Origin of the sequence: Streptomyces sp. NPDC127119, from assembly GCF_042677425.1 — a bacterium.
Classification (GTDB): Bacteria; Actinomycetota; Actinomycetes; order Streptomycetales; family Streptomycetaceae; genus Streptomyces.
Genome location: NZ_JBHXTO010000021.1, coordinates 1 through 56,902, shown reverse-complemented (window position 1 = coordinate 56,902; position 56,902 = coordinate 1). Strand labels below are relative to the sequence as shown.

48 protein-coding genes and 2 tRNA genes (1 of these 50 cut by a window edge) are annotated in these 56,902 nt (G+C 71.1%); 33 read left to right on the top strand and 17 right to left on the bottom strand.

What is annotated here, in order from left to right:
- Both speB and ACFVH5_RS12835 read right to left on the bottom strand, forming a co-directional pair.
- Positions 1–634 carry the 5' portion of an agmatinase gene (gene speB / locus ACFVH5_RS12840; protein ID WP_385833572.1) on the bottom strand. It extends 335 nt beyond the left edge of the window, so only the first 634 of its 969 coding nucleotides appear in the window; the start codon lies at positions 632–634; its stop codon lies beyond the left edge, outside the window.
- Entirely contained in the window at positions 631–2,106 is a 1,476-nt protein-coding gene (locus ACFVH5_RS12835; RefSeq protein WP_385833571.1) for a sodium:solute symporter, read from the bottom strand. The genes speB and ACFVH5_RS12835 overlap by 4 nt, the downstream gene beginning before the upstream one ends.
- 157 nt (positions 2,107–2,263) lie before the next feature.
- Between ACFVH5_RS12835 and ACFVH5_RS12830 the strand changes: the two genes are divergently transcribed.
- Both ACFVH5_RS12830 and ACFVH5_RS12825 read left to right on the top strand, forming a co-directional pair.
- Positions 2,264–3,778 carry a PucR family transcriptional regulator ligand-binding domain-containing protein gene (locus tag ACFVH5_RS12830; protein ID WP_385833570.1) on the top strand — a complete coding sequence of 505 codons (1,515 nt, stop codon included), beginning with the start codon at positions 2,264–2,266 and terminating at the stop codon, positions 3,776–3,778.
- 447 nt (positions 3,779–4,225) lie between these two features.
- The gene (locus ACFVH5_RS12825; protein ID WP_384807930.1) at positions 4,226–5,023 is read left to right on the top strand and encodes a phosphatase; all 798 of its coding nucleotides are present in this window, start codon (positions 4,226–4,228) and stop codon (positions 5,021–5,023) included.
- On the opposite strand, the gene ACFVH5_RS12820 is transcribed toward ACFVH5_RS12825, so the two are convergent.
- From ACFVH5_RS12820 to ACFVH5_RS12810, 3 genes are all read right to left on the bottom strand, one after another.
- The gene (locus ACFVH5_RS12820; protein ID WP_385833569.1) at positions 5,020–5,913 is read right to left on the bottom strand and encodes an acyl-CoA thioesterase; all 894 of its coding nucleotides are present in this window, start codon (positions 5,911–5,913) and stop codon (positions 5,020–5,022) included. The genes ACFVH5_RS12825 and ACFVH5_RS12820 overlap by 4 nt on opposite strands.
- Positions 5,914–5,959: 46 nt before the next feature.
- Positions 5,960–7,117 (bottom strand): acyl-CoA dehydrogenase family protein, encoded by a 1,158-nt coding sequence (locus tag ACFVH5_RS12815; RefSeq protein ID WP_384808009.1) that lies wholly within the window; start codon positions 7,115–7,117, stop codon positions 5,960–5,962.
- A gap of 142 nt (positions 7,118–7,259) precedes the next feature.
- Positions 7,260–7,871, bottom strand: coding sequence for a TetR/AcrR family transcriptional regulator (locus tag ACFVH5_RS12810; protein WP_384807926.1), 612 nt, complete (start codon positions 7,869–7,871; stop codon positions 7,260–7,262).
- Between the two features lie 90 nt (positions 7,872–7,961).
- Between ACFVH5_RS12810 and ACFVH5_RS12805 the strand changes: the two genes are divergently transcribed.
- From ACFVH5_RS12805 to ACFVH5_RS12790, 4 genes are read left to right on the top strand one after another with little or no spacing between them, the layout of a single operon-like run.
- A complete protein-coding gene (locus ACFVH5_RS12805; protein WP_385833567.1) occupies positions 7,962–9,578 on the top strand; it encodes a carboxyl transferase domain-containing protein in 1,617 nt (538 codons plus the stop codon).
- 14 nt (positions 9,579–9,592) lie between these two features.
- Positions 9,593–11,929 (top strand): acetyl/propionyl/methylcrotonyl-CoA carboxylase subunit alpha, encoded by a 2,337-nt coding sequence (locus tag ACFVH5_RS12800; protein ID WP_385833566.1) that lies wholly within the window; start codon positions 9,593–9,595, stop codon positions 11,927–11,929.
- A complete protein-coding gene (locus ACFVH5_RS12795; RefSeq protein ID WP_385833564.1) occupies positions 11,926–12,888 on the top strand; it encodes a hydroxymethylglutaryl-CoA lyase in 963 nt (320 codons plus the stop codon). Before ACFVH5_RS12800 ends, ACFVH5_RS12795 begins: the two co-directional genes overlap by 4 nt.
- A gap of 11 nt (positions 12,889–12,899) precedes the next feature.
- The gene (locus tag ACFVH5_RS12790; protein WP_385833608.1) at positions 12,900–14,060 is read left to right on the top strand and encodes an acyl-CoA dehydrogenase family protein; all 1,161 of its coding nucleotides are present in this window, start codon (positions 12,900–12,902) and stop codon (positions 14,058–14,060) included.
- A gap of 54 nt (positions 14,061–14,114) precedes the next feature.
- Here ACFVH5_RS12790 and ACFVH5_RS12785 read toward each other — a convergent pair whose 3' ends face one another.
- Together ACFVH5_RS12785 and ACFVH5_RS12780 are read right to left on the bottom strand one after the other, a co-directional pair.
- Complete coding sequence (locus tag ACFVH5_RS12785) at positions 14,115–14,732, bottom strand: Uma2 family endonuclease (RefSeq protein ID WP_385833563.1); 618 nt, start codon at positions 14,730–14,732, stop codon at positions 14,115–14,117.
- A gap of 116 nt (positions 14,733–14,848) precedes the next feature.
- Positions 14,849–15,352: an ATP-binding protein gene (locus ACFVH5_RS12780; RefSeq protein WP_385833561.1), complete on the bottom strand. Its 504-nt coding sequence runs from the start codon at positions 15,350–15,352 to the stop codon at positions 14,849–14,851.
- Between the two features lie 230 nt (positions 15,353–15,582).
- Here ACFVH5_RS12780 and ACFVH5_RS12775 point away from each other — a divergent pair, with 230 nt between their 5' ends.
- The 7 genes from ACFVH5_RS12775 (at position 15,583) to ACFVH5_RS12745 (ending at position 23,522) form a co-directional block, all read left to right on the top strand.
- Positions 15,583–16,434, top strand: a complete 852-nt coding sequence (locus tag ACFVH5_RS12775; protein WP_385833559.1) for a helix-turn-helix transcriptional regulator — start codon at positions 15,583–15,585, stop codon at positions 16,432–16,434.
- Between the two features lie 11 nt (positions 16,435–16,445).
- A complete protein-coding gene (locus tag ACFVH5_RS12770) occupies positions 16,446–16,634 on the top strand; it encodes a DUF397 domain-containing protein (RefSeq protein ID WP_385833558.1) in 189 nt (62 codons plus the stop codon).
- A 553-nt stretch (positions 16,635–17,187) separates the two neighbouring features.
- Positions 17,188–18,234: an ABC transporter substrate-binding protein gene (locus ACFVH5_RS12765; RefSeq protein ID WP_385833557.1), complete on the top strand. Its 1,047-nt coding sequence runs from the start codon at positions 17,188–17,190 to the stop codon at positions 18,232–18,234.
- Positions 18,235–18,453: 219 nt separating this feature from the next.
- A complete protein-coding gene (gene desA, locus ACFVH5_RS12760; RefSeq protein WP_385833556.1) occupies positions 18,454–19,896 on the top strand; it encodes a lysine decarboxylase DesA in 1,443 nt (480 codons plus the stop codon).
- A complete protein-coding gene (locus tag ACFVH5_RS12755; RefSeq protein ID WP_385833555.1) occupies positions 19,880–21,163 on the top strand; it encodes a lysine N(6)-hydroxylase/L-ornithine N(5)-oxygenase family protein in 1,284 nt (427 codons plus the stop codon). Before desA ends, ACFVH5_RS12755 begins: the two co-directional genes overlap by 17 nt.
- Positions 21,160–21,735: a GNAT family N-acetyltransferase gene (locus ACFVH5_RS12750; RefSeq protein ID WP_385833554.1), complete on the top strand. Its 576-nt coding sequence runs from the start codon at positions 21,160–21,162 to the stop codon at positions 21,733–21,735. Before ACFVH5_RS12755 ends, ACFVH5_RS12750 begins: the two co-directional genes overlap by 4 nt.
- Positions 21,732–23,522, top strand: coding sequence for an IucA/IucC family protein (locus ACFVH5_RS12745; RefSeq protein ID WP_385833553.1), 1,791 nt, complete (start codon positions 21,732–21,734; stop codon positions 23,520–23,522). The genes ACFVH5_RS12750 and ACFVH5_RS12745 overlap by 4 nt, the downstream gene beginning before the upstream one ends.
- Positions 23,523–23,609: 87 nt before the next feature.
- Here the strand turns inward: ACFVH5_RS12745 and ACFVH5_RS12740 are convergent, their stop codons facing one another.
- Complete coding sequence (locus ACFVH5_RS12740) at positions 23,610–25,223, bottom strand: beta-N-acetylhexosaminidase (protein ID WP_385833552.1); 1,614 nt, start codon at positions 25,221–25,223, stop codon at positions 23,610–23,612.
- Between the two features lie 62 nt (positions 25,224–25,285).
- Between ACFVH5_RS12740 and ACFVH5_RS12735 the strand changes: the two genes are divergently transcribed.
- On the top strand, positions 25,286–26,143 hold the full coding sequence (locus ACFVH5_RS12735; RefSeq protein WP_385833551.1) for a DUF4429 domain-containing protein: 858 nt from the start codon (positions 25,286–25,288) through the stop codon (positions 26,141–26,143).
- A gap of 274 nt (positions 26,144–26,417) precedes the next feature.
- On the opposite strand, the gene ACFVH5_RS12730 is transcribed toward ACFVH5_RS12735, so the two are convergent.
- Positions 26,418–28,004, bottom strand: coding sequence for a purple acid phosphatase family protein (locus ACFVH5_RS12730; protein ID WP_385833607.1), 1,587 nt, complete (start codon positions 28,002–28,004; stop codon positions 26,418–26,420).
- Between the two features lie 163 nt (positions 28,005–28,167).
- Between ACFVH5_RS12730 and ACFVH5_RS12725 the strand changes: the two genes are divergently transcribed.
- Both ACFVH5_RS12725 and glmS read left to right on the top strand, forming a co-directional pair.
- On the top strand, positions 28,168–28,425 hold the full coding sequence (locus tag ACFVH5_RS12725) for a hypothetical protein (RefSeq protein ID WP_107016078.1): 258 nt from the start codon (positions 28,168–28,170) through the stop codon (positions 28,423–28,425).
- Between the two features lie 12 nt (positions 28,426–28,437).
- The gene (gene glmS / locus ACFVH5_RS12720; protein ID WP_385833550.1) at positions 28,438–30,255 is read left to right on the top strand and encodes a glutamine--fructose-6-phosphate transaminase (isomerizing); all 1,818 of its coding nucleotides are present in this window, start codon (positions 28,438–28,440) and stop codon (positions 30,253–30,255) included.
- Positions 30,256–30,677: 422 nt separating this feature from the next.
- On the opposite strand, the gene ACFVH5_RS12715 is transcribed toward glmS, so the two are convergent.
- Positions 30,678–31,202 carry a universal stress protein gene (locus ACFVH5_RS12715; protein ID WP_107016076.1) on the bottom strand — a complete coding sequence of 175 codons (525 nt, stop codon included), beginning with the start codon at positions 31,200–31,202 and terminating at the stop codon, positions 30,678–30,680.
- 475 nt (positions 31,203–31,677) lie between these two features.
- Between ACFVH5_RS12715 and ACFVH5_RS12710 the strand changes: the two genes are divergently transcribed.
- The 4 genes from ACFVH5_RS12710 (at position 31,678) to ACFVH5_RS12695 (ending at position 34,650) form a co-directional block, all read left to right on the top strand.
- Positions 31,678–32,100, top strand: coding sequence for a hypothetical protein (locus tag ACFVH5_RS12710; RefSeq protein ID WP_385833549.1), 423 nt, complete (start codon positions 31,678–31,680; stop codon positions 32,098–32,100).
- 377 nt (positions 32,101–32,477) lie between these two features.
- Positions 32,478–33,710 (top strand): helix-turn-helix domain-containing protein, encoded by a 1,233-nt coding sequence (locus tag ACFVH5_RS12705; RefSeq protein WP_384807898.1) that lies wholly within the window; start codon positions 32,478–32,480, stop codon positions 33,708–33,710.
- Between the two features lie 157 nt (positions 33,711–33,867).
- Positions 33,868–34,470: an oligoribonuclease gene (gene orn / locus ACFVH5_RS12700; protein ID WP_189775799.1), complete on the top strand. Its 603-nt coding sequence runs from the start codon at positions 33,868–33,870 to the stop codon at positions 34,468–34,470.
- Between the two features lie 107 nt (positions 34,471–34,577).
- A tRNA-His gene (locus tag ACFVH5_RS12695) sits at positions 34,578–34,650 on the top strand.
- Between the two features lie 87 nt (positions 34,651–34,737).
- Here ACFVH5_RS12695 and ACFVH5_RS12690 read toward each other — a convergent pair.
- The gene (locus tag ACFVH5_RS12690; RefSeq protein ID WP_384807896.1) at positions 34,738–35,793 is read right to left on the bottom strand and encodes a LacI family DNA-binding transcriptional regulator; all 1,056 of its coding nucleotides are present in this window, start codon (positions 35,791–35,793) and stop codon (positions 34,738–34,740) included.
- 424 nt (positions 35,794–36,217) lie between these two features.
- Between ACFVH5_RS12690 and ACFVH5_RS12685 the strand changes: the two genes are divergently transcribed.
- From ACFVH5_RS12685 to ACFVH5_RS12670, 4 genes are all read left to right on the top strand, one after another.
- Positions 36,218–37,540: an ABC transporter substrate-binding protein gene (locus tag ACFVH5_RS12685; RefSeq protein ID WP_384807894.1), complete on the top strand. Its 1,323-nt coding sequence runs from the start codon at positions 36,218–36,220 to the stop codon at positions 37,538–37,540.
- A gap of 115 nt (positions 37,541–37,655) precedes the next feature.
- A complete protein-coding gene (locus ACFVH5_RS12680) occupies positions 37,656–38,534 on the top strand; it encodes a carbohydrate ABC transporter permease (RefSeq protein WP_385833548.1) in 879 nt (292 codons plus the stop codon).
- Positions 38,531–39,448, top strand: a complete 918-nt coding sequence (locus ACFVH5_RS12675) for a carbohydrate ABC transporter permease (protein WP_385833547.1) — start codon at positions 38,531–38,533, stop codon at positions 39,446–39,448. Before ACFVH5_RS12680 ends, ACFVH5_RS12675 begins: the two co-directional genes overlap by 4 nt.
- A gap of 104 nt (positions 39,449–39,552) precedes the next feature.
- Positions 39,553–40,983, top strand: coding sequence for a GH1 family beta-glucosidase (locus ACFVH5_RS12670; protein ID WP_384807888.1), 1,431 nt, complete (start codon positions 39,553–39,555; stop codon positions 40,981–40,983).
- 199 nt (positions 40,984–41,182) lie between these two features.
- Here ACFVH5_RS12670 and ACFVH5_RS12665 read toward each other — a convergent pair whose 3' ends face one another.
- The 3 genes from ACFVH5_RS12665 to ACFVH5_RS12655 all read right to left on the bottom strand — a co-directional run bounded on the left by ACFVH5_RS12665 (position 41,183) and on the right by ACFVH5_RS12655 (position 45,013).
- Positions 41,183–42,670: a cellulose binding domain-containing protein gene (locus ACFVH5_RS12665; RefSeq protein WP_385833545.1), complete on the bottom strand. Its 1,488-nt coding sequence runs from the start codon at positions 42,668–42,670 to the stop codon at positions 41,183–41,185.
- Positions 42,671–42,806: 136 nt separating this feature from the next.
- Positions 42,807–44,285, bottom strand: a complete 1,479-nt coding sequence (locus ACFVH5_RS12660; protein ID WP_385833543.1) for a sensor histidine kinase — start codon at positions 44,283–44,285, stop codon at positions 42,807–42,809.
- The gene (locus tag ACFVH5_RS12655; protein ID WP_385833541.1) at positions 44,282–45,013 is read right to left on the bottom strand and encodes a response regulator transcription factor; all 732 of its coding nucleotides are present in this window, start codon (positions 45,011–45,013) and stop codon (positions 44,282–44,284) included. Before ACFVH5_RS12655 ends, ACFVH5_RS12660 begins: the two co-directional genes overlap by 4 nt.
- A 121-nt stretch (positions 45,014–45,134) precedes the next feature.
- Between ACFVH5_RS12655 and ACFVH5_RS12650 the strand changes: the two genes are divergently transcribed.
- Positions 45,135–45,698: a hypothetical protein gene (locus tag ACFVH5_RS12650; RefSeq protein WP_385833540.1), complete on the top strand. Its 564-nt coding sequence runs from the start codon at positions 45,135–45,137 to the stop codon at positions 45,696–45,698.
- A gap of 85 nt (positions 45,699–45,783) precedes the next feature.
- On the opposite strand, the gene ACFVH5_RS12645 is transcribed toward ACFVH5_RS12650, so the two are convergent.
- Positions 45,784–46,644 carry a spermidine synthase gene (locus tag ACFVH5_RS12645; protein ID WP_385833538.1) on the bottom strand — a complete coding sequence of 287 codons (861 nt, stop codon included), beginning with the start codon at positions 46,642–46,644 and terminating at the stop codon, positions 45,784–45,786.
- A 306-nt stretch (positions 46,645–46,950) separates the two neighbouring features.
- Entirely contained in the window at positions 46,951–47,331 is a 381-nt protein-coding gene (locus ACFVH5_RS12640) for a hypothetical protein (RefSeq protein ID WP_199854708.1), read from the bottom strand.
- A gap of 276 nt (positions 47,332–47,607) precedes the next feature.
- Here ACFVH5_RS12640 and ACFVH5_RS12635 point away from each other — a divergent pair, with 276 nt between their 5' ends.
- On the top strand, positions 47,608–49,119 hold the full coding sequence (locus tag ACFVH5_RS12635) for a hypothetical protein (RefSeq protein ID WP_385833537.1): 1,512 nt from the start codon (positions 47,608–47,610) through the stop codon (positions 49,117–49,119).
- A gap of 63 nt (positions 49,120–49,182) precedes the next feature.
- Here ACFVH5_RS12635 and ACFVH5_RS12630 read toward each other — a convergent pair whose 3' ends face one another.
- A complete protein-coding gene (locus tag ACFVH5_RS12630; RefSeq protein ID WP_385833536.1) occupies positions 49,183–49,779 on the bottom strand; it encodes a histidine phosphatase family protein in 597 nt (198 codons plus the stop codon).
- A gap of 207 nt (positions 49,780–49,986) precedes the next feature.
- Here ACFVH5_RS12630 and ACFVH5_RS12625 point away from each other — a divergent pair, with 207 nt between their 5' ends.
- From ACFVH5_RS12625 to ACFVH5_RS12595, 7 genes are all read left to right on the top strand, one after another.
- Positions 49,987–50,982 carry a phosphatase PAP2 family protein gene (locus tag ACFVH5_RS12625; protein WP_385833535.1) on the top strand — a complete coding sequence of 332 codons (996 nt, stop codon included), beginning with the start codon at positions 49,987–49,989 and terminating at the stop codon, positions 50,980–50,982.
- Entirely contained in the window at positions 50,906–52,231 is a 1,326-nt protein-coding gene (locus ACFVH5_RS12620) for a hypothetical protein (protein ID WP_385833606.1), read from the top strand. Before ACFVH5_RS12625 ends, ACFVH5_RS12620 begins: the two co-directional genes overlap by 77 nt.
- A complete protein-coding gene (locus ACFVH5_RS12615; protein ID WP_385833534.1) occupies positions 52,228–53,877 on the top strand; it encodes a hypothetical protein in 1,650 nt (549 codons plus the stop codon). The genes ACFVH5_RS12620 and ACFVH5_RS12615 overlap by 4 nt, the downstream gene beginning before the upstream one ends.
- A complete protein-coding gene (locus tag ACFVH5_RS12610; protein ID WP_385833533.1) occupies positions 53,874–55,208 on the top strand; it encodes an AAA family ATPase in 1,335 nt (444 codons plus the stop codon). Before ACFVH5_RS12615 ends, ACFVH5_RS12610 begins: the two co-directional genes overlap by 4 nt.
- Positions 55,209–55,334: 126 nt before the next feature.
- Positions 55,335–55,700, top strand: coding sequence for a hypothetical protein (locus tag ACFVH5_RS12605; protein WP_107016056.1), 366 nt, complete (start codon positions 55,335–55,337; stop codon positions 55,698–55,700).
- 301 nt (positions 55,701–56,001) lie between these two features.
- Positions 56,002–56,652, top strand: a complete 651-nt coding sequence (locus ACFVH5_RS12600; RefSeq protein WP_385833532.1) for a bifunctional DNA primase/polymerase — start codon at positions 56,002–56,004, stop codon at positions 56,650–56,652.
- Positions 56,643–56,716 (top strand) — tRNA-Lys (locus ACFVH5_RS12595). The genes ACFVH5_RS12600 and ACFVH5_RS12595 overlap by 10 nt, the downstream gene beginning before the upstream one ends.
- Positions 56,717–56,902 lie beyond the last annotated feature (186 nt).

Genomic DNA, 56,902 nt, shown 5'->3' with positions numbered 1-56,902 from the left:
TGACGATGCCAAAGCCCATCTTCTCGTCGTCGGTGAGGTCCTGCCGGCCGTACAGGGGCCCGCGGGTACCGACGTGGGAGAGCGCCTCGGTGTCGAGGATGCCCTCCTCGACGGCCCGCCGGAACGGGGTGCCGTGCGTGTACTCGGCGCCGAAGTAGGTGTCCCAGGTGTCGAGGTGCGCGTCGAAGTGCAGCAGCGCGACCGGGCCGTGCCTGCGGGCGACCGCGCGCAGCAGCGGCAGCGCGATGGTGTGGTCGCCGCCGAGGGTCATCAGCCGGGCGCCGGTGCCGAGGAGTTCGTCGGCGGCACCTTCGATGGTCTCCACGGCCTCGTTGATGTCGAAGGGGTTCGCGGCGATGTCACCGGCGTCCGCGACCTGCGCGAGGGCGAACGGCGAGGCGTCCTGCGCCGGGTTGTACGGCCGCAGCAGTCGGCTCGCCTCACGGATCGCGTTCCCGCCGAAGCGGGCGCCCGGCCGGTAGGAGACGCCCGCGTCGAACGGCACGCCGACCACGGCGACGTCGGTGGTGCCGACCTCGTCGAGGCGGGGCAGCCGGGCGAAGGTCGCCGGTCCCGCGTAGCGCGGTACGCGGGAGGAGTCGACGGGCCCGCGGGGCGTCTCGTTGGTGTTCATCGGGTGACACTCTCTTCCTTGAGTTCGGCGGCGGGCTCGGAGCCACGGCCCGCGAGGCGTTCGCGCCAGGCGGCGAGCACCGCCGCGTCGGTGGCGGGCGTGGCGAGGGAGACGATCACGTACACGGCGAGGGAGGCGAGGAGGCCGTAGTAGACGGGCTCGTTCGCGAGGATGCCGTAGGTGGCCATCAGGCCGACGACCGCGACACCGCCGACCGCGACGGCGGCGAGGGCGCCCTGGGCGGTGCCGCGCTTCCAGAGCAGCCCGCCGAGGATGGGCACGAGGAGGCCGCCGACGAGGAGGTTGTAGGCGACGGTCAGGGCCTCGACGACGTTGTTGAGCGCGATGGCCGTACAGACGACGGCGATGCCCATGACGAGGATGAAGATGCGGTTGCCCTTGACCTCGTCGTGTTCCTCGCCCCCGTCACCCCCCGGCCGGACGGCTCCGCGCAGCCGCGACCAGATGTCGTTGTTGGCGACGGTCGCGCAGGCGATGAGGGCTCCGGAGGACGTGGACATCACGGCCGCGAGGGCGGCGGCGAGCACGAGTCCCCGTACCCCGACGGGCAGTTCGTCCTTGACGATGGTGGCGAAGGCGTCGTCCGGGCTGGCCAGCTTCGGGTACAGCACCTTGGCGGCCGTGCCGATGACGGCGCCGGCGAGCGCGTACACCAGGCAGTAGGTGCCCGCGACGGTGCCGCCCCACTTGGCGGTCCTGTCGCTGCCCGCGGTGAAGACGCGCTGCCAGATGTCCTGCCCGATCAGCATGCCGAACGTGTAGATGAGCACGTAGGTGAAGATCGTCTCGCCGCCGATGCCCAGCGGGTCGAAGTAGCCGGTGGGCAGCTGCGCCTTCATCTCGCTGAACCCGCCGGCCTTGACGACGGCGATGGGCAGCAGCAGAAGCAGCACACCGATCGTCTTCACGACGAACTGCACCATGTCGGTGAGGGTGATCGACCACATGCCGCCGAGCGTCGAGTACGCGACGACGATCGAGCCGCCGAGGATGATCGCGACCGTCCGGTTCATGTCGAAGAGGACGTCGAAGATGGTGGCGTACGCGATGGTCGACGTCACCGCGAGCATGAGGGTGTACGCCCACATGACCAGGCCCGAGATCACCCCGGCCCGGCCGCCGTAGCGCAGGTCGAGCATCTCGGAGACCGTGTAGACCTTCAGCCGGGCGATGCGCGCCGAGAAGAAGAGGGACAGGGCGAGGAGCCCGAGGCCGATGGTGAAGACCATCCAGGCGCCGGAGAGCCCGTACTGGTAGCCGAGGCCGACGCCGCCGATGGTGGACGCGCCGCCGAGGACGATCGCGGCCATCGTGCCCGAGTACATCGTCGGGCCGAGCCGGCGTCCGGCGACCAGGAAGTCGCTCTTGGACTTGGCGCGGCGCATGCCCCACCAGCCCATGGCCAGCATCCCGGCGAGATAGACGACGATCACGGTGTAGTCGACGGCCATGGGGCCCTCCTGGCTGGCTGGATCGCTCGTGTGCACCGGGGTGGGCGGCTGCCCTTACCCGCGGTCTCCGGTCGCCACGACATTAGGTGGCCGGAAAGCAACGCTGAAGTGTACGTTTCATCCACTGTCACCGGATCAGATGGAGGAAACGTCCACCATGCCGGACGCCGCCGTTCCCGCAGTCCCGCCCACCCCGCCGGTCGCGCTCGCCGCCCTGCTGGCCCGCGACGATCTCGGACTGCGGCAGATCGCGGGCCCGGGCGATCCGGCCACGGTGATCCACTGGGCGCACACCTCGGAGATGGCGGACCCGTACCCGTACCTGCTCGGCGGCGAGCTGCTGCTGACGGCGGGCGTGCACATTCCGGAGGCGGCGGGATCGGGCACCTACTTCGACGCGTACGTGTCCCGGATCGTCGCGGCGGGCGGCGCCGCCCTCGGCTTCGGGGTGGCGCCGGTGCACGACACGGTGCCGCGGGCCCTGGTGGAGGCCTGCGACCAGTACGGGCTGCCGCTCGTGGAGGTGCCGCCCCGGACGACCTTCTCCGGCGTGGCGCGGGCGGTCTGGCAGCTCATGGCCCAGGCCCGGCACACCGAACTGCGCCGCGTCACGGAGGCCCAGCAGAGCCTGGCCGCCGCCGCTGCCCGCCCGGACCCGGTCCCGTCGGTGCTCCGGCAGCTCGCCCAGCGGACCGGGGGCCGCGCCGCGCTGTACGCCCCGGACGGCGGGGAGGTGGCCTCTGCGGGGCGGCTGCCGGGGCCCGGAACGGGGGCGGAGGTGGGTGCGGCGCTGGCGGGGCTGGCGGCGGTGGTACGGCCCGGCGGCGACGGCGGTCCGGGCCTCGGCAGCGGTCCGACGCCGTCCTCCGCGAGCGACACCGTGGCCGGGGTCCATCTCGCCGCGTACGCCCTCGGCACCGGCCAGGGATTCGTCCTCGGGGTGGCCGCCGCCCGCCGCGATCCGGGCGACCACACGATCGCCTCCGTCGGCGCGGTGCTCCTCTCCCTCCTCACCGGGGAGCACCAGAGCAGTACGGGCGCGGCCCGCTCCTCGGCGCTCGTCCGCATGCTGCTGGGCGCCGCGCCGCAGGAGGTCGCTCCGCTGCTGGACCCCGGCGAGCTGTGGGTCGTCGTGCACGCGCGCCCCGACGGCCCCCCGCCGGACGCCGTGGCCGCGTCGGCGCTCGGGGCGGCGCTGGGGTCTCCGCTGGTCGACCTGGCCGGTGACGTCGTACGGGTCCTCGTCCCCGCGGGTCACCGCGAACCCGTCGCCCAGTCCGGCTGGACGTGCGGGGTGAGCGCGGCCGTCGCCCCGGGCGAGTGGGGGGTCGCCGACACGCAGGCCGCTCGTGCGCTGTCGCGGGCGCGGGCCGTGCGGGAGCCGGTGGTCCGGCACGGGGATCAGCCGGGGCTGGCCGGGCTGGTCCCGCCCGACGAGGCCGCCGCGTACGCCCGTGCGGTGCTCGCCCCCGTCGCGGCGAACCCCGCCCTCACGGAGACGCTCCGCACCTGGCTGTCCCTGCACGGCAGCTGGGACCGTACGGCGGTGGCGCTCTCGGTCCACCGCAACACGGTCCGCCAACGCGTCGCCCGCGCGGCGGCCCTCCTGAACACGGACCTGGACGACCCGGACGTCCGCATGGAACTGTGGTTCGCCCTACGCGCCACCTGACCACTTCCCTCGCCCCCGCCGCCCCTACCCGCCCCGTCACGAACTCAGGGGCTCCGCCCCCGAACCCCCGGTCCTCAAACGCCGGACGGGCTGAAAGACACCGGACGGGCTGGAAGTAGGGGCGCAGCCCCACTTCCAGGGGCGCGGGGAACTGCGCGACCGGCCACACTCGACCCGCACCCGAAGACAAAAGCCGGGGCGCAGCCCCGCTTTTCAGGGGCGCGGGGAACTGCGCGACCAGCCCCCACCGGCCCGCAGCCGACGACAGCCCAAACCCGGGGCCCGGGGCGGAGCCCCGCCCTTCAGGGGCGCGGGGGAACTGCGCGGCCGACCCCCACCGGCCCGCACCCGACAAACAGATCAACCCTCCCCAAACCCCCGAGTGACTCAAATCCCACGGTTCGATACCCGGCACCACCCAGCGGAGCGCACCGGCAGAATGGGGGTATGCCGATACCCGTGACCCCCAGCCGCGCCGACCTCCTCGACCACCTCGTCCAGACGCGTATCGCGGGCAACGTGGCCACCCCCCGCGAGAACAACCTGTCCCACTACCGCAAGCTGGCCAATGGCGACCGCAACTACTGGCTCGGCCTGGAGCTCGGGGACCGCTGGACCGACGAGCAGGACGTCCTCGCGGTGATGGCGGAGCGGTGCGGCGTGAACGACGACCCGGAGTACCGGTACGGCCAGGACACCATCGACCCGGAGCTGACCGTGGACGCGCTGGAGCGCATGGCGGGCCGTCTGCGCAAGGCCGCAGCCGGCAGACAGCGCGTGCTGTTCGCGACGGGCCACCCGGGCGGCCTGCTGGACGTGCACCGCGCGACCGCCGCCGCCCTGCGCGCGGCCGGCTGCGAGATCGTCGTCATCCCGGACGGCCTGACGACGGACGAGGGTTACGTCTTCCAGTTCGCCGACGTCGCCGTCCTGGAGCACGGCGCGACCCTGTGGCACACCCACTCGGGCGAGCCGATGCGGGCGATCCTGAAGGGCCTGGAGGGCGAGGGCAGCCCCCTGCCCGACCTGGTCGTCGCCGACCACGGGTGGGCGGGCTGCGCGGGCCAGCTGGGCGTGGACTCCGTGGGCTACGCGGACTGCAACGACCCGGCCCTGTTCCTCGCGGAGGCGGAGGGCACGGTCCAGGTGACCGTCCCCATGGACGACCACGTCACGAGCCCCCGCCACTACGACCCGATGACGGCTTACCTGCTGGACGCGGCAGGACTGACCGCAGGCGACTAGTCCGACTGGTCCCGCGGGATACGGACCACGCCTTCCTGGATCACCGTGATCGCCAGTTGCCCGTCCCGCGTGTAGATGCGGGCCTGCCCGAGCCCCCGCCCCCCGGACGCGGACGGCGACTCCTGGTCGTACAGGAGCCATTCGTCGGCACGGAACGGGCGGTGGAACCACATCGCGTGGTCCAGGGAGGCCCCGACGACGTCCCCGGTGACCCAGCCGCCGCGCCCGTGGGCGAGCAGCACGGAGTCGAGGAGCGTCATGTCGGAGACGTACGTGGCGAGGCAGACGTGCAGCAGCGGCTCGTCGATCGCGCCGTCGAGTTTGCCGTTGGTGCGGAACCAGACCTGCGAGCGCGGTTCGCGCGGCTTGCCGACGCTCGCGAACGGCGGCGCGTCGACGTAGCGCAGGTCGACTGCGGCCCGCGCCTCCAGCATCCGCTGGGCGACACCCTGGTCCCCGTACGCCTCCAGGTACCGCGGCAGCATCTCGTCCGTGGTCTCCAGCGTCTCCGGGTCGGGCGCGGGCGGCATGGCGGTCTGGTGGTCCATGCCCTCCTCGTACGTCTGGAACGACGCGGAGAGATGGAAGATCGGCTGTCCGTGCTGGACGGCGACCACCCGGCGGGTGGTGAAGGACCGGCCGTCGCGGATGCGGTCGACGGTGTAGACGATGGGCGCGCCCGCGTCCCCGGCGCGCAGGAAGTAGGCGTGCAGGGAGTGGGCGTGCCGGTCCGCGGGGACCGTACGGCCCGCGGCGACCAGGGCCTGCGCCGCGACCTGTCCGCCGAAGACGCGCGGGACGACGGCGAAGCGTGACTGACCGCGGAAGATGTCCTGCTCGATCCGCTCGAGGTCGAGCAGATCGAGCAGGCCCTCAAGTGCCTGACTCATGCGTCAGTTGTACCGTGCAGTCGTTTCCCGGATGGTTTCGCGGGCCTTACAGGCCCATGTTCTTCGCGATGATCGACTTCATGATCTCGCTGGTGCCGCCGTAGATGCGGTTGACGCGGTTGTCCGCGTACAGGCGGGCGATCGGGTACTCGTTCATGAAGCCGTAGCCGCCGTGCAGCTGGAGGCAGCGGTCGATGACGCGGTGCGCGACCTCGGTGCAGAACAGCTTCGCGGACGCGGCCTCGGCGGCCGACAGCTCGCCCTGGTCGAGGGCTTCCAGGGCGCGGTCGGCGACCGCCTGGGCGGCGTCGACCTCGGCCTGGCAGGCGGCCAGCTCGAACTTGGTGTTCTGGAAGTGCGAGACGGGCTTGCCGAAGACCGTGCGCTCGAGCACGTACTCCTTGGCGAAGCGGACGGCCGCCGCGGCCTGCGCGTACGCGCCGAAGGCGATGCCCCAGCGCTCGGAGGGCAGGTTGCCGCCGAGGTAGGAGAAGCCCTTGTTCTCCTCGCCGAGGAGGTCCTCGACGGGCACCTTGACGTCGACGAACGCCAGCTCGGCGGTGTCGGAGGTCTTCAGGCCGAGCTTGTCGAGCTTACGGCCCACCGAGTAGCCCTCGGCCTTGGTGTCGACGGCGAACAGGGAGATGCCGAAGCGGCGGTCCTCGGCCGTGGACGGGGAGGTGCGGGCGCAGACGATCACGCGGTCGGCGTGCACGCCACCGGTGATGAACGTCTTGGCGCCGTTGAGGACGTAGTGCGTGCCGTCCTCGCTCAGCTTGGCGGTGGTCTTCATGCCCGCGAGGTCGGAGCCGGTGCCCGGCTCGGTCATCGCGAGGGCCCACATCTCCTCACCGGAGACGAACTTCGGCAGGAAGCGCTTCTTCTGCTCGTCGGTGGCGAGCGCCTTGATGTAGGGCAGGCCCAGCAGCACGTGCACGCCGGAGCCGCCGAAGGAGACACCCGCGCGGGCGGTCTCCTCGTACATCACGGCCTCGAACTTGTACGAGTCGATGCCGGCGCCGCCGAACTCCTCGTCCACCCGGATGCCGAAGACGCCCAGCTCGGCGAGCTTGTAGTAGAAGTCGCGGGGCGCCTGGCCCGCCGCGAACCACTCGTCGTAGACGGGGACGACCTCGGCCTCGATGAAGGCGCGCAGGGTCTCCCGGAACGCCTCGTGATCTTCGCTGAACACCGTACGGCGCACCGCCGCCACCTCCGCCTGGCTCAAGTTTCCATGTCCGAGCGCATACCTAAGCGCTTGCTCAGGCCTACGTTACCGGCCGGTCACGACCATCGTCCAGACCGGACCCCGCAGGCATCCAGAGACGCTCGTCACGCCCGGCCACTCAGGGCACCTCCGGCGCCCCGGGCTCCCCGGCCGCCGCGAACGCGCCCCTCGCCATACGGTGCAACAGTTCCGCCGTGCCCGCCCGTCCGGGCAGTGACCCGGGGCGCCCCAGATGCGGTGTGGAGTTGAGCAGCCCGAAGACCGAGTGCACGGCCGAACGGGCGCTCGGCTCGGCCAGCGCGGGGTGGATCTCGCGCACGACCGTCACCCACAGCTCGACGTACTGCCGCTGCAGCTGCCGTACGAGCTTGCGGTCGCTGTCGCGCAGGCGGTCCAGCTCGCGGTCGTGCAGGGTGATCAGCGGGCGGTCGTCGAGCGCGAAGTCGATGTGCCCCTCGATGAGCGAGTCGAGGAGCGCCTCCGGACTCCCGCCTGCCTCCGCCACCCGGAGCCTGCCGCCGGTCAGCAGCTGCTCACTGATCCCCACCAGCAGCTCGGCGAGCATCGCGTCCTTGCCGGCGAAGTGGCGGTACAGGCCGGGCCCGCTGATGCCGACCGCAGCGCCTATCTCGTCGACGCCGACCCCGTGGAAGCCGCGTTCGGCGAAGAGCCGGGCGGCTTCCTTGAGGATCTGCTCGCGGCGGGTGGGGGCGTCCGTTCTGGTGGCCATGGAAGCAATTCTAGACAGGATGGTTAGCGCTCGTTAACCTGAAGGAAACGCGTTAACGCTCATTAACTTGTTGCGTGAGGGGACCGCAGGATGCACGAGGCACCGGAGCTCCACAGCGCGGCCGATCCCGCGTCGGAGGCCTGGCGGAACAACGAGGCGGCACACCACGCCCTCGTCGACGAACTGCGGCGCAAACTCGCCGCGGCCCGCCTCGGCGGCGGCGAGCGGGCCCGCGCCCGGCACACCGCCCGCGGCAAGCTGCTGCCGCGCGACCGCGTGGACACGCTGCTCGACCCCGGCTCACCGTTCCTGGAGCTGGCCCCGCTGGCGGCGGACGGGCTGTACGAGGGCCAGGCCCCGGCGGCGGGCGTCATCGCCGGCATCGGCCGGGTCGCGGGCCGCGAGTGCGTGGTGGTCGCCAACGACGCCACGGTCAAGGGCGGCACGTACTACCCCATGACGGTGAAGAAGCACCTGCGCGCCCAGGAGGTGGCACTGGAGAACCGCCTGCCCTGCGTCTACCTGGTGGACTCGGGCGGCGCCTTCCTCCCCATGCAGGACGAGGTCTTCCCCGACCGCGACCACTTCGGCCGGATCTTCTACAACCAGGCCCGGATGTCCGGGGCGGGAATCCCGCAGATCGCGGCGGTCCTCGGCTCGTGCACGGCCGGCGGGGCGTACGTCCCGGCGATGAGTGACGAGGCCGTCATCGTGCGCGGCCAGGGCACGATCTTCCTCGGCGGCCCGCCCCTGGTGAAGGCTGCCACCGGCGAGGTCGTCACCGCGGAGGAGCTGGGCGGCGGCGAGGTCCACTCCCGGGTCTCCGGCGTCACCGACCACCTCGCGGAGGACGACGCGCACGCCCTGCGGATCGTCCGCACGATCGTCTCGACGCTCCCCGACCGCGCACCCCTGCCCTGGTCGGTCACGCAGGGCACGGAACCGAAGGTGGACCCCGCCGGGCTGTACGGCGCGGTCCCGGTCGACTCCCGCACCCCCTACGACGTACGCGAGGTCATCGCGCGCGTGGTGGACGGCTCACGCTTCGCGGAGTTCAAGTCGGAGTTCGGCCAGACGCTCGTCACCGGCTTCGCGCACATCCACGGCCACCCGGTCGGGATCGTCGCCAACAACGGCATCCTGTTCTCCGAGTCCGCCCAGAAGGGCGCCCACTTCATCGAACTGTGCGACCAGCGCGGCATCCCGCTGGTCTTCCTGCAGAACATCTCGGGCTTCATGGTGGGCCGCCAGTACGAGGCCGGGGGCATCGCCAAGCACGGCGCCAAGATGGTGACCGCGGTGGCCTGCACGCGCGTACCGAAGCTGACGGTGGTGGTCGGCGGCTCGTACGGGGCGGGCAACTACTCGATGTGCGGCCGGGCGTACTCCCCGCGCTTCCTGTGGATGTGGCCCAACGCCAAGATCTCCGTGATGGGCGGCGAGCAGGCCGCCTCCGTCCTCGCGACCGTCAAGCGCGACCAGCTGGAGGGCCGGGGCGAGTCCTGGCCGACGGACGAGGAAGAGGCCTTCAAGGCCCCGATCCGCGCCCAGTACGAGACCCAGGGCAGCGCCTACTACGCCACGGCCCGGCTCTGGGACGACGGCGTGATCGACCCGATGGAGACCCGGCAGGTCCTGGGTCTGGCCCTGACCGCCTGTGCGAACGCGCCACTGGGCGACCCCCAGTTCGGCGTCTTCCGGATGTAAGGGAACCCACAACGATGTTCGACACGGTATTGGTGGCCAACCGGGGCGAGATCGCCGTCCGGGTCATCCGGACACTGCGGTCGCTGGGCGTGCGCTCGGTGGCCGTGTACTCCGACGCGGACGCCGACGCCCGGCACGTGCGCGAGGCGGACACGGCGGTACGCATCGGTCCGGCCCCGGCCGCCGAGAGCTACCTCTCGGCGGACCGCCTGCTGGAGGCGGCGGCGCGGACGGGGGCGCAGGCCGTGCACCCGGGCTACGGCTTCCTCGCGGAGAACGCGGACTTCGCGCGGGCGTGCACGGAAGCGGGCCTGGTCTTCATCGGCCCGTCGTCGGACGCCATCTCCCTGATGGGCGACAAGATCCGCGCCAAGGAGACGGTGCAGGCGGCCGGGGTCCCGGTGGTACCGGGCTCGTCGGGCAGCGGCCTGACGGACGCGCAACTCGCCGCCTCGGCACGGGAGATCGGCACACCGGTCCTCCTGAAGCCCTCGGCGGGCGGCGGCGGCAAGGGCATGCGCCTGGTACGGGACGCGGCGCTGCTGACGGACGAGATCGCCGCCGCACGCCGTGAGGCCCGCTCCTCCTTCGGCGACGACACGCTCCTCGTGGAGCGGTGGGTCGACCGCCCCCGGCACATCGAGATCCAGATCCTGGCGGACGGCCACGGGAACGTGGTGCACCTCGGCGAGCGCGAATGCTCCCTCCAGCGCCGGCACCAGAAGATCATCGAAGAGGCGCCGAGCGTGTTCCTCGACGAGAAGACGCGGGCCGCGATGGGCGAGGCGGCGGTCCAGGCGGCCCGCTCCTGCGGCTATTCGGGCGCGGGCACGGTCGAGTTCATCGTCCCCGGCGACGACCCGGCCTCCTACTACTTCATGGAGATGAACACCCGCCTCCAGGTGGAACACCCGGTGACCGAGCTGATCACGGGCCTGGACCTGGTGGAGTGGCAGCTGCGGGTGGCATCGGGCGAACGCCTGGACTTCGTCCAGTCCGACGTGACCCTCACCGGTCACGCGGTCGAAGCCCGCATCTGCGCGGAGGACCCCGCGCGGGGCTTCCTGCCGTCCGGCGGCACGGTCCTGCGCCTGCACGAACCGCAGGGCGACGGCGTACGCACCGACTCCGGCCTCACCGAGGGCACGGAGGTCGGCTCGCTGTACGACCCGATGCTGTCGAAGGTGATCGCGTACGGCCCCGACCGCCCGACGGCCCTGCGCCGCCTGCGCGCGGCCCTGGCCCGGACGGTGACGCTGGGCGTGCAGACGAACGCGGGCTTCCTCCGGAACCTGCTCGCACATCCGGCGGTGGTGGCGGGGGAACTGGACACCGGGCTGGTGGAACGGGAGGTGGAGGGGCTGGTTACGGCGGAGGTTCCGCCGGAGGTGTACGTGGCGGCGGGCGTCCTGCGCCAGGCGGCCCTCTCCCCCTGGGGGCTCCGCCCCCGGACCCCCGATCGGCCTGAACGGCCTCGTCCTCAAACGCCGGACGGGCTGGGTGGGTGGACCGATCCGTTCTCCGTGCCGAGCGGCTGGCGCCTGGGCGGCGAGGCGGCTTGGACGGTGCACCACGTACGGGTCCCGGGCCACGACGCCGTGACCGTCCGGGTGCGGGGCACGGCGGAGGGGACGGAGGTCAGGCTGGGGGGCGTCGACGGCGCGGCGGAGGGGGCGAGCGGGGCTGCAGCCGCAGGCGGCGCGGCCACGGGCCCCGGGGTGCCTGACGGCACGGTTCCCGTCCCGGTTCACCGCGAGCCGGGCGGCGCAGCCGATACGCAGCGGGTGCCGGGCGGCGCAGCCAGAGCCCTCGACGGGGCCGGCGGCGCAGCCCCAGTTCCTCCCGGGACTCTCGGTGCAACCGGCAGCCACTGGGTGTCGGGCGGCGCAGCCGAAGCTCTTCGGGGGTCCGGGGGCCTGCCCCCGGTTTCGGGAAGGGGCGGGGCTGGGGAAGAAGACGCCTCCACCCTCACCCTCCACCTGGACGGCCAGTCCCACACCTTCCACCACTCCGGCACCTGGCTGGGCCGCGACGGCGACGCGTGGAACGTCATGGACCACGACCCCGTCACCGCCTCCCTCACCGGCACCGCGCACGCCGGCGCGGACTCCCTCACCGCCCCCATGCCCGGCACGGTCACCGTCGTGAAGGTCGCCCTCGGGGACGAAGTGAGCGCCGGTCAGAGCCTGCTGGTCGTGGAGGCGATGAAGATGGAGCACGTCATCTCCGCCCCGCACGCCGGCACCGTCACCGAGCTGGACGTCACCCCGGGCACGACGGTCGCCATGGACCAGGTCCTGGCCGTGATCGCGCCGCAGGAACCGACGGCATCGCAGGAGGAGCAGGCATGACGACCCCCGAACTCGGCCTGCCCATGGCCGTACCGGCCGCCGAGGGCCTCCCCACCAGGGTGCGTATCCACGAGGTCGGCGCCCGCGACGGCCTGCAGAACGAGAAGGCGACCGTCCCGACGGAGACGAAGGCGGAGTTCATCCACCGCCTCGCCGCCGCGGGCCTCACCACCGTCGAGGCGACGAGCTTCGTCCACCCCAAGTGGGTCCCTCAGCTGGCGGACGCGGAGCAGCTGTTCCCGCTCGTGAGGGAACTGGGCGCCCCCGACGGCACAGTGGCCCTCCCCGTCCTCGTACCGAACGAACGCGGTCTGGACCGCGCCCTGAACCTCGGCGCGACCCGGATCGCCGTGTTCGCCAGCGCCACGGAGTCCTTCGCCAAGGCCAACCTCAACCGGACCGTCGACGAGGCCCTGGCGATGTTCGAGCCGGTGGTCGCACGGGCCAGGGCGCAGAACGCCCACGTACGCGGCTACCTCTCCATGTGCTTCGGCGACCCGTGGGAGGGGCCGGTCCCGCTCCCCCAGGTCGTACGCGTCTGCCGGGCGCTGCTCGACATGGGCTGCGACGAGTTGAGCCTGGGCGACACGATCGGCGTGGCGACGCCGGGACACGTACGGGCTCTCCTCACCGCGCTCAACGCCGAGGGGGTCCCCACTCCCTCCCTCGGCGTGCACTTCCACGACACGTACGGCCAGGCCCTCGCCAACACCCTGGCCGCGCTCCAGCACGGCGTGACGACCGTGGACGCGTCCGCGGGCGGCCTCGGCGGCTGCCCGTACGCGAAGAGCGCCACCGGCAACCTCGCCACCGAAGACCTCGTATGGATGCTGACGGGCCTCGGCATCGACACCGGGGTCGATCTGGGCCTCCTCACCGCCACCAGCGTGTGGATGGCCGAACAACTGGGCCGACCCAGCCCGTCCCGCACCGTCCGCGCCCTCTCCCACAAGGAGTGACCCCGATGTCCCTGGACCACCGCCTCTCCCCCGAACTCGACGAACTGCGCCGTACGGTCGCGGAGTTCGCCCGCGACGTCGTGGCGCCGAAGATCGGCGACTTCTACGAGCGGCACGAGTTCCCGTACGAGATCGTCCGTGAGATGGGCCGCATGGGCCTGTTCGGACTGCCGTTCCCGGAGGAGCACGGCGGCATGGGCGGCGACTACCTGGCCTTGGGCATCGTCCTCGAAGAACTCGCCCGCGTGGACTCCTCGGTGGCGATCACCCTGGAAGCGGGCGTCTCACTCGGCGCGATGCCGATCCACCTCTTCGGGACCCCGGAACAGAAGGCGGAGTGGCTGCCCCGTCTCTGCTCGGGCGAGCTGCTCGGCGCGTTCGGCCTGACCGAGCCGGACGGCGGCTCGGACGCGGGCGCGACGCGTACGACGGCGCGCCTGGACGAGGCGACGGACGAATGGGTGATCAACGGCTCCAAGTGCTTCATCACCAACTCGGGTACGGACATCACGGGCCTGGTGACGGTCACGGCGGTGACGGGCCGCAAGCCCGACGGGGGGCCGCTGATCTCCTCGATCATCGTCCCGTCCGGCACGCCCGGCTTCACGGTGGCGGCCCCCTACTCCAAGGTCGGCTGGAACGCCTCGGACACCCGCGAACTGTCCTTCGCGGACGTCCGCGTCCCGGCCGCGAACCTGCTGGGCGCCGAGGGCCGCGGTTACGCCCAGTTCCTCCGCATCCTGGACGAGGGCCGCATCGCGATCGCGGCCCTGGCGACGGGCCTGGCCCAGGGCTGCGTGGACGAGTCGGTGAAGTACGCCAAGGAACGGCACGCCTTCGGCCGCCCGATCGGCGCGAACCAGGCGATCCAGTTCAAGATCGCGGACATGGAGATGCGGGCCCACACGGCCCGCCTGGCCTGGCGCGACGCGGCCTCGCGCCTGGTGGCGGGCGAACCGTTCAAGAAGGAGGCGGCCCTGGCCAAACTCCACTCCTCCACGATCGCCGTGGACAACGCCCGCGACGCCACCCAGATCCACGGCGGCTACGGCTTCATGAACGAGTACCCGGTCGCCCGCATGTGGCGAGACTCCAAGATCCTTGAAATCGGCGAGGGCACGAGCGAGGTCCAACGCATGCTGATCGCAAGGGAGTTGGGTTTGACGGGCTGACCCGCCCCATCCGGGCCGCGTGAAACTCCCACGCGGCCCGCCGGCACCCGGTCTTCACGCGCCCCGCGCGCCCTCCGCGTTGCCGTCGGTCACGCGGACGGAGAACCCGGCCGTGTCCAGCTCGAAGTCGAACGGAGGCGGCACCTGCAGCGACTCCCCGAAGGGAACGGTGTGCCGGGACCGGTACCCCTTCGGCGACGGGTCCCAGAAGGCGGTGACCTCCTGTACCTGCATGTCGAGCACCAGGTACACGGGCACGACCCGACCGTACGTGTCCAGCTTGTCGAGCCAGTCGGCGTCCTTGGTGGAGTCGGAGGTCAGCTCCGCGGCGAGGGACAGAGCGGCACCGTCGGCATGACGACCGGCTTCGTCGAAGGCCGCCTCGTCGGCGACGTGCAGGTCGGGACCGAAGCCGCGCTCGGAGCCGGGGAAGGTGAAAAGGAACGGCGCCACGTCGACGTCGTGCCCCTCCGGCGCATGGGGCTGCAACTGCAGCCGCAGCGACTTCATCACCTTCTTGTAGCGCAGCTTCGACCACGGCGACACGATGATCTTCCCCCGGATGAGTTCGGCCTTGTAGCCGTCAGGCGTGTCCAGCTCCTCGACGATCCGGAGCATGTCCTCGAAGGCTCCAGTGGCAGAGGCATCTATACCGGTCGTGCGCTCGGTCATGGTGGTCACCACGGTCCTCCACTGATTACAGAGCGTGTCGCGCTTCCACGATAGCGTGGGGCCCTCCTGGCCGCCCATCGCTTGATCACCGGCCGTCCTCCGTCGCCAGGCAGCCTTCACGCGCCGCTGTCGGCACGGCCGGCCGCCGGCTCCCCCAGCTCGCACCACAGCAGCTTCCCGCTCGCCCCGAAGAGATCGTCCCCGAGCCGGTAGCCACCCCACGCGTCCGCGTAATGGCATACAAGGAACAGCCCGCGCCCGCCCTCGGCCTCCACCGGCGCGGATACGGGGCTCAGAGGCCCCGAACGCCTGTCGAACGGAGGCGGGATATGCGGGTCGGCGTCCCAGACGCCCACCCGCAGTCTGCCTCCGGCCAGCCCTCGCAGACGGAGAGCGGCGGGGCCGAAGGAGTGGCGGTACGCGTTGGTGACGAGCTCGGACGCCAACAGCTCGGCCGTCTCGGTGAGTTGAGCCAGCCCATGCCCGGCGAGCACGGCCCGGAGGGTGACACGGGCGACGCGGGCGGCACGGGGGTCGTGCGGCAACTGGAGGGCGTACGTCCATGTCGGCCCGGCTTCGCACTCCGGCGGGGACGACGGCGATGGGGATACGGTGACCATGAACGCCTCCTGCGGTGGGGGAACTTGGTTCGCTGCCCCGACCGGGCGGTGGCGGTGACGCGTACAGCTGCGTACGCGGTGCACTTCCGGCTTACCGGCGGGGCGGTTGAGCGGTTCGGGTCTCACCGTAGGCTGCAGACCCTGAAGGTTTTGCTTACATGTGCAAAAGGTTCAGGTATTTGCCCTGTGTGGGTGACGCCCACGTCAGATGTGCGAAACGGAGCGAGGGCATGGCACCACGGAGCACCCCCACGGCCCGGCGCCTCCGTATCGGCACCGAGCTGCGCCGACTGCGTGAGCGGGCAGGCATGACCGCGGTGGTGGCCGCCCACTCACTGGGGACGACTCAGGCGCAGATCAGCAATATCGAGGCCAACCGCTTTGGAGTGAGCGGGGAGCGCGTGCGCACGCTGGCCCGCATCTACGGCTGCGGGGACGACCCGTTCATCGACGCCCTCGCGGACATGGCGGCCAACCGCACGCGCGGCTGGTGGGAGGAGTACCGGGACGTACTGCCGTCCCCTCTCCTGGACCTCGCCGAGATGGAACACCACGCCACCGCCCTGCGCGTGGCCCAAGTCATCAACATCCCGGGCCTGTTGCAGACACCCGATCACGCCCGCGCGCTCTTCCGTGAACTCATCCCGGCCCTGCGCCCGCCCGAGATCGAGCACTACGTCTCGTACCGCATCAAACGCCAGGCCGTCCTGTTCCGCGACAACCCGGTGCCGTACACCGCGATCATCCATGAAGCGGCCCTGCGCATGCAGTTCGGCGGCCGGGAGGTGGCCCGAGCCCAGCTCCGCAATCTCGTCGAGGCCGGCGGCCGACGGAACATCACCCTGCGCGTCATCCCCTTCGACGGTACGTCGTTCCCGACGGCCGGGCAGGGCCTCGACTACGCGAGCGGGCCGGTGACCGCCCTCGACACCGCCGCGCTGGACACCAGCCACGGCAACGAACTGATCGACGCGGTCGGAAAGTTGGAGACGTACCGGCTGATCCTGGACCGCATGGAGCGCACCGCCCTGCAACCCGACACCTCCCACGACCTCATCAACACCATCGCCAAGAGCATCTGACAAGGAGCACCGTGACCACCCCGCACTGGCAGAAGTCCACTTACAGCGAGTCGGGGTCCTCCTGCGTCTACGTCGCCACCCCCGCCGCCGGAACGATCCTCCTCCGGGAGAGCGACGACCCGGAAACCATCCTCACCACCGGCCCGCTCCAGCTCTCGCTACTGATATCCACCTTGCGCACGTCACACGGAATTCACTGAGATCGGTCTGGGGGACCCCCGGACGCGCGCACTCTGGAGGAACTTGATGGCCACGTACACCAGTCGCTTCCCCGGCAGCGGACCCTGATCGAAGCAAGCATCGACAAGGGCCTGGCCGAGGGCGAGTCGCGCGGCCGAACCAAGAGCCGGACCGAGGACATCCTCCGCCTCCTCACTCTCCGCGGCATCGACGTCCCCGAAGCCGCCCACGAGCGCATCACCGGCTGCATCGATCTGGGGACCCTGGGCGTCTGGTTCGACCGGGCGGTCACCGCCGTCGACGTGGAGGAACTGTTCGCGCCGTAGTGAGCCACCGGCACGGACCTGCGCACGGCCGCCCGCAGGGCGACGGCAGGTAGCAGCGAGGCGCGGAAACCCGGCTTTCTTCGCCTCGCGGGCGGGCAGTCGCACAGGCAGCCCACAGCGGCCCCGACCCGCCACCCCGGGCGTTTCGGCAGGTGGGAGGCTCCTCCTGGACACGAGCTGAGGTTAGGCTAACCTACCTTCGCATCTGTCCAGCGGGCCATCCGCCCTGTTCGAAAGCAGCCACGACATGTCCAACGCCCGTGCCACCCACCTCACCCGACGCGGCATCCTCGCCGCCGGCGGGGCCGTCGGCCTCGGTGCCGTTCTGGCCGCCTGCGGTGACGACGACCCGAAAAGCGGTGGCTCGGCGGACAAGTCGAAGGCCGCCGCGTCCGGCCCCTGGACGTTCAAGGACGACCGCGACGAGACCGTGAAGCTCGACAAGGTCCCGGCGAACATCGTCGCGTTCACCGGTGTCGCCGCCGCCCTCTTCGACTACGGCATCGAGGTCAAGGGCGTCTTCGGCCCGACCAAGACGAAGGACGGCAAGGCCGACGTCCAGGCAGGCGACATGGACGTCAGCAAGGTGACGGTCCTCGGCAACGCGTACGGCCAGTTCAACGTCGAGAAGTACGCCACGCTCGCCCCGGACGTGCTGATCTCCACGATGTTCGACGACGCCGGCACCCTCTGGTACGTCCCCGCGGAGTCCAAGGACAAAATCGCCAAGCTCGCCCCGAGCGTCGCCGTCTCCGTGTACGACCGCCAGCTTCCCGAGCCGCTGGAGCGCATGCTCGCGCTCGCCGAGTCGCTGGGCGCGGACGTGAAGGCCGCCAAGATCGTTGAGGCGAAGAAGAACTTCGAGACCGCGGCCGAGCGGCTGCGCGCCGCCGCCAAGGCCCGCCCGGAGATCAAGGTCCTCGCCGGTTCCGCCAGCCAGGACATCTTCTACGTGTCCGGCTCGAACCTCTCCATCGACCTGGAGTACTTCAAGGCCCTCGGTGTGAACCTCGTCGAGCCGCCGGCCAAGGTCCTGAAGGCCAGCGGTGGTTGGTTCGAGAACCTGAGCTGGGAGAACGTCGACAAGTACCCGGCCGACATCATCATCATGGACGACCGCACCGCGACCATCCAGCCCGCCGACATCACCGAGGCGACCTGGAAGAAGCTGCCCGCGGTCAAGGCCGGCCAGGTCATCGGCCGCACCCCCGAGCCGATCCTCTCCTACGCGAAGTGCACCCCCATGCTCAACAACCTCGCCGAGGCCATCGAAAAGGCCAAGAAGGTCGCCTGAGCCCGGATCAGGGGCGCAAGCCCCTGAAAGGGGTGCGGGGAACTGCGCGGCCCGCCCCCACCGGGCCCGCAGGCAAGCCAGTCGAGAGTCATGCGTCACAGGAATAGCGAGGCGCACCCTCAAGCACAGGAACTTAGGTTAGGCTAACCTAAGTTAAGCGCCGCCCCCCACGGCTCCTACATGCGCCCGTCCCTCTCCCGCCCCCCGGAGGACTCCCCCATGCGCTCGCACCTGCTCAATGACACGACCGCGGATCGGTACCGCCGTTCCGTGACCGAAGGAATAGAGCGGGTGGCGGCCAAACTCGCCACCACCGACCGTCCGTTCACGGGTGTCACGGTCGACACCCTCGCCCCCCGCATCGACCGGATCGACCTCGACAAGCCGCTGCACGACACCACCGCGGTGCTCGACGAGCTGGAGGACGTCTACCTCCGGGACGCGATCTACTTCCACCACCCCCGCTACCTCGCCCACCTCAACTGCCCGGTGGTCATCCCCGCGGTGGTGGGCGAAGCGGTCCTGTCCGCCGTCAACTCCTCCCTGGACACCTGGGACCAGTCGGCCGGCGGCACCCTCATCGAGCGCAGGCTCATCGACTGGACCAACGAGCGCATCGGGTTCGGCTGCTCCGCCGACGGCGTGTTCACCTCCGGCGGCTCGCAGTCCAACCTCCAGGCGCTGCTGCTCGCCCGCGAGGAGGCCAAGTCCGACTCGTACGCCAAACTGCGGATCTTCGCCTCCGAGGCGAGCCACTTCAGCGTCAAGAAGTCGGCGAAACTCCTCGGGCTCGGCGCGGACTCCGTGGTCACCGTGCCCACCGGCAACGACAAGCGCATGCAGACCGTGGCGCTCGCCCATGAGCTGGAGCGCTGCAGGCGGGACGGCCTGGTCCCGATGGCCGTCGTCGCCACCGCCGGCACCACCGACTTCGGCTCCATCGACCCGCTGCCCGAGATCGCCGAGCTGTGCGAGCAGTTCGGCGCCTGGCTGCACGTGGATGCCGCGTACGGCTGCGGACTGCTCACCTCGCTCAAGAACCGGCACCGCATCGACGGCATCGAGCGCGCCGACTCGGTCACCGTGGACTACCACAAGTCCTTCTTCCAGCCAGTGAGTTCGTCCGCCGTGCTCGTCCGCGACGCGGCCACCCTGCGCCACGCGACCTACCACGCGGAGTACCTCAACCCGCAGCGCATGGTGCAGGAGCGCATCCCGAACCAGGTCGACAAGTCCCTCCAGACCACCCGCCGGTTCGACGCCCTCAAACTGTGGATGACGCTGCGCGTGATGGGCGCCGACGGCATCGGCCAGCTCTTCGACGAGGTCTGCGACCTGGCCGAACAGGGCTGGCGGCTGCTGGCCGCCGACCCGCGCTACGACGTCGTGGTCGCCCCCTCGCTCTCCACCCTCGTCTTCCGCTACATCCCGGCCGCCGTCACCGACCCCGCCGAGATCGACCGCGCCAACCTGTACGCCCGCAAGGCCCTGTTCGCCTCCGGCGACGCGGTGGTCGCGGGGACGAAGGTCGGCGGCCGTCACTTCCTGAAGTTCACCCTGCTCAACCCCGAGACCACGACGGACGACATCTCCGCCGTACTCGACCTGATCGCCGGCCACGCCGAGCAGTACCTGGGAGACTCCCTTGACCGCGCTTCCTGAATCCGCCGTGCGCACGCACGATTTCATCGGCATCGGGCTGGGCCCCTTCAACCTCGGTCTCGCCTGCCTCACCGAGCCGATCGACGAACTCGACGGTGTCTTCCTGGAGTCCAAGCCGGACTTCGAGTGGCACTCCGGGATGTTCCTGGAGGGCGCGCACCTCCAGACGCCGTTCATGTCGGACCTGGTCACCCTGGCCGACCCGACGTCCCCGTACTCCTTCCTCAACTACCTCAAGGAGTCGGGCCGTCTGTACTCGTTCTACATACGCGAGAACTTCTATCCGCTGCGCGTCGAGTACGACGACTACTGCCGCTGGGCCGCCTCGAAACTCTCCTGCGTCCGTTTCCGTACGACGGTCGCGGAGGTGACGTACGAGGACGCGCACGAGGTGTACGTGGTGCGGACCACCGCCGGTGACGAGTACCGCGCCCGGCATCTCGTCCTGGGCACAGGCACTCCCCCGTACGTCCCGGAGGCCTGCGCGGACCTCGGCGGGGACTTCATCCACAACTCCCGCTACCGGCAGCACAAGCGGGAGCTGCAGGCCAAGAAGTCGATCACGCTGGTCGGCAGCGGGCAGTCCGCCGCCGAGATCTACCACGACCTGCTGAGCGAGATCGACGTCCACGGCTACCGGCTGAACTGGGTCACGCGCTCCCCGCGGTTCTTCCCGCTGGAGTACACCAAGCTCACGCTGGAGATGACCTCCCCGGAGTACGTCGACTACTTCCACGCGCTGCCCGAGCGGACCCGCTACCGCCTCCAGTCGGAGCAGAAGGGCCTGTTCAAGGGCATCGACGGGGAACTGATCGACTCGATCTTCGACCTGCTCTACCAGAAGAACCTCGGCGGCCCGGTCCCCACCCGCCTGCTCACCAACTCGGCGCTGAAGACAGCGGTTCACGAGAACGGCACGTACACCCTGGGGCTGCGCCAGGAGGAGCAGGAGACGGACTACGAGCTGCAGTCCGAGGGCCTGATCCTGGCGACCGGCTACACGTACGTGGAGCCGGAGTTCCTGAAGCCCGTGCGTGACCGGATCCGCTACGACGAGCACGGCAACCACGACGTGGCGCGCAACTACGCCATCGACACGACCGGCCGCGGCATCTTCCTGCAGAACGCCGGCGTCCACACCCACTCGGTGACGTCACCGGACCTCGGCATGGGCGCGTACCGCAACGCTTACATCATCCGGGAACTGCTCGGCACCGAGTACTACCCGGTGGAGAAGTCCATCGCGTTCCAGGAGTTCGCCGTATGAGCGCCCCGGGAACGGGCGACGGCGTGGGCGCCCTCACCATCCGCCCCCTCGACTCCCTCAAGGACGCGGAGCTGCTGCACTCCTGGGTGACCGACCCCAAGGCGGCGTTCTGGATGATGCAGGACGCGAAACTCCAGGACGTCGAGCGCGAGTACATGGCCATCGCGGCTAACGAGCACCACCACGCGTACCTCGGTCTGCACGACGGCCGGCCCGCGTTCCTGATGGAGAAGTACGACCCCCGGTACATCGAACTCGTCGGACTGTACGAGCCCGAACCCGGCGACGTCGGCATGCACTTCCTGGTCGCCCCCACCGACCGGCCCGTGCACGGCTTCACCCGGGCCGTCATCACCGCCGTGATGGACGAGCTGTTCGCCGACCCCCGCACCCGCCGGGTCGTCGTCGAGCCCGATGTCACCAACAAGGCGGTCCACGCGCTCAACGAGACCGTCGGTTTCGTCCCGGAGCGCGAGATCGAGAAGCCGGAGAAGCGCGCGCTGCTGTCCTTCTGCACGCGCGATCAGTTCCTGAACCGGCGTAGTCCGGCCAGCCGAGGAGTTTCCCTGTGACCCTGTCCGACGCCGTGGCGCATCTGTCCCCCCACCGCTGGGCCCGGGCCAATCGCCTCCTCATCCGCAAAGCCCTCGCCGAGTTCGCCCACGAGCGCCTGATCACCCCCGAGGCCCTTGACGAGGGTGGCACCGGCAAAAAAGCCGCGTACGCCGTCCGCAGCGACGACGGTCTGACCCGCTACCGCTTCACCGCCACCCGCCACGCCCTCGACCACTGGCAGGTCGACGCCGAGTCGATCACCCGCAGCCGTGACGGCGGTGAACTCCCGCTCGCCGCACTGGACTTCTTCATCGAGCTGAAAAAATCCCTCGGCCTGAGCGACGAGGTGCTGCCGGTCTACCTGGAGGAGATCTCCTCCACCCTCTCCGGCACCTGCTACAAGCTCACCAAGCCGCAGCTCACCTCCCCCGAGCTGGCGAAGAGCGGCTTCCAGGAGATCGAGACGGGGATGACCGAGGGTCACCCCTGCTTCGTCGCCAACAACGGCCGGCTCGGCTTCGGCATCCACGAGTACCTGTCGTACGCGCCCGAGACCGCGAGCCCCGTACGGCTGGTCTGGCTGGCCGCGCACCGCTCGCGGGCCGCGTTCACGGCGGGCGTGGGCATCGAGTACGAGTCGTTCCTCCAGGGCGAGCTGGGCAAGGAGACCGTGGACCGCTTCCACGGCGTCCTGCGCGAGCAGGGCCTCGACCCGGCCGACTACCTGTTCATCCCGGTCCACCCCTGGCAGTGGTGGAACAAACTGACGGTCACCTTCGCCGCCGAGATCGCCCGGCAGCACCTGGTGTGCCTGGGCGAGGGCGACGACGAGTACCTGGCCCAGCAATCGATCCGGACGTTCTTCAACAAGAGCGAGCCCGGGAAGCACTATGTGAAAACCGCCCTGTCGGTCATCAACATGGGCTTCATGCGCGGCCTGTCCGCCGCCTACATGGAGGCGACCCCGGCCATCAACGACTGGCTGGCGCAGCTCATCGACAACGACCCGGTGCTGCGGTCGACCGGCCTGTCGATCATCCGCGAGCGCGCGGCCGTCGGCTACCGGCATCTGGAGTACGAGGCGGCGACCGACCGCTACTCCCCGTACCGCAAGATGCTCGCCGCCCTGTGGCGCGAGAGCCCGGTCCCCACGCTCGGGGACGGCGAGTCCCTGGCCACCATGGCCTCGCTCGTCCACGTGGACCACGACGGCTCCTCGATCGCCGCCGCGCTGATCGAACGTTCGGGCCGGACCCCGGTGGACTGGCTGCGCCGCTACCTCCGCGCCTACCTCACCCCGCTGCTGCACAGTTTCTACGCGTACGACCTGGTGTTCATGCCGCACGGCGAGAACGTCATCCTCGTCCTCAAGGACGGGGTGGTCGAGCGGGCGATCTACAAGGACATCGCCGAGGAGATCGCCGTCATGGACCCGGACGCGGTGCTGCCGCCGACGGTCGAGCGGCTGCGCGTCGACGTCCCCGAGGACAAGAAACTCCTGTCGCTCTTCACCGACGTCTTCGACTGCTTCTTCCGCTTCCTGGCGGCGAACCTCGCGGCCGAGGGCGTCATCGAGGAGGACGACTTCTGGCGGACGGTCGCCGACTGCGTACGCGACTACCAGGCGTCCGCGCCCGAACTCGCGGACAAGTTCCGGCAGTACGACCTGTTCGCCCCCGAGTTCGCGCTGTCCTGCCTCAACCGGCTGCAGTTGCGGAACAACGAGCAGATGGTCGACCTCTCCGACCCGGCCGGGGCCCTCCAGCTCGTCGGCACCCTGAAGAACCCCATAGCCGGGCTGTAGAACCCGTTCCGCAGCCCCCACAGCAGGCGGGCGCCCCCATGTACGGTCCCAGGGGCGCCCGCCGTCGTACCCGATCCTGATCAGTAACTACCGTGCCGGCCAGGGCACTTGCGGCGACCGGTAGTAGTCGATGCCCAGCGCGTCCCAGCGGGGCGCCTGCGCGGCGAGCCGCACCTTGTAGGTGTCCCAGTCGTGCGTCGAGGCGGGCGACCAGCCCAGCTCGGCCACACCCGGCAGCCGCGGGAACGCCATGTACTCGATGTGCGACGAGGTCGAGAGCGTCTCGGTCCACAGCGGCGCCTCGACCCCCCGCACGGCCGAACCGGTCACGCCCGGCAGGTAGTTGCCCGGGTCCCAGTCGTACGACCGGCGCACCTCCACCAGCCCGGCCCAGTCCTGGCCGAGGGGCGTGTCGGCGGTGTACTTCATGTCCAGATAGACCCGGTCGGCGGGCGAGAGGACGATCCCGGTGCCGTTCCTGGCCGCCGCCGCGACCTGCTCCTTCTCTGCGGCGCTCGTGTCGTCGAGACCCCAGTACTGGGCCAGCGCACCCTTCGCCGGACTCGCGCCGGTCAGCTGGTGCCAACCCATCACGGACTTCCCGTACTTGGCGACAATGGGCTGGACCTTCTCCATGAAGGCCACATAGTCCTCATGGCTCGTCGAGTGCGCCTCGTCACCGCCGATGTGGAGGTACCTGCCCGGGGTGAGCGCGGCCAGTTCGCGGATCACATCGTCCACGAAGTCGTACGTCACCGGCTTGTCGACGCACAGCGAACTGAAACCGACCTCGGTGCCGGTGTAGAGCGGCGGGGCGACACCGTCGCAGTTCAGCTCCGCGTACGAGGCGAGCGCCGCGTTGGTGTGACCGGGCATGTCGATCTCGGGCACGACCTGCAGATGCCGCGAGGAGGCGTACCGCACGAGGTCCTTGTACTGGGCCTTCGTGTAGTGGCCGCCGGGCCCGCCGCCACCGACCTGCGTGGAGCCGCCGTACGTGGCGAGGCGCGGCCAGGAGTCGATGGCGATGCGCCAGCCCTGGTCGTCGCTGAGGTGCAGATGCAGCGTGTTGATCTTGTAGAGCGCGAGCTGGTCGATATAGCGCTTGACCTGGTCCACGGTGAAGAAGTGCCGGGAGACGTCGAGCATCGCGCCGCGGTAGCCGTAGCGGGGCGTGTCCGTGATGGTGCCGCCGGCGACGGCCCAGGGCCCCGGCTGCGCGGAGTCCTTCTCGATCGCCGCGGGCAGCAGCTGCCGCAGGGTCTGCACACCGTGGAAGAGCCCGGCGGGCGCGCGGGCGGTGATCGTGACAGCACCCTTCCCGCTGGTCAGTCGGTACCCCTCGGCGCCGAGGCCGCCGGTGCCCTTGTCACTGATCCTGAGCCGGATGCCGTCGCCACCGGGGTCGCGGGTGACGGGAAGCCGGTAACCGGTCGACGGCCGCAGCACACCGGCGAGATACGCGCCGACGTCCTGGACCCCCTTCGACCGGTCCACACGGATACGCGTACCGCTCGTGATCCGGTACGGGGAGCCGCCCGGGTCGACCGAGGCGGGTGCCGGGACGACCCGGCTCAGCGGAGTGACGGTGCGGTCGACTGTGCGGTCGGGCGCGGACGGTGCCGCGCCGACCACGGAGATACCGGCGGCTGCCACGAGCAGCAGCGTACCGAGCAGACGGGGCGTTCTGTGCTGTCTCACATGCGCTCCCTTCGAATGGGTATAGACCACTCTCCCGCAGAGCCGGTGAAACAATCCCCCTCATGGCGGAAATCATCCAACGGGACGGTACGTGGACCTTCGACGGCGACGCCCTGCGGCTGGTGCCGGGCCGCGACAAGAACGTGGGCGTGCTGCGCAAGTCCCTGGGTGAACTGGCGGTCCCATTGGGCGCGTTGGCGGGGATCTCGTTCGAGCAGGGCAAGAAGTCCGGCCGGCTCAGGCTGCGGCTGCGGGACGGCGCGGACCCGCTGCTGCACGCGACCGGAGGCAGGCTCACGGACGCCTCCGACCCCTACCAGCTGACCGTCGAGTCGGACCGCTACGGCGTCGCCGAGTACTTCGTGGACGAGATCCGCAACGCGCTGCTGCTGGACGAGGTGCCGAGCGGCGCGGTCGACCGCTATCTGCTGCCGGGTCCGGCCGTGCCGCTGTCCGTCTCCGCCGGGGACGGCACCGCGAGCTTCGACGGGGAGCAGGTGCGGCTGGAATGGAACTGGAAGACCGAGGAGGCGAAGTCGGCCGCGGGCGCGCGTACGCTCGCGCTGGCGGACATCCAGGGGGTGGAGTGGCAGCCGTCCGTTGGCCTGGAGAACGGGCATCTCCGCTTCACCGTCCGGGGCGCCCCCACGAAAGCCCCGCCGAAGTACGACCCCAACGCCGTCGAACTGTGGGGCTTCAAGAAGGACCCCCTGATGGCGCTGGTCGCGGCGGCGGTCCAGGCCCGCCTCCCCCACCCGTCGGCTCCACCGCCCACTCCCGCGAAGCACCTCACGCCCCCGGAGGTCGACCACGACGCACTCCTGCGCCGCCTCCGAGAACTCGGCGACCTACGCGCGGCGGGCGTCCTGACGGAGGAGGAATTCACCCTGGCGAAGCGGGCGATCCTGCGAGGGATGTAGGGCATGTGCGGCCCGGTGGTGGCTGGCCGCGCCGTTCCCCGCGCCCCTGAAAGCACACGTGCGGGCCCGGTGGGGGCTTGTCGCGCCGTTCCCCGCGCCCCTCGGGGCGGGCTGCGCCCTGCCGGCGAGGGGGAAAGGCAGGGGCGCAGCCCCGCTTTTCAGGGGCGCGGGGAACTGCGCGACCGGCCCCCACCGGCCCGCAGTCGTCATACGGGAGGGGGACAGGGCGCAGCCCGTCCCGAGGGGCGCGGCCCGCCCCCACGCACCCGCAGGGTCACCGCACGCGCCGCGCCACAGTGAACCGGTCCACTTCCTCCCCCGTCTCCGCGATCCCCGTGACCCGCAGCGTCGCAAGACGCCCCCGACCGGCCGGCGTCACATCCACCCGCAGGAACGAGTAGTCCAGGTACCGGACCCGCGACCACGCGACCGTCTCCCGCTCGCGCCCACCGTCCGCGAGGCACACGAAGGACGACACGGAGTCGTTCTCCTTCTCATGCCCCTCGTACGACTCGTCCGCACTGAACGCGTACAGACTCCGCCCCGCCGCCCCCGCGGTCACGTACACGACTCCGTCCGTCTCGGGATACGCGGTCCCTCCGATCGGCAGCTCCTTGGCGACCTTGTTCCCCTTGAGGACGTCGGTGCGCTCGTACACGTGGTTGTGCCCGTTGATCACGAGATCGACCGTGTACTTCTCGAACAGCGGCACCCACTCCTGCCGCACCCCGCCCTCGGAGGCGTGCGCGGTGGACGTGCAGTAGGCGCAGTGGTGGAAGAAGACGACGACGAAGTCGATCCCCTTCTCCCCCCGGTACTTCTTGAGCTGCGTCTCCAGCCATGTGGTCTGCGTACCGCCGGAGATCCCGAGGTTGGCCGGAATCTCGAAGGAGATGTCGTTGGCGTCGAGCGAGATGACCGCCGTGTTGCCGTGCACGAAGGTGTAGACGCCGGGCAGGTTCTTCTTGTCGGGCCCGTTCCCGGGAAGCCGCCAGCGGGCCTCCTCGCCGCCGTAGCCGTTCGGCGAGTACCAGGCCTCCATGTCGTGGTTGCCGTACGACACCATCCAGGGCACCTGTTTGGCGACCGACTCGGTCTGCGCGAGGAACTGGTCCCAGGTCCGCGAGTCGTACCCGGTGTCCTCCTTCTTGCCCATGCCGGACGGGTCCGCGTACGCGATGTCACCGGCGTGCAGGTGGAACGCCGGCCCCTGCGCCAGGATCAGGCTGTCGTTGGCGAGCCCGTGGTAGCTGACGCCCTGGTCGCCGAAGGCGGTGAAGGTGAACGGCTCGGCGTGCGCGGGCGCGGTGGTGAAGGTCCCGATCGTGCCCGCGAGCCGCGGTTCCGCCGGGTCGAAGCCCTCGTGTCCGACGCCGTAGTAGTACGTGCGTCCGGGCCGCAGCCGGCTCAGTTCGGCGTGCAGGTAGTACTGCGTGTGATCGCCGCTCGCCCCCACCCCGGCGGGTGTGAAGAGCGTGCGGACCTCGGCCTCGATCTTCCGGGAGAGGTCCCACGGATGGGCACCGATCCGGATGTACGGCTTCCGCACGGCGACCGGGACCTGCCAGGAGACGGTCATCCCGGTGCGCGCGTCGGCCCCGTACGCGAGGTGCCGGCCGAACGGCGCGACCAGCGCCCCGTCGACCTTCCCGGCGGCGGACGACGACGCGGTCGAGGCGCCATGCGCGGCCCCCGGCACGGCGGCCTGCGCGCTCGCCCCCGGCAGGAACGCGCCGCCCACGACGGCGCCCATGGTGACGGCCCCGCCTCTGATCATCGTGCGCCGGGAGAATCTGGAGCGCAGGTACTCGTGCTGCTCGGCCATGCTCATGCGCCCGGCGAGCTGCTCGGGGATCCCCATACGTGGAATGTCCATGGCTCGAAAGGTGCTCCCGGCAACCATCCATGTGCGGGCCGCAGGGTGAACAGGCCCCGAACAGGCTCCCATAAGAGTTTCAACAGCCTCTTGCCCGAAATCGGGCAGGATCCTTGCGATTACTCGCGCTTTACCCCAGGATCAACGGGTGCACGACGACCTTGTTGATCACCTGACGCGTTCCTCGCCCCTCAGCCGGGGCGAGGCACTACGGGTGATCCAGGACGTGCTCGCCTACTTCGACGAGACGACGGAGGACTACGTCCGTCGCCGCCACCGGGAGCTCCAGGCGCAGGGCCTGGTCAACTCGGCGATCTTCGAACGGATCACGGCGGACCTCGAATACCGCGCGGTCGCACCGCCGGAGCTCACGCTCCGGCAGGTGCGCCGCATCGTCTACGGCTAGGAACTTCTCTGTATGTGCGGAATCGTGGGATACATCGGCAGGCGTGACGTGGCGCCGCTCCTCCTGGAGGGTCTGCAGCGCCTGGAGTACCGCGGCTACGACTCGGCCGGTCTCGTCGTGACGTCACCGAAGACGGCCGGTCTGAAGATGGTCAAGGCCAAGGGCCGCGTACGTGACCTGGAGGCCCGCGTCCCCAAGCGCTTCGCCGGCACCACGGGCATCGCCCACACCCGCTGGGCCACCCACGGCGCCCCCTCCGACGAGAACGCGCACCCGCACATGTCGGCCGACAACAAGGTCGCGGTCGTCCACAACGGCATCATCGACAACGCCTCCGACCTGCGCAAGAAGCTGGAGGCGGAGGGCGTCGAGTTCCTCTCGGAGACCGACACCGAGGTCCTCACGCACCTCATCGCCCGCTCGCAGGCCGAGAAGCTGGAGGACAAGGTCCGCGAGACCCTCCGGCTGATCGAGGGCACGTACGGCATCGCCGTGATGCACGCCGACCACGCGGACCGCATCGTGGTGGCCCGCAACGGCTCCCCGGTCGTCCTCGGCATCGGCGAGAAGGAGATGTTCGTCGCCTCGGACATCGCCGCGCTGGTCACCCACACCCGCCAGATCGTCACGCTCGACGACGGCGAGATGGCCACGCTGAAGGCCGACGACTTCCGTACGTACACCACCGAGGGCACCCGTACGACGGCCGAGCCGACCACCGTCGAGTGGGAGGCCGCCTCCTACGACATGGGCGGCCACGACACGTACATGCACAAGGAGATCCACGAGCAGGCCGAGGCCGTGGACCGGGTGCTGCGCGGCCGGATCGACGACCGGTTCTCGACCGTGCACCTGGGCGGGCTGAACCTGGACGCCCGCGAGGCGCGCAAGATCCGCCGCGTGAAGATCCTGGGCTGCGGCACCTCGTACCACGCGGGCATGATCGGCGCCCAGATGATAGAGGAGCTGGCCCGTATCCCCGCGGACGCCGAGCCCGCCTCGGAGTTCCGCTACCGCAACGCCGTCGTCGACCCCGACACGCTGTACGTGGCGGTGTCCCAGTCCGGTGAGACGTACGACGTACTGGCCGCCGTGCAGGAGCTGAAGCGCAAGGGCGCCCGGGTCCTCGGCATCGTGAACGTGGTCGGTTCCGCCATCGCCCGCGAGGCCGACGGCGGTATGTACGTGCACGCCGGGCCCGAGGTCTGCGTGGTCTCCACCAAGTGCTTCACGAACACCACGGTCGCCTTCGCGCTGCTCGCCCTGCACCTGGGCCGCACCCGTGACCTGTCGGTCTCCGACGGCAAGCGGATCATCGAGGGCCTGCGCAAGCTGCCCGGCCAGATCACGGAGATCCTCGACCAGGAGGACGAGATCAAGAAGCTGGCCGAGCAGTACGCCGAGGCCCGCTCGATGCTCTTCATCGGTCGTGTACGCGGCTATCCGGTGGCCCGTGAGGCCTCGCTGAAGCTGAAGGAGGTCTCGTACATCCACGCCGAGGCCTACCCCGCCTCGGAGTTGAAGCACGGCCCGCTCGCGCTGATCGAGCCCGCGCTGCCGACGGTCGCGATCGTCCCCAACGACGACCTGCTGGAGAAGAACCGCGCGGCCCTGGAGGAGATCAAGGCCCGCAGCGGCAAGATCCTCGCCGTGGCCCACGACGTCCAGGAGAAGGCCGACCAGACGATCGTCGTCCCGAAGAACGAGGACGAACTGGACCCCATCCTGATGGGCATCCCCCTCCAACTCCTCGCCTACCACACGGCTTTGGCCCTGGGCCGAGACATCGACAAGCCGAGGAACCTGGCGAAGTCGGTAACGGTCGAGTAGCCACCGGCGGCCCCGTAAGGGGCCCGGGGAACGGCGCAGTCTTTCGTCTTCGGGGGCGCAGCCCCTGAGGGGCGCGGGGAACTGCGCGACCGGCCCCCACCGGCCCGCGGAGACAACGCACCGCAAAAGAACGGACCCCCACGTGTCGCCACCAGACACGCGGGGGTCCGTTCACGCGCCGGGGCCGCCCAAAACCCCGGCTGGCTGCCCACCACCGGTAACCGTCACGCTCCGGCCGGCAGCACGTACACGCTCACCGGTGCCGCACAACGGCGGCAAACCTGCTGCCTATATGCCCTTCACAAGCACACAAACACATCTACGCATGAGTAGTTTTGCCGCGCCACGAAAGGGAGTTGCCACGCCCCGGGACGCATATCACCTGGGACGGAGCCGAGTTGAGGACCGAACCGCGGGCCGGGTTACGGAATGACGACCACGGGCCGCTGCGCCCGCTTGGCGAGCCGCCCCGCGACCGACCCGAAGATGCGCCCGACGATCCCGTGGGTCGACCCCACCACGATCGCGTCGGCCTCGTACTCCCGCCCCACCTCTTCGAGTTCGTGGCAGATGTCGCCACCGCGCTCGACGAGGATCCACGGAACCTCCGCCAGATACTCCGCGCAGGCCAGCTCAAGACCGAGCACCTCGGTGCGGTGGTCCGGCACGTCGACGAAGACGGGGGGCTCGCAGCCGGCCCACACCGTGGTGGGCAGCCGGTTCGCGACGTGCACGATGATCAGGCCCGATCCGGAGCGGCAGGCCATGCCGATCGCGTACGCGAGGGCGCGCTCGCTGGATGTCGAGCCGTCGAAGCCCACGACGACGCCGTGCTTGAAGGCTGGGTCGCAGGACTGGCGTGTCTCTTCCGCCGCCAAGGGCTCGGCCGCCGTGTGATCGGCGACGGGGCGCTTGCGGTCCGCGGGTTCGAATTCGTGACCGGCCATGGGTGTCTCGGCGTTCGGATCCTCTTGGGTGGGCCGACAGGAGCTGCGGAGCTGTGTCCGGGAATCATCTTCCCAACCCCATACCCCCAAGGGTACGGCGGCACGCCTCCTCTGCCCAGATCCCGCTCTCGCCGCGGGAGGGTTCCAGGGAGCATGCCCGAGAGCATGCCCGTAACGCAATGGTTGCTGCCCCGTACAGCCGTTTTACACAGCACCCCCTCAGCCGGCCCTCCCCCGGGGCAAGGGGCGCAGCCCCGCCCGTCGGGGGGCGCGGGAAACGGCGCGACCAGCCCACACGGACCCGCACCCGCCCCTCCACCCCAGGGGGCGCAGCCCCTCAAGGGGCGCGGGGAACCGCGCGACCGGCCCCCACCGGACCCGCACCCGCCGGGACGCACCCCGCGGCGGAGCCGAGGCATCCCGGGGAACCCTGGGAAAACCCCCGTGACCGCCCGCTCGAACAAGCGTTGAACCCATGTACCCCACATCCCCCAGGGAGGAGCCCACCGTGCCCGGCCACCACACGACCGCCCCCCACCCTCCCGCCGGCAAAGGCAGGGGCACCGCGCAGGACACCGCCACGGACGTGGTCCGCTGGGCGGCCTTCAGCTGCGTCCTGGTTCCGGTCGTCCTCGTCGGGTACGGGACCTCACTGGCGGGCACGGCCGGCACGGCCCTCGGTCTCGCCGCGGTGACGGGCGCCTGCCGGGTACTGCTGCGCCGGTCCGAGCGCGGCGCGGCGCAACTGCGCGCGGCGGAGCGGACACCGCATCATGTGCGGCACGGCGGGGCAGACGACGGTGACCGCCACGGCATCCGTCAAGGTGTCCGTCACGGCGTCCCTCACGGCGACCGCCACGGAGGCCGGCACGCCGGTGGAAATACGCCGGTTGACTGACCGGTTTGTGCGCACGCGCCCGCTGCTTTTCAGCCAACTTCCATGCCCTGCGTACCCCTTGGCCGAACCACCCCCCAACCCCCGTTCGACCTGCACCGAAAGGGTCCCGTAGGGTGCCCACACCCTACGGGGACCGGCCACGGGGACGAGGCGCACTTCCCTGTGCGGCCCACGAGTGCAACGCTTCGTGATCGAATGCTTCACGCCAAGTTGCCATGTCGACAATCTGCCGAGTGCTGAACTGGCCACCTCGGCACCACACGACACAGTAGATTCGATCTTGACGTCTTACGGCGGGGGACTCGTGCAGGACCGAGGGGAAACGTGCAGGAGCGACACAACCGAGGAGCCGCGACCACCGAGGGGGGCTTAGCAGGATGAGCCACGACTCCACTGCCGCGCCGGAAGCCGCGGCCCGGAAACTTTCCGGGCGACGCCGCAAGGAGATCGTCGCGGTGCTGCTGTTCAGCGGCGGCCCCATCTTCGAGAGTTCCATACCGCTGTCGGTGTTCGGCATCGACCGCCAGGACGCCGGCGTGCCGCGGTATCGACTACTCGTGTGCGCCGGTGAGGAAGGCCCACTGCGGACGACAGGTGGCCTGGAACTCACCGCGCCCAACGGGCTGGAGGCGATCTCCCGCGCGGGCACCGTTGTCGTGCCCGCCTGGCGGTCGATCACCTCACCGCCACCGGAGGAGGCGCTCGACGCACTGCGCCGGGCACATGAGGAGGGCGCCCGCATAGTCGGGCTGTGCACCGGCGCCTTCGTGCTCGCCGCGGCCGGACTGCTGGACGGCCGTCCCGCGACCACCCACTGGATGTACGCACCGACGCTGGCCAAGCGCTATCCGTCGGTGCATGTCGATCCCCGCGAGCTGTTCGTGGACGACGGCGACGTGCTGACGTCGGCGGGCACCGCGGCGGGGATCGACCTGTGTCTGCACATCGTGCGGACGGACCACGGGAACGAGGCGGCCGGGGCACTGGCCCGCCGTCTGGTGGTCCCGCCCCGGCGCAGTGGCGGCCAGGAGCGCTATCTCGATCGGTCTTTACCGGAGGAGATCGGCGCCGACCCCCTCGCGGAGGTCGTCGCCTGGGCACTGGAGCACCTCCACGAGCAGTTCGACGTGGAGACGCTGGCGGCACGCGCGTACATGAGCAGGCGTACGTTCGACCGCCGGTTCCGCTCGCTCACCGGGAGCGCTCCCCTGCAGTGGCTGATCACGCAGCGGGTGCTCCAGGCGCAGCGGCTCCTGGAGACGTCCGACTACTCGGTGGACGAGGTCGCGGGCCGCTGCGGCTTCCGTTCGCCGGTGGCGCTGCGCGGGCACTTCCGCCGCCAGCTCGGCTCCTCCCCGGCGGCGTACCGCGCCGCGTACCGGGCACGCCGCCCGCAGGGTGAGAAGCAGAGCGACCCGGACGGTCCGCCGCCACCGGCGCCGCCGGTGCTCCAGCAGGAGCCGCCCGTGCCGTTCCAGACCCGTCGCACGGCGGCCGCCCACGCGGTCGGCGCGACCGCCTCGTCCCTCTCCACGGACGCGGGCCGCCCGGGCGCGGAGCTGTACGCGGCCGGACGGCACAGCCTGCCGGGCCAGCGGAGCGCGCCCTAGCTCCCCGCGGTGACGTCGCACGCCGGCCCCGGACCCCTGACGGTCCGGGGCCGGCGCCGTTCGTGAGCCCCGGCCCCGGCGTTCCGCCGTCCCGCCGGTCACGACTGCCGAGGTCCCGGGCCTGCCCGGGCGGGTGAGCGGGCCGTAGGGTGAGCCCATGAACGATCGCATGGTGTGGATCGACTGCGAGATGACCGGTCTCTCGCTGTCGGAGGACGCGCTCATCGAGGTGGCCGCGCTGGTGACCGACTCGGAGCTGAACGTGCTCGGCGAGGGGGTGGACATCGTGATCCGTCCGCCGGACGCCGCGCTGGAGACGATGCCGGAGGTGGTGCGCACGATGCACACGTCCTCCGGTCTCCTCGACGAGCTGGCCGCGGGCACGACCCTGGCCGCCGCGGAGGAGGAGGTCCTCTCCTACATCCGTGAGCACGTCAAGGAACCGGGCAAGGCCCCGCTGTGCGGGAACTCGGTGGGCACGGACCGCGGCTTCCTGCTGAGGGACATGGCGACCCTGGAGGCGTACCTCCACTACCGGATCGTGGACGTGTCCTCCGTGAAGGAGCTGGCCCGCCGCTGGTATCCCCGGGCGTACTTCAACAGTCCCGACAAGAACGGCAACCACCGGGCGCTGGCCGACATCCGCGAGTCGATCGCCGAGCTGCGCTACTACCGCGAGGCGATCTTCGTCCCGCAGCCCGGACCCGACTCGGACACCGCCCGCTCCATCGCCTCCAAGCACGTCCTGCCTGCGCAGTAGCCCCCGCCGTAAAGGCGGGAGCGAGCACCCCTTCGGACCCTGTACACTTTTTCTCGGCCGGTCGGTGAACCACTTCAGGTGAACCAAGCGCAGGATCGCCGGTCATGGTGGGTGTAGCTCAGCTGGTAGAGCACCTGGTTGTGGTCCAGGATGCCGCGGGTTCAAGTCCCGTCACTCACCCTGATGATCAGAGGGCCGGACCGCGAAAGCGGTCCGGCCCTCTGGCGCTTCCCCCACGAGGGGTCACGGCCCTCCCCCTGTGCGGGGTCACGACGAATGCCGTGCCACCAGCTCCGTGGGAAGCACCAGCTGCCGTCGCTCCAGGCCCCGGGAGACCGCCGGGCGGCGGTCCGCGATCTCGTCCATCAGCAGGCCGAGCATCGCGCGGCCCATGTCCTCGATCGGCTGGCGCACACTCGTCAGGGGCGGGTCCATGTGGCGGGCGATCGCCGAGTCGTCGTAGCCGACGAGGGCCACGTCGTCGGGTATGCGGCGCCCCACCTCGCGCAGGACCTGCCGGGCGCCGGCCGCCATCACGTCCGACCCGGCGAAGACCGCGTCCAGCGTCGGGCAGACGGCGAGCAGTTCCGTCATCGCGCGACGGCCGCCCTCCTCGGTGAAGTCCCCCGGCACGATGAGGCGTTCGTCGACCTCGTGGCCCGCGTCGCGCAGTGCGGCGCGATAGCCGTCGACGCGGCGCTGGGCACCGAACACGTCGAGGCGTCCGGCCAGGTGGGCTATGGTGCGGCGACCCTGGGCGATGAGGTGCTCGACGGCGAACCGGCCGCCGCCGAAGTTGTCCGAGTCCACGGACGGCAGGGGCTCGTCCGCGGACCTGCGACCGCTGATCACGGCCGGGATCTCCAGCTGGGCCAGCAGGTCGGGCAGCGGGTCGTCCGCGTGGACCGAGACCAGCAGGACCCCGTCCACCCGGTGCGCCGCCAGGTACTGGGCCAGCCGGGCCCGCTCCCGGTCGCTGCCCGCGAAGATCAGCAGCAGCTGCATCTCGGTGTCGGAGAGGGCCGCGCCCACGCCCCGCAGCATGTCGGAGAAGTACGGCTCGGCGAAGAAGCGGGTCTCGGGCTCGGGAACGACGAGGGCGATCGCGTCGGTGCGGTTGGCGGCGAGGGCCCGGGCCGCGGTGTTCGGCACGTACCCCAGTTCCGCGACCGCCGCCTCCACGGCCGCCCGGGTGGCGTCGCTGACCCGCGGGGAGCCGTTGATCACACGGGAGACCGTGCCGCGGCCCACCCCGGCCCGCGCGGCGACCTCTTCGAGCGTCGGCCTCCCGCCGCTCCGGCTCCGCGCTCCGTGGACTGCCATGGTCCGCCTCCCGTCCGACACGGTTGACACCGCGCTTGGCCTGGAATCTAACAGCCGTGATCGGGGCCGGGCCCGCGGAGACGGTGCCTCCACTTCCCGGACGCCCTCCCCCGGCATCCCCGGGACCACTCCGAAGCCGATCCGGAGCCTTCCCGAAGCCGTCCCGCAACCGTCGGAGACCTACTCTCGCCGTCTCCGCCGGCGTTAGTTAACAGCCCGATAACTGAAGACACGTCTCTGCGTCCTCTCCCTTGACACCCCCGCGCCGAGCGACGAACCTTCAACACATCACCTGTGGGAGCGCTCCCACAGTACCTGACACATACACATCCCGCACGTTCCCCGCCCGAGCCGCAGCATGAACTAACGGGCCCAACAACGCAGTTGGCCGGGGGGTCGGCACGTCAGGCAACAGGAGGACGCAATGCGCACGAGTAACCGCGGGTCCCGCAGGCTGATGGCCCTCGCGGCCGTGGCCGCGCTGACGACGGGGCTGCTCGCCGGCTGCGCCGAGGACTCGGACGACGGGTCGTCGGACTCGGACGGCGGCAGCGGCGGTGGCAAGACCACGCTGACCATCGGCACTTTCGGGGTCTTCGGCTACAAGCAGGCCGGCCTCTACGACGAGTACATGAAGCAGAACCCCGACATCACGATCAAGGAGAACGTCACCACCCGTACGGACGTGTACTGGCCGAAGACGCTCACCCGTCTGCAGGCCGGGTCCGGTACGGACGACATCCAGGCGATCGAGGTCGGCAACGTCGCCGAGGCCGTCCAGACGCAGGGCGACAAGTTCGTCGACCTCGGCAAGGACGTCGACAAGTCCCAGTGGCTGGACTGGAAGACCGCGCAGGCCACCACCAAGGACGGCAAGACCATCGGGCTCGGCACCGACATCGGTCCGATGGCGGTCTGCTACCGCAAGGACCTCTTCAAGGCGGCGGGCCTGGAGACGGACCGCGTCAAGCTCGCCGAGCAGTGGAAGGGCGACTGGTCGAAGTACGTGGCCGTCGGCAAGGACTACATGAAGAAGGCGCCCAAGGGCACCAAGTTCGTGGACTCCGCCGCCTCGGTCTACAACGCGGCTCTCGGTGGCGAGAGCGAGCGGTACTACGACAAGGACGGCAACGTCATCTGGGACAAGTCCGCCGGGGTGGAGAAGGCCTGGGACGCCTCCATGGAGGTGGCGACCAGCAACATGTCGGCGAAGCTGAAGCAGTTCGACAAGCCGTGGGACCAGGCCTTCGCCAACGGCGGCTTCGCGACGGTGGCCTGCCCCGCGTGGATGCTGGGCTACATCCAGGAGAAGTCCGGTGACTCCGGCAAGGGCAAGTGGGACGTGGCGGCGGCGCCCACCGCGGCCAACTGGGGCGGCTCGTTCATCGGTGTGCCCACGGCGGGCAAGCACCAGAAGGAGGCCATCGCGCTGGCGAAGTGGCTGACCGCTCCCGAGCAGCAGGCGAAGGTCTTCGGCAAGCAGGCGAGCTTCCCGTCCACCCCGTCGGCGTACGCGAGCCTGAAGCCGCAGGCCGCCACCACGACGTTCTTCTCGGACGCGCCGATCACGCAGATCTTCTCCGACTCGGCGAAGACCATCCCGACGCAGATCTTCGGCGTCAAGGACCAGCCGATCAACACCGCCATCTCGGACATCGGCATCCTCCAGGTCGAGCAGAAGGGCAAGACCCCGGACCAGGGCTGGGACGCGGCCACCAAGGAGATCAAGGACGTGCTCGGCCAGTGACCAGCTCCAAGCAGGCTCTCGCGCGAACCGCGCCGAGCGCCGACGCCGCGCTCAAGGTCGCGGTACACCGCCCCCGGGCCCCGGCTCGTGGCGCAGCCGGCTGTACCGCTGGGACATGAAGGCGTCGCCGTACGCGTTCGTCGCTCCCTTCTTCATCTTCTTCGGTGCCTTCGGGCTGGTCCCGCTGCTGTACACGGCCTGGTACTCGCTGCACAACGTGCAGCTGTCCAACCTGGACCAGCAGACCTGGGTCGGCCTGGACAACTACAAGAACCTGATGTCCTCGGACTTCTTCTGGGGGGCGCTGCAGAACACCTTCACCATCGGTGTGATCTCGACCGTGCCGCAGCTGGTCATGGCGATCGGCATCGCGCATCTGCTCAACTACAAGCTGCGGGGCTCGACCCTGTGGCGGGTCGTGATGCTCACCCCGTACGCCACCTCGGTGGCGGCGGCGACGCTGGTGTTCGTCCTGCTCTACTCGTGGGACGGCGGCATGATCAACTGGCTGCTGCACTTCGTCGGGGTCGACGCGATCAACTGGCGTGAGTCCACCTGGGGTTCGCAGTTCGCCGTCTCCTCCATCGTGATCTGGCGGTGGACCGGCTACAACGCGCTGATCTACCTCGCCGCGATGCAGGCGATCCCCGCCGACCTGTACGAGTCGGCGGCGCTGGACGGCGCGGGCCGCTGGCAGCAGTTCCGCCACGTGACGATCCCGATGCTGCGGCCCACCATCCTGTTCACGGTGGTCGTCTCCACGATCGGCGCGACGCAGCTGTTCGGCGAACCGCTCCTGTTCGGCGGGGTCAGCGGCTCCAAGGGCGGCTCCGAGCACCAGTACCAGACGCTCGGCCTGTACATGTACGACCAGGGCTGGATCATCGGCAACCTCGGCAAGGCGTCCGCGATCGCCTGGACGATGTTCCTGATCCTGCTGATCGTCGCCGCGGTCAACCTGCTGATCACCCGACGGCTGAGGAAGTCCCAATGACCACTAGCGAACTGACGCACCCTCAGGCGCCGATGGACGCGGCCGAGAAGGCCGCCCGGGACGGCTCCGGGCGCCGCCGGCTCATGGGCGCGGGCAAGCAACTGCACGCGGGGCCCCTCACGTACGTCGTCCTGGCGGTCTTCGCGCTCGTCTCGCTGGCGCCGCTGCTGTGGACGGTGGTCGCGGCCTCGCGCACCAACCAGCGGCTCGCCGAGACCCCGCCGCCGCTGTGGATCGGCGGAAACCTCTTCAAGAACCTGCAGAGCGCGTGGGAGGAGGGCGGCCTCGGCACCGCGATGGTCAACAGCACGATCGTCGCCGGAACCATCACCGTCGGTACGGTCCTGTTCTCCACGCTCGCCGGCTTCGCCTTCGCCAAGCTGCGGTTCAAGTTCTCGAACGTCCTGCTGCTGCTGACCATCGGCACGATGATGATCCCGCCGCAGCTGGCCGTCGTACCGCTGTATCTGTGGATGAGCGAGCTGGGCTGGTCCAACCAGCTGCAGACGGTCATCCTGCCGACCCTGGTCAGCGCCTTCGGTACGTTCTTCATGCGGCAGTACCTGATCCAGGCGCTGCCCAGTGAGTTGATCGAGGCGGCGCGGGTCGACGGCGCGAGCAGTCTGCGCATCGTGTGGCACGTCGTCTTCCCGGCGGCGCGGCCCGCGATGGCCGTGCTCGGCCTGCTGACGTTCGTGATGGCCTGGAACGACTTCCTGTGGCCGATCATCGCGCTCAACCAGCAGAACCCCACCGTGCAGGTCGCCCTCAACTCGCTCGGCACGGGCTATGTGCCCGACCAGGCGGTGATCATGGCGGGCGCGCTCCTCGGCACCCTGCCGCTGCTCATCGCCTTCCTGCTGTTCGGCAAGCAGATCGTGGGCGGCATCATGCAGGGCGCGATCAAGGGCTGACCCGCGCCCCGCGCCGACGGGGGCGAGCCGCCGCCGCCTCGCCCCCGCTCCCCGACCTCACATTCCCCGGTCTCCTACGACCTTCCTCCCATGGGAGCGCTTCCATGCCCGAGTCCGAAACGCCCGTGACCTTCCCGCCCGCCTTCCTCTGGGGCTCCGCGACCTCCGCGTACCAGATCGAGGGGGCGGTGCGGGAGGACGGACGTACGCCCTCGATCTGGGACACCTTCAGCCATACGCCCGGCAAGACGGCGGGCGGCGAGAACGGCGACATCGCCAACGACCACTACCACCGCTACCGCGACGACGTGGCGATGATGGCGGACCTCGGCCTGACCGCGTACCGCTTCTCGGTGTCCTGGTCCCGGGTGCAGCCGACGGGCCGCGGGCCCGCCGTGCAGCGCGGCCTCGACTTCTACCGCCGCCTGGTCGACGAGCTGCTCTCGCACGGCATCAAGCCCGCGATCACCCTCTACCACTGGGACCTCCCCCAGGAGCTGGAGGACGCGGGCGGCTGGCCGGAGCGCGACACCGCGCTGCGCTTCGCCGAGTACGCGCAGATCGTCGGCGAGGCACTCGGGGACCGCGTCGAACAGTGGATCACGCTCAACGAGCCCTGGTGCAGCGCGTTCCTCGGGTACGCGTCCGGTGTGCACGCCCCCGGCCGCACCGACCACGAGGCCTCCCTGCGGGCGGCGCACCACCTCAACCTGGCACACGGCCTGGGCACCAAGGCCCTGCGCACCGCGATGCCCGCCCGCAACTCCATCGCGGTGAGCCTCAACTCCTCGGTGGTCAGGCCGCTCACCCGGGACCCCGCCGACCTGGCGGCGGTCCAGCGGATCGACGACCTGGCCAACGGCATCTTCCACGGCCCGATGCTGCACGGCGCGTACCCGGAGACCCTCCTCGCCGCGACGGCCTCGGTGACGGACTGGTCGTACGTGCGCGACGGCGACCTCGCCCTGATCAAGCAGCCGCTGGACGCGCTCGGCCTGAACTACTACACGCCGACGCTGGTGTCGGCCGCCCCGGCGGACGCCTCGGGACCGCGCGCGGACGGCCACGGGGCGAGTTCGTCCTCCCCCTGGCCGGGCGCGGACGACGTGGCCTTCCACCAGACGCCCGGTGAGCGCACCGAGATGGGCTGGACGATCGACCCGTCGGGCCTCCAGGACCTGATCATGCGCTACACGCGGGAGGTGCCGGGCCTGCCGCTGTACATCACGGAGAACGGCGCCGCCTACGACGACAAGCCGGACCCGGACGGCCGCGTCCACGACCCGGAGCGCATCGCCTACCTGCACGGACACCTGCGCGCGGTCCGCCGTGCGATCGCCGAGGGCGCGGACGTACGCGGCTACTACCTGTGGTCCCTGATGGACAACTTCGAGTGGGCGTACGGCTACGGCAAGCGCTTCGGCGCGGTGTACGTGGACTACGCGACGCAGGCGCGCACCCCGAAGTCGAGCGCCCTGTGGTACCGCGAGGCGGCCCGCACCGGCGAGCTGCCGCCGGTGAGCCCGGCCGAGTGACCGCGTAGACGCCCCTCCTGGGGGAAGCGGGCGGGGGCGGGGCGCGGCACAGGGTGAGGGGAGTGCCGCGCCCCGCGTACGCGTGCACGCGCGCCCCGGCCGGGTGGGGGGAAGGCCGGCCGGGGCGCGCGACCCCCGCGCGGGCATGACCTCCTGCGGGGGCGTTCGGGGGTACCGCTCACGTGGTGTCAGCGGGGGTTTACTTGTAGGCGGCGAAGGCCTTCGAGAAGGCGTTCGCGTCCTGGAGGACCGAGCTGCAGGTGGCGTCGGCGGTGGGCTTGGTGCCGCCCGCGCACTGCTTGTCGCGGGTGGCGGACCACAGGGAGAGCCAGCCGAGGCCCTTCGACTTGGCGAAGGCCACGAGCTGGGTGGCGTCCTCGACCTTGAAGATCTCCGACGCGACGTCGTTGACGCCGATCATCGGGGTGACGGCGACCGCCTTCCAGGCGGCGGAGTCGGAGAGCCCGAGGACGCCCTTGATCTGCGCCTGGGTCGCGGTGGCGGCCTGCTCGGCGTAGGTGCCCATGTCGTCGCTGTAGGCCGGTCCGTAGTCCATCGCCATGATGTTGACCGTGGCGATGCCCACGCCGTTCGCCTTGGCGTCGGCGAGCAGGCTCACACCGTCCTGGGTGAGGCCCTCCGGCATGACGGGCAGGGTGAACGAGACGTCCAGGCCCGGGTGCTGGGCCTGCAGCTTCGCGATCGCCTGCGCCCTGCGGGTGTTGGCCGCCTTGTCCGGGAGCGCGCCGCCCTCCACGTCGAAGTCGACCTTCGTCAGGTCGTACACGTCCACGGCCTTGCCGTACGCCGCCGCGAGGGCGTCCGCGGACGAGCAGTTCAGCGCCAGCTCGGAGCCGGACGCGCCGCCGAACGAGACGCGGACGTCACCGCCCTTGGCCCGGAGCGCGCCGATCTGCGCGGCGACCGCGTCGCCTGCGAGGTCCGTCACCCCGCCCCACTTGGGGGTGCAGCCCCCGCCGTCCGTGACGAACGCGAGGTTGTACTCCTTCACCCCGGTGGCCGCGGAGTGGGCGAGCAGGTCGAAGGCGGGGTAGAGCGAGGTGTCGACGTAGGGCGCGAAGCCTGCGCCGGCGGCCGTGCCGCCGCCGGTGGTCCCGGAGGGCGTGGGGGTGGCGGTCGGGCTCTTGGTCGCGGTGGCCGTGGCGGTCGGCGTGGCCGTCGGGGTGGCGGTGGCCTTCGTCGGTTCCGGCGACGGGGACGAGGTCTGCGTCGGGCGGCCGGTGGGCTCCGGTGTCGCGCCGTCGTCCACCGAGCACTTGGCGCCGTCGACGAGACAGCCGGTCGGGTCGCCGGAGCCGCGCACCACGAAACCGACGGTCACCGACTCGCCCTTGGCGAGCCCGTCCTTGTCCCAGGACGGCGGCTTCACGGTGACGTGCCGGCCGCTCACCTTCGACTCGGCGTTCCACAGCGAGCTGAGCTCGGCGCCCGACGGCAGGTCGAACTCCAGCGTCCAGTCCGCCTTCGCACCGGCACTGTCGTTGGCCACGACGTACTGCGCGGTGTAGCCCGTCGACCAGTCGCTGGTCTTCGTGTACGCGGCTCCGACGCCCGCCGCCTGTGCCGTACCGGAGAACATGAGCGCTCCGCCGCCGACCACGGCCGCGGCGACCACGCCGCCTATCGCCTTGTTCCTGCCACTGGCCATGCGCCGGTGCGTGCTCATCGCGTGCCTGCCTTCGCCGTACGGAGCCCCGGTTTCCCGTGAACGGGACCGAGGGTGGGGGTGCGGCAGCACGCTAGCGAGCCGGAAACCGGCAAAACGCCTGATCCGGACGGGGCTTGTGGTTCTTAGGGTGCGCTTAAGGAAGGGATCGGGAACGGTTAAAGGTCGAGACCAATGCGGCGGGCCTGCGCCGTCGCACCGAGCCCCGGTGGCCGCGCCGCTCGGGCTCGCGCCCGTCCAGCTGGATCCAGATCCTGACCTCGGTGCCGCCCAGGACGGACCGGCCGATCCGCACGTCTCCGCCCGTCGACTCCGCGAGCCGGCTCACGATGTCCAGACCGAGCCCGGTCGAGCCGTCGGCGCCGGAACCGCGGCCACGGGCCATCGCGGCCTGCGGGTCGGCTATCCCCGGGCCCGCGTCCGAGACGAGGACGATCACCGCGTCCTCGCCGTTGTGCACGTCGACCGCGAAGGCCGTGCCCTCGGCCGTGTGCCGGAACACGTTCCCGAGCAGCGCGTCGAGCGCGGCGACGAGATCGGCGCGGGCCACGGGTATCCGTACGGGCCGGTCGACCCCGGCCACCCGCACCTTGCGTCCCTCGTCCTCCGCGAGCGCCGACCAGAAGTCCATCCGCTCCCGGACGACCTCGGCCGCGTCGCAGCCGACGCCGACTCCGATCGCGGCGGTCTTCGGCTTGGCGTCCCGGGCCGTGCGGATGATCGTGTCGACCTCGCGCTCCAGCTGGGCGACGGCGGCCCGGGTCTGCTCGGCGGCGGGCCCGTCACCGAGCGAGGCCGCGTTCAACCGCAGCACGGTGAGCGGCGTACGCAGCCGGTGCGAGAGGTCGGCCGCCAACTCCCGCTCATTCGCCAGCAGTTGTACGACCTGGTCGGCCATCGAGTTGAAGGCGACCGCCGCGAGCCGCAGTTCGGTCGGCCCCTCCTCGGGCACCCGCGCCCCCAGCTTCCCCTCCCCCAGTTCGTGCGCGCTCTCCACCAGGCGCTGCGCGGGCCGCACCATCCGGACGCCGAGCCGGTCGGCCACCGCGACCGAGCCGACGATCAGCGCCACCCCGACCCCGGCGAGGACGGCCCAGGCGGTGCCCAGGCCGTTGCTGACCTCCGCCTCGGGGACGTACACCTCGACGACCGCGATCGCGCCCGAGCTGAGCGCGACGGGCTGCAACAGCGTGGAGCCGCCCGGCACTTCGGTGGTGGAGGCCCGGCCCAGCTTCCGGGTCGTGGCGATGTCCTTGTCCGCGGCGCGCTGCCGCCCGATGTCGACGGCCTGCTGCTTCGCACCGGAGCCACCGGCATCACCGGTGGCATCGGCGGCATCGGTGGTGCCGCTGCCGCCACTGTCACCGCTGCCGCCGCCTGCGGGGATGTGCACGGCCATGCCCGCGTCCGACGCGGCCGAGGCGACGACCCGCTCCAACTCGGCCCGGTCGGTGGTGATCGACAGCGCGGGGGCGATGGCCGCCGCCTCCCGCTCGGCGTTCGAGAACGCGCGGTCCCTCGCCATCTCCCTGATCACCAGGCCCAGCGGGACCGCGAACGCCACCACGACCATCGTGGTGACGGCCACACAGACCTTCACCAGCGCCCACCTCATCGCGCCGGCTCCGAGCCCGCCGGACCGCGCAGCCCGCCCTGGCCCGGCGGCTCCAGCTTCACGCCGACCCCGCGCAGGGTGTGCAGATAGCGCGGCCGGGCCGCCGTCTCGCCCAGCTTCCGCCGCAGCCACGACAGATGGACGTCGATCGTCTGGTCGTCCCCGTAGGACTGCTGCCACACCTCGGCCAGCAGTTCCTTGCGTGCCACGACGACACCGGGCCGCCCCGCGAGAAAGGCCAGCAGGTCGAACTCACGCCGGGTCAGGTCCAGTCGTACGCCGTCCAGTTCGGCCTGGCGGCGCAGCGGGTCGATGGCGAGGCCGCCGACCCTGAGCTGGGGCGAGGGCGGTGGCTCGGCGGCCGAGGACCGGGCCCGTCGCAGGACCGCCGCCATCCTCGCCGACAGGTGCTCCACCGAGAACGGCTTGGTCAGATAGTCGTCCGCGCCGTCGTTCAACAGCCGGACGATCTCCGTCTCGTCGTCCCGCGCGGTCGCCACGATCACGGGCACGTCGGTGATGCCGCGCAGCATCTTCAGCGCCTCCGACCCGTCCAGGTCGGGCAGGCCGAGATCCAGGATCACGACGTCGAAACGGAAATGGGCGACCTCGCGCAACGCCTCAAGGGCCGTACCGACACTGCGCACCGTGTGCGCGGCCTCGGTCAGATGCCGGATGAGAGCGGAGCGTACGAACTGGTCGTCCTCGACCACGAGCACACTTGCCATGCGCCGCACCGTACGCCAATCCGGCGGACCGGGTCCTGGGCCTGTGGACAACTCCCAGGCCTGTGGACGGACGGGACACGGACGGGACACGGACGGGGCTCGTGGGGCAGGATGGCCCGCGATGCGCAGAGGACTCGTACACGTACTGGCTTGGTCGCTCGCCACGGGCGCGGCGGTCACGCTGTCGTGGTGGGGTGTGCACTCGGTCATGACGGGGACGGCCTACGATCCGCCGCGGGCCCTGCCGATCGCGGCGGACGGGACCGCGCAGGGGGCGAAACCGCTGTCGTCCTCGACGAGTCGGCCGGAGCCACCGGCGGGATCAGCGGCCTCGCCGTCGAAGAGCCCGTCGCCGCGCGCGAGCGGTTCTTCTCCGGCCGCGCCCTCGGCTTCGTCGTCACCGTCGCCGTCGGCGTCGCGTTCGAAGCCGGCGAATGCGGCTTCGCCGAGCGCGGGGGCCTCCGGTGAGGTGAAGAGTTACGACACCGACGGGGGGCGGGCCGTCTTCGACCTCGGGAAGACGTCCGCGTCGCTGGTGTCCGCGACGCCCGCGTCCGGGTGGTCGATGCAGGTGTGGAAGACGGAGACGTGGATTCGGGTGGAGTTCTCGTCCGGGGCGGATCGGGTGTCGGTGTTCTGTACGTGGCACGACTCGGCGCCGCGGGTCGAAGTGAACGATTACTGAGGGTTCTTGTTCTGTCCGCGGCCCGGTGGGGGCTGGTCGCGCAGTTCCCCGCGCCCCTGAAAGACGGGCCCGCTACGCCTTGGCCCTACCGGAAAACCGACGGCGGAGGTGCGGGGGACGCCACTGCCGACGCGTCCGTCACCGGGGCTGCTCCGCCGGTGAAGTCCCTCAGTTGCTTGCCGTGTTCGAGCCTGGCCGGGTGGGGGTCGGAGGCCGCTCGGCGGGTCAGTTCCGCGACCGGCAGTGGCTGGTCGGAGGCGACCAGGACCGCATTGCCGAAGCGTTTGCCGCGCAGGACCGTGGGGTCGGCGACGAGGGCGAGTTCGGGGAAGACGCCGGCCGCGGTGGCGATCTGGCCGCGCAGATGCGCCAGGGGCGGACCGTCGGCGAGGTTGGCGGCGTACAGGCCACCGGCCTTCACGACCCTGCGCACCTCGGTGAGGAACTCTCCGGATGTCAGGTGCGCGGGCGTGCGCGCCCCGCTGAACACATCGGCGATGACCAGGTCCGCCCAGCCGTCCGGCACCTTGGCGAGCCCTTCGCGTGCGTCGACGGACCGCACCCGGATCCGGGCGTTCGGGTCCAACGGTAGTTCGCGCCGCACCAGTTGGACGAGCGCCGCGTCCCGTTCGACGACCTGCTGGGTGGAGCGGGGGCGGGTGGCGGCCACGTACCGGGCGAGGGTGAGGGCGCCACCGCCGAGGTGCACGGCATGCACGGGCCGGCCGGGCGGGGCGACGAGGTCGATGACGTGCCCGAGGCGGCGCTGGTACTCGAAGCTCAGATACGCCGGGTCGTCGAGGTCGACATGCGACTGCGGGGCCCCGTCGATGAGCAGGGTCCACCCGCGCGCCCGCTCCCGATCGGGCACCAGTTCGGCAAGCCCCCCGTCGACCTCCTCGGCAACGGCCGCACTCACCACACGCCGACTCTTCCCCTTACCCATCCCCCCATTATCGACCAGCCGAACAAACCCACCCCAGCACCGGCCCACCCAAGGGCCGCGGGAAACGGCGCGGTCTTTTGGCTTTTTGGGGCGCGGGGAACGGCGCAATCTTTCGTCGTGAGGGGGCGCAGCCCCCAAGGGGCGCGGGGAACGGCGCAGTCTCTCGCCTTGAGGGGGCGCAGCCCCAAGGGGCGCGGGGAACGGCGCAGTCTTTTGTCTTTCAGGGGCGCGGGGAACGGCGCGACCAGCCACAACGAACCCGCACCCGCCGACGAGACGCCAAGCCCCACGCCCCCCCGGCCCACCTCAACGGCAGTTGTCCGCGGCCTCGATCAACCGAGCCGCCTCCCCCAACGCCGCCCGCAACACCGCAGGATCCGTCGCCAGCTCCGCCTCCCCCGGCGGCAGCAGCCAGTCCGAGCCCTCGACGGGCGGCTCGGGCGGCGCCAACCGGACCCCCCGCCCGTCGGTCCGCGTACACGTACTGCCGGGGACGTCCCACGCGGAAGCCGTACCGGGCGGCACCAGAAACCCCAGCGTGTCGCAGTTGTCGTCGTGCAGAACGGGCCCGACGGCCTCGGCGGGAGCACCCCGCCGCAGAATGTCGACGGCCTCCAGCCCCTGCCGCGCGGGCACGGTGACAAGGTCACAAGGGTCCCCGCGGCCTTCGCTCTGCCTGGTCTCCATCCTGGCCTCCACCACGGAACCCCTCCTCGATCGAGCACACCACATGGTTCAACGCTGCACAGCGTCAACGGCTACGGCGAAACTCGGCCGCAAAGGATGGCAGTTCATGGCAGATCAGGGATGAGATATCCGTTTTGTAGCCAAACCCCGTGTGGTCGACTCATCACAGCGGGTACGTTCGTGCCCGCCGGAAACACAGGTGCGGCCCGATCGCTCGCATGATCAACTCGCTCCGGTTCCGGCATGGTTCGACGGTTCGCGAGAGAGGGCCCGGCCATGGCGTCGTCACCGACGACCTCGTCGTCCCAGTCACCTCGACCACCTCGGCCGCCACGGCCGAACCTCGCTTTCCGGCGCCTGCGCGGGCAGCGCTCGCCGGGCGAGTTCGCCGCCGCCGTGCGGCGGGCGGCCCTGGAGATCGACGAACGGGTCAGCTGCGACGCGCGCTACATCGGGCGGGTCGAGGCGGGCGAGATCCGCTGTCCCAACTACGCGTACGAACGGGTTTTCCTGCACATGTTCCCCGGCCGGACACTGACCGACCTGGGCTTCGTGCCCCGTTCGGCGGTACGTGGACGGGGGGCGCGCACCGCCGAGGTGGCGCCCGCTCCACGCACCACGAGCCCACTGTCCGCCCCGCATGAGACGAACGGGGCGTACGAGCCGTATGTAACGGCACACGAGCCGCATGCGTCGTACGCCCCGCACGACCCGCACGACCCGTACGGCCCGCACGAGATCGACGATCAGAACCACGAGGAGAGCGACGTGCAACGTCGCGCATTCATGAGCGGCGGTACCGCCACGGTGGCAGCCGTCTCACTGGGCCCCTGGGGGCTCGCGTTCGGCGGCACGGCCGAGGCCGCGCCGCGTTCCGTGCGCCGCGCCGGCGAAGCCGAGGCGGGGGCGCTGGAGGACGCCGTCCGCAAGATCCGCGTGCTGGACGACCGGCACGGCGCCGACGGCCTGTACCGGAGGGCGGCGGCTCCACTGCGGGCCGCGTACGCCCTGCTGGACGCCGGCGCCACGCGGCAGGCGACCGCCGACCGGCTGCACACCGGGGCCGGTGAGCTGGCCATCTCGGTCGGCTGGCTGGCGCACGACTCGGGGCGGTTCGACGACGCCCGCTCGCACTACGCGGAGGCGCTCGCGACGGCCCGGGTGGCCAGAGACCCGGCCCTGGAGGCGCACGCCTTCTGCAACACGTCCTTCCTCGCCCGGGACGCGGGACGGCCCCGCGAGGCGGTACGGGCGGCCCAGGCGGCGCAGTACGCGGCGCGCCCCCTGGGTTCGGCCCGGCTCCTGTCGCTGCTCGCGCTGCGCGAGGCGGGCGGCTGGGCGGGGCTGGCCGACCGGACGGGCTGCGAACAGGCACTGACACGTGCGCAGGCCCTGTACGGGCGAGGGCCCTGCGACGCCGATCCGGAGTGGATGAGCTTCTACGGAGACGCCGAACTGGCCGGCCTGGAGGCGCAGTGCTGGTCGACGCTCGGCGACTGGCAGCGCGCCGCCCACCAGGCCCGCCGGGCGACCCGGCTCCAGGACCCGCACTTCACCCGCAACCTCGCGCTGTACACGGCCGAGCTCGCCGACGACCTGGCCCGCGCCGGGCACCCCGACGAGGCCGCCGCGGCCGGGCTGCGCGTCCTGGACCTGCTGGACGAGGTCCAGTCGTCCCGGGTGCAGACCATGCTGGCGGGGACCGCCAGGGTGCTGCTGCCGCACCGCCGCGCCTCGGGGGTGTCGGACTTCCTGGAACGGCACGGAGCGCTGCCGCGACCGGCCTAGACCGTGACCGGGCCAGGCCGTGACCGGGCTACGGGCTACGGGCTACGGGCTACGGGCTACGGGCTACGGGATCAGGTGGCCGCAGTCGTTCCAGGTCTCGATCGCGGGCTCTCCGTAGGCCCAGCCCAGGACCGAGAGGGACGTCGGGTTGAGGCGGACCCGGGCCGCGAAGTCGATGTCCAGGCCGAGCCAGCGGGCGCCGATCGACCGCAGGATGTGGCCGTGGGCGAAGACCAGCACGTCACGCTCCCCGGCGCGGACCCGCTCGACGACCTCGTCCGCGCGCGCGGAGACCTCGGCGAGGGTCTCGCCCCCGGGCACACCGTCCCGCCAGATCAGCCAGTCGGGGCGGTCGGCCCGGATCTCGTCGGGGGTCAGCCCCTCGTACGCTCCGTAGTCCCACTCCATGAGCGCGTCCCAGGGGGTCGCCCGGCCGCCGAAGCCGGCGATCTCGCACGTCTCACGCGCGCGTACCAGCGGGCTGGTGAGGACCTCCACTCCGGAGAGCCCGTCCAGCGGCGGCCGGTGCAGGCGCTCGCCGAGCAGTTTCGCGCCGCGTCTGCCCTCGTCCAGGAGAGGGATGTCGGTCCTGCCGGTGTGCTTGCCGGACAGCGACCATTGCGTCTGTCCGTGGCGGGCCAACAGGATGCGCGGTGCCATGAAAGGGCCTTTCGGGGAAACTCGGGCGGGTGAACCGCGGAAGAACGAGGGATGGATCACTTCAATCATCGCGCACCTGGGCGAGAAGCAACCCGGCGGGCGATCTCCGCGTCTTTGAGCACCGGGGGCGCCCCCACGAGGGAAGCGCACAGACCGTACATTGGTCCGCGGCACTGCGCGCGGGGGAGCAGGAGGGGGAGGAATCGGATGCTGCGGACCGATGCACCAGTCAGCGAGGCGGCACCACGAACCCGCCTCCGCTGGTGGACCGAGCTGCCCCTGATCCTGTTGGTCTACGGGGCCTACTCGGCGGGACGGCTCCTCGCGCGCGGGGATGTGACCCATGCCGTCGACCACGGCCTGGCGATCCTGCGGGTGGAGAAGTTCTTCTTCCTGAACGCGGAGCACCCGCTGAACCGCCTGTTCACGCGTGAGCCCTGGCTCGGCATCCCGGCGGACTTCTGGTACGCGTCACTGCACTACATGGTGACGCCCGCCGTCCTGGTCTGGCTGTTCCGCTCCCGCGCGGTGCGCTACCGGGCCGCCAGGACCTGGCTGATGACGTCCACGTTCATGGGCCTGATCGGTTTCACCCTGCTGCCGACCTGCCCGCCGCGGCTGCTGTCGGCGAGCCACGGATTCGTCGACACGATGGCCCAGTACAGCGACTACGGCTGGTGGGGCGGCGAGGCGAGCGCGCCCCGCGGACTCGGCGGCATGACGAACCAGTACGCGGCGATGCCGAGCCTGCACTGCGGCTGGGCCCTGTGGTGCGGTGTGATGCTCTGGATGTACGGCGGCACCCGGCTCACCAAGATCGCGGGCGTCCTGTACCCGCTGATCACGACGATCGTGGTGATGGGCACCGCCAACCACTACTTCCTGGACGCGGTCGCGGGCTTCGCCGTCATGGGCGTCGGATTCCTGCTGACCCGGCCGGTGCTGCGGCTCGCGGACACCTTCCGGACACGGTTCGGGATCCGTCCCTTCGCACCGGCCCTCGGCGGTCCCCCGGCCGCTGCCCCGGTCGGCCCGCACGACACAAGTTCCTCAATTGTCAGTGCAGGGTGCCAGACTTCCCCGGGTGAGCGACTTCCCCGACAACGCAAGGTCCCAGCCACCCCGGGTGCCGCCGAGCCGGGAGCCGAACCGGCAGCCAGTCCCGTCGACTCGGGGGACGAGACTCCGGCACCGGCTCGCTGAGCTGCGCGGCCCGGCCGTCCCACCGCAGCCGCTGGACGCGCGCGCCCTCGCGGCGCTCGCGGCTAATCCGGGGTGCCGCCGGCGCGCGATCCTCGACGGCGCGGGTGTGAACAAGGCGGTGCTGGCGAGCGCGCTCGGCTCGCCGTCGGCCTTCGGGCAGTCGCAGTTCGCGTTCATGCGGGGCAACGCCTTCGAGGCGCGGGTCAAGGCCGACGGGGGCGCGGAGCTGCTGCGGCTCGTGCACGAGAAGCTGGACGCGGGGGCCGAACCGCCGGTCGGCGGCGCGGTTCCCGACCTCGGCGCCAGTGGCCCCGAGGGACGCACGGCCCGTACGGCGCTGGCGCTGCGCGAGGCCACCGCGGCGGGCGGCTGGACGCTCCTCGACCACCCGTTGCTCGCGCTGGAGGTGGCGGGCTCCCCCGCCTTCCTGGAGCCGGACGCGGTGGTCGTGCACCCCGACGGCGGCTGGACGGTCGTCGAGATCAAGTCCTTCCCGATGCTGGACGGTTCGGCGGACGCGGCCAAGGTGGGCGCGGCGGCCCGCCAGTCCGCGGTGTACGTCCTGGCGCTGGAGCAGGTCGCGGCCCGGCTCGACCCCGCGCCCGAGGTCCACCACACGGTGCTGCTGGTCTGCCCGAAGGACTTCTCCAACCTGCCCACCGCGTCGGCCGTGGACGTCCGCAAGCAGTGCTCGGTGACCCGCCGCCAGCTGGACCGTCTGACCCGTGTCGAGGACATCGCCGACGCGCTCCCCGAGGGCACCTGCTTCTCCCCCGACCTCCCCGCCGCCGAGCTGACGGCCGCGGTGGAGTCGGTCCCGGCGACCTACGCCCCCGAGTGCCTGGCCGCCTGCGAACTGGCCTTCCACTGCCGCGCCCACTCCCGCGCCGAGGGCGAGGTCACCTCCCTGGGCCGCTCCCTCCGAGCCGAACTCGGCGCCCTGACCACGGTCACCGACGTCCTCTCAGCGGCCCACGGCCACACGGGCGACCCCACGGACCCCACGGTAGAAACCCTCCGCAGAGCGGCCAAGCTCCGCATGGAAACACTGGGCACCCCCAGCCCCGCAAGGGGCGCGGGGAACGGCGCGACCAGCCACAACGGCCCGGCAGACGACAACGAACCCCAGGTCCCAGGCCCCGCAAGGGGCGCGGGGAACGGCGCGACCAGCCACGACGGCGCAGCAGACGACACACCACCGGCCGCGCAGCGAACCGCGCAGCAATCCGGGCGATCGGGGTCGAAATGACCCTGATCACCACCCTCGCCAGGCTGGAAGCCGTGAGCACCGGCCGAGCCCAGCCCCTCACCACCGTCCGCCACCGCCACCTCACCGACCATCCCTTGGTCCTCGTCCCGCTCACCACCGCGGGAGAGGCCGGCGCCCCGCTCGGCGCACTGGTCGGCACGGATCGCGACGCCCCCCGCCTCCTCGTCGTGCCGCAGCCCCGCGACCGCGACCTCCGCTTCGCGTTCCTCGCCGAGCTCGCGGACATCGTCCTGCCGTACATCGACGCCTACGCGGACGACGTCGAGGCCGCCGAGCGCAACGAGACCGACCCGGAGACCGGCAAGCGGGTCAAGGTCGAGGTCGAACTGTGCGCGGACGCACCGCAGTTGATCGTCCCGGGCCGGGCCGGTATCGAACTCGTACGGCTGCTGGGGCGTTCCATGCGGTTCAGGCGCACCGCCGAGCAGGACCCGGAGACCCCCTATCCCGCGCCGCCGCGCGTGCCGTTGCTCGGGCGGTGGCTCACGCACTACGGGGAGCGGGCGCGGGTGCCGGGTTCGTCGCTGCTGACGGCCCTCACCGACGCGCTGTCCCGGCACTGGGCCACCGGCCAGTCCTCCCTGGAGGACCAGCATCTCGGCGCGCTGCTCGCGTGGATCGATCCGCCGCAGGGCGAGTCGGGCGCCGACGCGGCGCTGCGGGCCGAGTTGGAGCGGAACGCCCAGGGCCAGCTCGTGTGCCCGCCCGCGGGACCGGCCACCGACCCGGCCTTCGACAACAAGCTGCTCGCCCCCGCCATCGAGCGCTACGACCGCGCGCGTACGGCGCTCGCGGCCGCCGAGGACGGTGTCGAGGCGGACGACCGGCTCGGTGAACTCACCGCGGCCGAACGGCACATCCACGAGCTGGTGGCCAGCCGCACCCGCCCCACCTGGGACGCGGTGTGGCACGGCCTGGACCTGCTGCGGACCCTGCCCGAAGGCCCGCGCGCGGCCGACCGGTGGACCCGCGACCGCTGGTCGTTCACCGGCCACCGGGACCGCGTCCTCGCCGGTGAACCGCCGCAGCCGCGCCGCGACGACGCGGTCACGGCGGCGAACAAGCTCGCCACGCGCGAGCGCGAACAGGCCCGGCTGGAGGCCCAGGAGGCCCTGGACGACCCGCTGGTCATGGCCGGGCGCCGGCTCGGGGGCGAGGCCTTCGCGGGTGAGGTAGTCGATGTCGTGATGGCGTACAGCGAGGGGAAGCGGGCCGCCCCGCGCCCCCTGGTGACCGTACGGACGGACGACCGGCCGCATCTCGGGGAGCGGGCGAAGGTCTACCGCTCGCTCGGCGGCAAGCCGCAGTCGGCGGAGTTCGTGGGGTACGAACGGGACGGCTCGCACGGCCCGCCCGAGGAGGACGGCGGCTCGGCGGAGCCCGGTTCCGGCGGCGCCCTCGTCGTGCTGCGCATCCTCGACAAGATGGGCCGCGGCAAGGAGCCCGAGCCCGGATCCGTGCCGGAGAAGGGCGATCCGCTCTGCTTCACGCTCTTCGAGCACGAGCAGCGGGGCGGCGCGAAGCTGCCCGAGCCGGAGGACACGCCGTGGACGCACGGCGGGCCGCCCGGAGAGACCGACGCCGCCCCGCAGCCCGACGCCGTGACCCCGGAGGACGTTCTGTGACCACCGTGTTCGACCCGGGGGCCGAGGCCGCCCGCGCCACCGACGCGATCCTGCGCGACACCCTGCACGGGGCGCACCGCGGGGTCGTGGTCGACTCACCGCCCGGCGCGGGCAAGTCCACGCTCGTCGTACGGGCCGCGCTCGAACTGGCCGAGGCGGGGCGCCCGTTGATGGTCATCGCTCAGACGAACGCCCAGGTGGACGACCTGGTGGTGCGGCTCGCCGAGAAGAACCCCGACCTGCCCGTCGGCCGCCTGCACAGCAGCGACTCCGACCCGTACGACAAGGCGCTCGACGAACTGCCGAACGTCCGCAAGTCCGCGAAGGCGGGCGACCTGGCCGGGCTCGACGTGGTCATCTCGACGGCCGCGAAGTGGGCGCACGTCAAGGGGGTCGAGCCGTGGCGGCACGCGATCGTCGACGAGGCGTACCAGATGCGGTCGGACGCGCTGCTGGCTGTGGCCGGGCTGTTCGAGCGGGCGCTGTTCGTGGGCGACCCGGGCCAGTTGGACCCGTTCGCGATCGTCGGCTCGGAGCAGTGGGCGGGCCTGTCGTACGACCCCTCGGCCTCGGCCGTGACGACCCTCCTCGCGCACAATCCGGAGCTGCCGCAGCACCGGCTGCCGGTCTCCTGGCGGCTCCCCGCCTCCGCGGCGCCGCTGGTCTCGGCCGCGTTCTACCCCTTCACGCCGTTCCGCAGCGGCACGGGCCACGGCGACCGGCGGCTCGCCTTCGCGGTGCCGTCGGACGGTTCGGGCCCCGACCGCGTCATCGACGAGGCGGCCGAGTCGGGCTGGGGCCTGCTGGAACTGCCCGCCCGGCACACCCCGCGTACGGACCCGGAGGCGATTCGGGCCCTCGCCCTGGTCGTACGCCGGCTGCTGGACCGGGGCGGCGCGGCGACCTCGGAGCGGTCCCCCGACGCGGCCCCGCTGACGGCCGACCGCATCGCCGTCGGCACGGCCCATCGCGATCAGGCGGCGGCCGTCCGGGCGGCGCTGGCCGAACTGGGCGTTCCCGAGGTGACGGTCGACACCGCGAACCGGTTGCAGGGCCGTGAGTTCGACATGACCGTCGTCCTGCACCCCCTGTCGGGGCGGCCCGACGCGACGGCCTTCCACCTGGAGACGGGCCGCCTGTGCGTGCTGGCCTCACGCCACCGGCACGCCTGCATCGTCGTGTGCCGCGCCGGTGTCACCGACCTGCTGGACGACCACCCGTCGACGGAGCCGGTGCAGCTGGGCGTCACGGTGAAGTTCCCGGACGGCTGGGAGGCGAACCACGCGGTGTTCTCGCATCTGTCCGAACACCGCGTGGTGTGGGAGCCGTAAGGGAGCGCGCGCGAGGGTGTTCGGGGGGCGTGCGCTGGAGCCGGTGGCCCACTTGCGCGGTCAAGGGACAATGGACGGTGGCCCGCCCACAAGGACGGGCCGACCGCTGTACGAGGAGGAGAAGTCATGGCGGAGCCCACGCCGCGTCGGAACGAGCCGCGGCTTCGCCCCGCGCCGCTGCTCTTCGAGCCGGCGGAGGCGGCGACCGATCCGGAGCACTTCTTCGACCTGGAGTCGATAGACGATCCGCTGGCGTTGCTGGCGCGCTCCACGGAGTTGGCGCTCGCGTTCCGCGCGGCGACCGATCGGGCCGTGGAGTTCCAGGCGATGGCTGCGGCGCAGCTTGCGGATCCTCGGCGGTTCGATCGGCTGACCCCTGCGGAGGTCGCTGCGCGGGCCGAGTGGACCGAGGACTATGCGATGAAGATGGTGGAGTTCGGGCGGGAGTTGTTGCGGGGGGCCGACGCGGAGGGGTATGCGGATCCGGTGTGATCGCCCTCCCGGGCGGGGGTGTTCGGCGGGGGTGTTCGGCGGGTGCGGGTCCGTCGTGGCTGGTCGCGCAGTTCCCCGCGCCCCTTAAGGGCACAAGACTGCGCCGTTCCCCGCGCCCCTTGGGGGCTGCGCCGCCTCAAGACAAAAGATTGCGCCGTTCCCCGCGCCCCTCTTGGGGGTGTGTTCCCTCAAGGGGCTTGGCATATGCCAGGTGGGCAAGATACTCCACCCTGTCCTCTCCTGTCCTGGGTTCTCGCAACTCTGCGGGAGTGGGCGATCACGGCGGGTAGACCTGGGTGGTATGAGCATCGATGGGAACTACGGCGGGGCCGGGGTCACCGGGGTCACTCCCGAGGGGGCTGCCTGGCTCGCCTCGGCAGGAACGTATCCGCGTAGCACCCGCGTCCTCTGGGAGGACCGCCCCACCGCCCCGGTGGTCCTCGCCTGCGGGTCCGCCTTCGACGTCGTCAACGCCCCCGCCCTGTTCGGCCGCCTCATGCTCGACGGGCTGTGGGACGAGGGGCCGGGCTCGGGTCCCGTGGCCGCCCACCGGGGCCGGATACTCCTGTTCGCCGCTCCCGGCACGGCGCAGCGCCTGCCCTCGCTGCTGGAGTGGGAGGAGTGGGGATCGGGTGGCGCCTCGGAGCGGGGCCGGGCCATCCCGCCGCTGCTGTGCCACGGCACGGGGGACGCGGTGACCGTGCCCGCCCCGGTCCCCTTCGCGCCGCCGGAGCCGACTCCCGCCACCCACCTCGGCTCCCGCTGGCTGGTCGCCCCCGACACCCGCGCCCCCTGGCTGCCGGGGCCGGAGATCATGCTGTGGGCGGCACTGCGAGCGGCCCGGTCAGCGGCCCGGCGGCGGCTCTCCGAGCCCTTCCCCGCGGCGCCGATATCGATTTTTCCTCCCGCCGATCAGGATGCTAAGGTCTACGACGTCGGCAGGCGCCGCTAGCTCAGTTGGTTAGAGCAGCTGACTCTTAATCAGCGGGTCCGGGGTTCGAGTCCCTGGCGGCGCACAGACGGTGGGAAGCCCCTCGCGGAAGCGGGGGGCTTCTCGCATGCCCGCGCCGCCCGGCCCCCGCGCGCCCGCCTAGGGCCTGCCGTCACATTCCCGGCGTCCGCCCGGAGGGCGGGCCGGGCGGCGTCTGGTGCGTGCTCTCGGTGTGCCGGGCGGAAGTCCGCGTACTGGACGTACTTGGGCT

Coding starts and splice junctions, on each gene's coding strand:
- ACFVH5_RS12710 (WP_385833549.1), top strand. CDS start 31,678: ATGTACCCCACATCCCCCAGGGAGGAGCCCACCGTGCCCGGCCACCAC.
- ACFVH5_RS12605 (WP_107016056.1), top strand. CDS start 55,335: ATGGCGGAGCCCACGCCGCGTCGGAACGAGCCGCGGCTTCGCCCCGCG.
- ACFVH5_RS12825 (WP_384807930.1), top strand. CDS start 4,226: ATGCCGATACCCGTGACCCCCAGCCGCGCCGACCTCCTCGACCACCTC.
- ACFVH5_RS12670 (WP_384807888.1), top strand. CDS start 39,553: ATGCCCGAGTCCGAAACGCCCGTGACCTTCCCGCCCGCCTTCCTCTGG.
- ACFVH5_RS12835 (WP_385833571.1), bottom strand. CDS start 2,106: ATGGCCGTCGACTACACCGTGATCGTCGTCTATCTCGCCGGGATGCTG.
- ACFVH5_RS12705 (WP_384807898.1), top strand. CDS start 32,478: ATGAGCCACGACTCCACTGCCGCGCCGGAAGCCGCGGCCCGGAAACTT.
- ACFVH5_RS12775 (WP_385833559.1), top strand. CDS start 15,583: ATGGCACCACGGAGCACCCCCACGGCCCGGCGCCTCCGTATCGGCACC.
- ACFVH5_RS12635 (WP_385833537.1), top strand. CDS start 47,608: ATGGCGTCGTCACCGACGACCTCGTCGTCCCAGTCACCTCGACCACCT.
- ACFVH5_RS12785 (WP_385833563.1), bottom strand. CDS start 14,732: ATGACCGAGCGCACGACCGGTATAGATGCCTCTGCCACTGGAGCCTTC.
- ACFVH5_RS12665 (WP_385833545.1), bottom strand. CDS start 42,670: ATGAGCACGCACCGGCGCATGGCCAGTGGCAGGAACAAGGCGATAGGC.
- ACFVH5_RS12675 (WP_385833547.1), top strand. CDS start 38,531: ATGACCACTAGCGAACTGACGCACCCTCAGGCGCCGATGGACGCGGCC.
- ACFVH5_RS12750 (WP_385833554.1), top strand. CDS start 21,160: ATGAGCGCCCCGGGAACGGGCGACGGCGTGGGCGCCCTCACCATCCGC.
- ACFVH5_RS12765 (WP_385833557.1), top strand. CDS start 17,188: ATGTCCAACGCCCGTGCCACCCACCTCACCCGACGCGGCATCCTCGCC.
- ACFVH5_RS12615 (WP_385833534.1), top strand. CDS start 52,228: ATGACCCTGATCACCACCCTCGCCAGGCTGGAAGCCGTGAGCACCGGC.
- ACFVH5_RS12650 (WP_385833540.1), top strand. CDS start 45,135: ATGCGCAGAGGACTCGTACACGTACTGGCTTGGTCGCTCGCCACGGGC.
- ACFVH5_RS12645 (WP_385833538.1), bottom strand. CDS start 46,644: ATGGGTAAGGGGAAGAGTCGGCGTGTGGTGAGTGCGGCCGTTGCCGAG.
- ACFVH5_RS12810 (WP_384807926.1), bottom strand. CDS start 7,871: ATGGCCACCAGAACGGACGCCCCCACCCGCCGCGAGCAGATCCTCAAG.
- ACFVH5_RS12655 (WP_385833541.1), bottom strand. CDS start 45,013: ATGGCAAGTGTGCTCGTGGTCGAGGACGACCAGTTCGTACGCTCCGCT.
- ACFVH5_RS12640 (WP_199854708.1), bottom strand. CDS start 47,331: ATGGAGACCAGGCAGAGCGAAGGCCGCGGGGACCCTTGTGACCTTGTC.
- ACFVH5_RS12630 (WP_385833536.1), bottom strand. CDS start 49,779: ATGGCACCGCGCATCCTGTTGGCCCGCCACGGACAGACGCAATGGTCG.
- orn (WP_189775799.1), top strand. CDS start 33,868: ATGAACGATCGCATGGTGTGGATCGACTGCGAGATGACCGGTCTCTCG.
- ACFVH5_RS12600 (WP_385833532.1), top strand. CDS start 56,002: ATGAGCATCGATGGGAACTACGGCGGGGCCGGGGTCACCGGGGTCACT.
- ACFVH5_RS12735 (WP_385833551.1), top strand. CDS start 25,286: ATGGCGGAAATCATCCAACGGGACGGTACGTGGACCTTCGACGGCGAC.
- ACFVH5_RS12690 (WP_384807896.1), bottom strand. CDS start 35,793: ATGGCAGTCCACGGAGCGCGGAGCCGGAGCGGCGGGAGGCCGACGCTC.
- desA (WP_385833556.1), top strand. CDS start 18,454: ATGCGCTCGCACCTGCTCAATGACACGACCGCGGATCGGTACCGCCGT.
- ACFVH5_RS12680 (WP_385833548.1), top strand. CDS start 37,656: ATGAAGGCGTCGCCGTACGCGTTCGTCGCTCCCTTCTTCATCTTCTTC.
- ACFVH5_RS12660 (WP_385833543.1), bottom strand. CDS start 44,285: ATGAGGTGGGCGCTGGTGAAGGTCTGTGTGGCCGTCACCACGATGGTC.
- ACFVH5_RS12730 (WP_385833607.1), bottom strand. CDS start 28,004: ATGGGGATCCCCGAGCAGCTCGCCGGGCGCATGAGCATGGCCGAGCAG.
- ACFVH5_RS12780 (WP_385833561.1), bottom strand. CDS start 15,352: ATGGTCACCGTATCCCCATCGCCGTCGTCCCCGCCGGAGTGCGAAGCC.
- glmS (WP_385833550.1), top strand. CDS start 28,438: ATGTGCGGAATCGTGGGATACATCGGCAGGCGTGACGTGGCGCCGCTC.
- ACFVH5_RS12800 (WP_385833566.1), top strand. CDS start 9,593: ATGTTCGACACGGTATTGGTGGCCAACCGGGGCGAGATCGCCGTCCGG.
- ACFVH5_RS12715 (WP_107016076.1), bottom strand. CDS start 31,202: ATGGCCGGTCACGAATTCGAACCCGCGGACCGCAAGCGCCCCGTCGCC.
- ACFVH5_RS12820 (WP_385833569.1), bottom strand. CDS start 5,913: ATGAGTCAGGCACTTGAGGGCCTGCTCGATCTGCTCGACCTCGAGCGG.
- ACFVH5_RS12685 (WP_384807894.1), top strand. CDS start 36,218: ATGCGCACGAGTAACCGCGGGTCCCGCAGGCTGATGGCCCTCGCGGCC.
- ACFVH5_RS12795 (WP_385833564.1), top strand. CDS start 11,926: ATGACGACCCCCGAACTCGGCCTGCCCATGGCCGTACCGGCCGCCGAG.
- ACFVH5_RS12625 (WP_385833535.1), top strand. CDS start 49,987: ATGCTGCGGACCGATGCACCAGTCAGCGAGGCGGCACCACGAACCCGC.
- ACFVH5_RS12830 (WP_385833570.1), top strand. CDS start 2,264: ATGCCGGACGCCGCCGTTCCCGCAGTCCCGCCCACCCCGCCGGTCGCG.
- ACFVH5_RS12805 (WP_385833567.1), top strand. CDS start 7,962: ATGCACGAGGCACCGGAGCTCCACAGCGCGGCCGATCCCGCGTCGGAG.